The following is a 56570-nucleotide window of genomic DNA, read 5'->3' on the forward strand; positions in this document are numbered from 1 at the left end:
GGTAGGTCTGGCACACTTTACGGTGGGATACATTCTCACCTATGCCGCCTTCCTCATCGCCAGTACGGCTAGCAAGTTTGGTTAGGGGGATCTCCCAAAACTGTCTTGCCTAGCTAGTACCTAGCAACCAACAACCCCCCCGCCAGTTTGGTGGGGGGATTTTTTGATGGGGGATGAGGTGGACAAAACTGGTCAATTTGGTTATATGTTGTAGTGGAAAAAAGAAAAATTGAAGATTCAGTTGGTGCAAAGGAAAAAATTTTTTCCTATAATGCTATAATAAATAATAGCGTAATGCATTTTTATATTTTACGATTGATACAGCGTCAAGCCAAGGTTTCTCAAAATGATGGATCCGTCAAATTTTACTGCACCCGTAATAGCGGCTTTAACCGCAGTTAAAGCTTTTGAAAAAATCGGTCACCACACAGGAGATGCTATTTGGGAATCTGGTGACAGACTAGTCGCAATTTTGCAAAACAGATTTCCCAAAATTGTAAAATCAATTCAGGAAATTGCTGGCCAGGAAAATGGGGACTCTAAAAATCAGCAAATAAAAGCCCTAGCTTCCGAGGTTGAACAAGCAATGGAAAATGATCGCGAACTAAAAGATATAGTTACCTATATTTCTAAGACAGTTCAATCGTCTGAGGAAAACATTCAAAATATGTACAAAGTAGCTGAGAAAGTTGGCTTTCTTATCCAAGGAGGTAATTCTGACTTTAGGCAATCTACGTTTAATTTTTGAGTAAATACTAGATTGTCTATTTCCCAAAAGGAAGACCATAAATATCTTATAAAAGTTATCCAGAAAATTGTAAGTTTAGTTTCGATAACTACAGCAGTTATACTAGTTTCTCTCTTGAATGTTTATACACTTCCTAAAAACTTTCATCTTCAGTGTTTTGAGTATCTTCAAACCCGCTTGATTCAATGGGAAAGTTTTAAAAACAGTAATTGTAGTGTAATGTTAAAGTACCCTAATTTTTGGGAATACGAGCTTCAAGATCAATTTTGGGGACCATTTGTTGCAGTTTTTAGTAATCCAAATGAATTTAATACAAAAGTTTCAGTAAGTCTAGAAACTTTAACTAAGTTAATGTCATTAGAGGACTATGCGGATAGTAAAGAGAAAGAAATCAAAATACATAGCAAAAACAGCAAAATATTGGAAAGAAAATATACAACAATATCAAACAGAAAAGCAGTAAAAATAACCTATACTTATATTAACAGCAACCGTAATCGAACATCAATAAAAAGAGAGGTGATCGTAACTCTTTATGAGAAAAAAGCATACTTACTTTCTTTTGAAGCCAAAATCGAAAAATTTTCTGAATCTTATTTTATATTTAAAAATATCAAAAGAAGTTTTCAAATATCATCAAATTTTTGTAAAAAAAAACGATAAATATGGCTCTTTCGAACTTACTGTGTAAAAAATAATTAGATTTTGCCATAAAAATGGAAAGAAAATACAACGTTTATTGTCTGTAATATCCGAATGACTGGACTTGAGCGTCGTATTTTTATTGTAAAATTTACATATCTATTTCCTATCAAATTCTACCTGAGGTGAGAAGATGCCCTCCAATCCGGAACTAAAATCAATGACAAAACTTCTTAACCTAGATGGTATGAAGGTTAAGGACAATCGATTTTTAGACCAAATAGGAATTTGTCTTTATATCGAAAACGAAACAAAAGAAATTGTCTTTCCAAAATGTGGAAAAGAGACCAATAAGATTCACCAAAATCACTACTCTGCCGTTAAAGACTTGCCTTTGATGGAGCAACCCGTTTATCTACAAGTCAATCGTCGCCGTATGAGATGTTCCCACTGCGGTAATATCTTTTGTGAAGATTTAAATTTTCTTCCTAGAAAACGAAGGTATACGAAACGATTTTGCCAGCAAGTTTGTCAAGAGCCTGGGAAGGAAGTATTAGCAAAACTGCCAAGAAATATCAAGTTAGTGAACAAGAGATCGAAACGATGCTTCCAGATTTAGAACGAGAGTTCATCGCGGAGAAACCCGAGCGTGTTAAACGCTTAGGAATTGATGAAATTGCTATTGTTAAAGGTCAAAAAAACTATTATGCCATCTTTGTAAATTTGGACACAGGGCATCGGTTTTTGGGAAAAACGAACAGAAGAGGAGATAACGCTATAGGTAAAAATAATAAGTTAAGTTATGAAAAAAACACTACAAGCTTTCATATCATTTAATATTCTTAAATTTTCTATAAAAATTTTTATGAGTTATATACTACTTCTATTTTTAGGATCCCCAAAAGCTTATCCTTCAAATACTTTTTACTGTACAGTGCGAAATAGTGTTTTTACTACAATGGTTAGAATAAACTCTAAGAAAATCCCTTTTATATACTGGAGATTTGAAGATTCTATTAATAATTTAACACCAGAGGAAAGGTGTAAAATAGCATCTGATAACTTGCAAGCAGCTCAAGACAATAATATGCTCGACCAAATTTCATATGGATATATAGAAGATCAACCAACAATCTGTATTGTCGATAAGAAAAGCGAGGAATGTAACGAACCTATCATAATGCTTTCCCCGGGAACTGATCCTAAATCTGTATTATTACAAATGCTCGACTTAAGAGGTATTGTAGATGGTGAAGTTATTGAACAAAACTCTCGGGGTAGAGTGTACGTTAATATTTCTGAATATATTAGTAATATTCCACCCGATTAATCACTGATATTTGTAGCTAAACATAGTTAATCCAACAAAATCCAACAATGCGAAAAACAAAAGACACGAGTATTTTAAATTTTTTTATTGAAACCAGTCCAAAGATAAGAGTTTCAATAAAACTGAACTTTTTCTTATTGATTGTTTTTGCAATTTTATTTTGCTGCAATGCAAAAAAAATTACTGCCGGAACAACACAGAGTCAAAACTTAATTTTAGATAAAGAAAAATTAGTATCCCAAAAAAAGAAAAGTAAATTAATTTCTCAAGACGTAAATCAAATCATGAGAGAAACAACTGTTTTAATCAAAAAAAATAGAATAGTTGGTAGCGGTGTTTTAGTTGCAGCAGAAGGTAAAAAGCATTACGTTTTAACGGCTGCCCATGTTTTGAAACATGGTTCAGGGTATAGAATTATCCTAGAAAATGGCGAAAAATATAATGCATTTATAGTTATAAAAAAAATACCAGGCTTAGACTTAGCGTTATTAAGTTTTGAGAGTATAAATGATTATCCAATAGCTACTTTATTAAATAGTTCTATATCCAGCAATCCTATGAATGCTAATTTTAATGCTAAAGCGTCATACATATACAACTTAAGAGATTCCAAATCAAAAAATACTCCAATTATAAGTTGTGGTCTCTTGTTTGGAGAGCCCTTTGCATCAATTATACGTCAATCTACAATATACGAAAACGATGGATACGATTTGGTATACACAAATGTAACTAAACAAGGATTAAGTGGTAGTCCAATTTTTAATGATAGAGGTCAAGTAATTGGAATTCATGGTCGTGTAGAAGGAGATAACTTAAGCAATATTAGTTCACTTTCAATTGGTTTTAGTCTTGGAATACCAATTCAATATTTCATAAAAGTTATAAATCAAACTTCTTTAAATTTATCTTTAGTAACTGAAAAGGAAAACATAGATACTACATATAGATCTTTTTTTGATGGATTTGAAAATTCAACCTGCTCAAACTCCATTAATCCTCCTGGGTCAACAGCAACTGCTATTGAATGGGGGAACTATGCAAATTCTATGTTACGAAGCTTTCAATTACAAGAAGCTTTAAATGCATATAATAAAGCATTGAACAACAATTATAATGGTGAATTATATCATTTTTGGTACGGTAGAGGAATAACTTTAATTTTAATGGGGCGTATCAATGAAGCTGCAAGTAACTTTAATAGAGCTTTATCTTTAGTAGATGGAATGTTAATTGGTAGAGAAGATTCACAACATTTAATTAAAACAGCTAAGGTTTTATTACTTCGTTTTAAAGCAATTTTAGAAGATAACATATTAAACAGAATTAAAATATACAGAAAAGCATTAGCGATCGATCAAAATAATTTTCAAGTATGGTTATCAATTGCACAAGCATTAGAAAGTCTCGGCAGATACTCTGAAGCTCTTGAAGCATACAATGAAACTTTGCACATTTATCCTGAATTTACAGAATCAAGATTATACAAAAGCATTATTTATATTAAAATTAATAAATATAATTTAGCTATAGAGGAACTTAGTCGTGCTATTAAAATAGATCCCAGAGATCCACAACTTTATGCACTAAGGAGTATAGTTTATGAAAAAATTGGAAATAACGAAAAATCAAAAGAAGACCGAGAAATAATTAGACAATTAGTTGGTCAACTAGGAACTAGATATGTGGATCACATAATACGCACTACACGATTATTATATGCATCGAATACAAATCCAGAAGATTCTCTAGAACATACAATTGAAACCACTGAAGTTTTAGTAGAAGGCATGAGGTTAAACGGTGTTGATATTCTTCCATTTGAATTTGATATATCAGAAGTGTTTGGAGAAGTTGCAAGCTCAATTAGATCTTTTGACAATCAATCACCAAATATGGATGATATTTCATCAGATTATTTTAATAGATTTTTAAATAATTTTATAGGATCTATAGTAGGAGCTATAGAAAATAACAGCGAGCTAAATATAGAACCTGAAATATCCGATAAAATACTAGAAATTGTCAAATTACAGCAAGAAATACTAAATTTAAATGAATTAGAAAATTTTGATTATAAATATTCTGAATTTATGAATATTTTAGGGAGTTTTAATACAAATGAAAATATTGTTGTTTTTAGTGAATTCTATAGCACGATCAAGTTAAATTTTTTATCTGCAATTTATATAAAACAACTACTCAAAAAGAACGAAAGTCCTACAATCAAAATAAATGAACTTAAACGGCGTATAGCGAATGAAGTAAACCATATGATAACACAAAAGCAAAATTTATCTTCTACTGCCATAGCTTACGCTTTTCAAAGTGGATTTCGCGAAGAATTAAATAATGATGAAAGAGCTGTGTCGGACTTAACCAGGGCAAGAAATTTACTTCAAGATGTAGACAGTGTTTTATATTTTTACAGAGGCTTAGGCTTTATGGTGGCAGGTAATTTTGAATTAGCTCAGCAATCAATTGAAACTTCTATAAGCTTAGATACTGGTTCAGAGAAATCTCAAGAATTTTTCGATTTTAGTTTTTTTAATCATTATGAACTTAGGGTTATTATTGACAATATTTTGTATGGTAAGCCTAATTAATTATATGAAATCCGGTTAATCACTTTGAATTAAACTTCGATCTACAAAAAAATTACAATATAGCAGCAATTCTCATTTTGAAAAATCAACTTGTGTTGGGAGGAAGGTTGAATTCAAGCCCATCAAGCATAAAGTTTAGAAGATGGTCCCCACTATCGAAACAGCTGTAACGGGTTAAGAGAGCGTTCCTAAAGAAAATCTAAAAAGTCTTGACATCCCGTAAACAGAGTCGATAGAAAACTTTATCGAGGTGCATTCTGTGAAACTGGAGGAAGTATGAGTAAACGTAAGCGTTACCCCAGTGATTTAACTGATGCCGAATGGAAACTGATTGAACCTCTGATTCCGAAACCAAAACCTCGCGGACCTAAGAAAAACGTAGACGTACGGGAAGTGCTTAATGGCATCTTCTATTTTCTTTATGAAGGGTGCCAGTGGAGAGCCTTACCTAAAGATTTACCACCTTGGACAACGGTTTCCAATTATTTTCGCAAGTGGCAAAGAAAAGGAATTTGGGTTCAAATCCAGCATACTTGAAGACACCGGGTCCGGGAAGCGGAAGGTCGAAATGTAGAAGCTTCTGCTGGCATTATGGATTCGCAATCGGTAAAAACCGGTCAAAAAAGGGGGAGGTCTATGGCTACGACGGTGGCAAGCAAATCAAGGGACGTAAGCGACATATATTGGTAGATACCCAGGGTTGGCTTCTGGGTACCGTGGTGAGTGAAGCCAATATGCCAGAACGATTGGGTGGCATGGCTGTGTTACTGGCTTTTCTCCCTCAAGCACGTTGCCTATCTTGGATTTGGGTAGACCAAGGTTACCAGGGAGAAAAGTTTGCCAAAGCTGTGAAACAGCTCATCAACGCTCGGGTGGAAGTGGTCAAACGTAGTCAAAAGCAGGGATTTCAAGTTTTACCTAGACGATGGGTTGTGGAAAGAACTTTTGCTTGGCTGCTGCAACATCGACATTTAGCGGTTGATTGGGAAAAGCTACCAGAAATTAGCGAAAATTTCATTCATATTGCTATGATTCGCCTGATGCTGAAACGCTTAGCGAAAATACCTTCAGCTTCTCAAAGCAACCAACAACCCCCCCGCCAGTTTGGTGGGGGGATTTTTTGATGGGGGATGAGGTGGACAAAACTGGTCAATTTGGTTATATAGTGGAAAAAAGAAAAATTGAAGATTCAGTTGGTGCAAAGGAAAAAATTTTTTCCTCCCTGCCCGGTAAGGGGAAACAAAATTTTTTGAAGACGTTTCGCTCAAACATCTAACCTGGACAAAAATAGTTTTGCAAAGATTTGTTAAGGAAGTTGGCAAATAGACGGCAAATTAAAAACCAAACCAGGCAACATATCTTCTCCAGAAAGGGAATTGGGAGATATTAACTGTTCCACCGCGCGATCGCGACGATAGATTTCCACTTGCTGGCTTTCAGGAACAATGAGCCATCCCAAACGAACGCCCGTATCGATATACTCTTGCATCTTGAGCTGCAAATCGGAAAATCGTTGGTTTTGCAAATCGCTGGGGCTAACCAGCTTAATAACAAAATCGGGAGCCAGGGGTGGAAAGCCTCGCCGCTATTGTTGATTTAGAGCTTCCCATCGCTGGCGTTGAGCCCAGGCAAAATCGGGCGATCGCATAGCTCCATTCGGCAGAGCAAAAATCGTAGAAGCATCAAACCCCACCCCCAGTTGGCTGCGTTCGTTCCACAGCAGCAAATCCTTGTACAGCAGAAAATTGAAATTCCCAGCCTCCCCACCTGTAGGTGGCATAACAACTAATTCTCCCCCGGCAGTCAGTTCCAATCGAACTTGGTCGTTGGCTGTTACGAGTTTTGCAAATTGAGAGGGAGTTATATAAAAATTTTGGGGAATTTTAATCGTATTCATGGCATCCACTTCCATGAAATGGCGAAAAAAACATTAGGCTGCCAATCGCTGAATGCCCGTTTCCCTTTCTAGGAGTTGGTAACACTCGGAAACCGGCTGTCGCTGCTTCATCGCTTCCACCAATAAAGAATAGGCTTTCCAGTGGGCTTGCAATAACGTACGAGCTTGCTCCCTTGCCAGGCGTTCTTTTTGTTTTTGATTGAAACTAGAAGGTTCCGTAGCTGCTAAAACCGCCCGTAACTTTTGCAAATCGTCGCCGCCACCTTCCGCTTTCTCGTAAACCAGCTTCTCTGCAGCAATACCAGCCATCCAAACTGTAAAATAATTTTTTAAAATCGGCGAAGACATCCATTGCGATTTGGCAACCAGATACTTGTGCTGAGCTGTGTCGAAGCATTCATCGGAAAATTCAACACCTCCCCTAGCGGGATACCCTTGGCGGTGAGCTTCCCAAGCTGTCAACGCATAGTTGGTTACCGGAATATCCAGCAAATAGGCAACCAAAAAATGCCCTGCCTCATGATAGGCAACCCGATCGCAATATTCGGGCGATCGCCGGGCTACCCAATCTACAAATAAGGTAGCTCCCTTTCCTTCAAATCCCCATTGGTCTGCTGCCAGCAAACCCAACAAGCCAAACACGCCTGCCGCCGGAATTGCTTGGGAGTAATCCAGCAAAGGAGCGAAAACGCTAGCCATGGTAAAAACAAAAATCGCGATCGCGACCAAATTAAAAGTCGTTTGACTCATCATCGTTGCTAAAAATATATCTTTCCAGCGATCTACCCTTCCTATTATGACGCCTCAAACGCTGGTAGCGACCAAACCGACGGATCGATATCCGCCAAAGAAGACAAAAAGACCGTTCCTTCCGGATACAAACTGCGATCGGCATCCGCTGCCGGTACCACCACCACCGACATACCCGCTGCCCTAGCTGCCAACACCCCAGCCGGAGAATCCTCAAACACCAAACAAGTTTCTGGCGGTGCTTGCAAGCGTTCCGCTGTCACCGTAAAAATATCCGGTTCTGGTTTGCCCTGTTTGACCGCCGGGTCGTCTCCCAACACCACGCAGTCAAAAATCGAAAACCATTCTTGGTGGCGACTGGTTTTTAGAGAAAACGGATAGCGAGCGGTACTGGTGGCAACCGCTTGGGGAACACCGTGGCGGTAAAGGTGGTACGTTAGCCGCACTGCCCCAGGCATGGGTTTGGCACGGGGAAACAGTTCAAACAAATATTCGTTGCGTCGATCCATATATTCTTTCGCCGTCAGCGGCAACGAAAGAGTTTCCACCGCCAACTGTGCCGATTCGATGGAAGGACGACCGGTCATTTGGGATTTCAACGCTTTCGTAAATGTCTTGCCGTGGGCACGTGCCAAGGTGGCGTTTACTTGAGCGTGTAAGGATTCCGTATCCAACAGCAGACCGTCTAAATCGTAAATAACGTGGGAAATTTGTTTGCTCGTTTCCATAGAAAATACACGCAAAAAAACGCAAGCCTTCACCCTACGGCATCCAGTATGCCAGATGCGTGGGATTTCTCAGACGGTCGCTTTTAATACAGCGGCCAGCATTGATGGCAGGTCCAATACATTTCGCATCTGCGATCGCTGGTAGTGGGAGAAGTCGAACGGCTGGTAACCGGCGAAACCGAATTGCGATCGCGAATGTGGCGTTGGTAAAACCTCAACTCCCATTCCAAAGGTGCCTTGGGTTCGATAAGTTCTTGGGCAATTTCTGCTAAATGCTCGTGCTGCTGCAGATCAAAATCGTACGCCAGGGAAAGATGCAACCAATTTTTGGGACGCAACGCTTCCCCACCTCTGCGGGCATCTACTTTTTGAATAAAGTTAGCAATCAGTTCTTTAATCCACTCCGAATGCAGTTCTATACCATGCCAATCCTGGCGAAACGTCATTTGGGAAATCTCGATCGCCGGTTGCGGACAAGTCGCGATCGCATGGCACCAAACCTCGTGCAACGCCTGCAAGTAGCTCGTTACCGAGGTGACTTCATCGCGAAAAAATCCGGTTAAGCTACAATGGGGCATGTACTTGTGGGCGGTGTTGGCTCCGCATTCGATGCGGGTGCGGTGGAAATACGATTCTACTTGGCGAGAAAATTCTCCCACCGGACAAGCATAGACAATATACGTACCCATGATGGTTAGGCGACTCGCTTTCCGCTACGAATAACAGCACTCAATCGCGGCACATTTCCATCATCGCGTACGCAAACCAAATCTGCCCGTTTTCCTATTTCCAAACTACCGCGATCGCCGAACAAGCCAATAGCTTTGGCGGGATTGCTGGTCACCAAACGCATGGTTTCGTACAATGGTTTTCCTGTCTTTTCGCTAACGATAAACACCGATTGTAACAAACTGTGCGGAACGTAATCGGAAGATAAAATATCCCCAAACCCTTGGGCAATTAAATCCATAGCCGCCACATTCCCAGAATGGGAACCACCCAGTACCACATTGGGTGCCCCCAACAATACTTGCAAGCCCCGATTGTGGGCGGTTTGAGCGGCTTCGACTGTGGTGGGAAATTCCGCGATCGCAGCGCCATCTTTGACGGCTTCCTGTACGTGGTCTGCGGTGGCATCGTCGTGGCTGGCAAGGGAAATGCCCCGTTGCTGGGTTAAATTCACCAAAGCCTGGCGATTTTGTTGGGCGTATCTCTGTTGGTTTTGTTGGCGGGAACGAATAAATTCCTCCATTTCTGCTGCCGAAATGCCATGTTTGCCCATGTAATATTCTTTGTACTTGTCAATACTGACAAACTGGCGTTGCCCTGGGGTATGGTCCATTAAAGAAATTAAAGTCAGCAAGGAATTATCGGCATATTGTTCCGCTACTTCGCAAACACTTTCGTAGGATAATTCGCAGCGTAAATGCAGGCGATGGTCAGCAGCAAATTTCTGTTCTTTTTGTCCTTTTTCAATAACATCAATGGCGGGGGCAAAATCCCTCAAACGCCGGCTTCCTGGTTTGATATCTCCAATAGCGATCGCATCGCAAACGGTGGTAATCCCCGCACCAATTAAATCGCGATCGTGATAGGTGGCTGCTGCTTCTAAAGGCCATTCAATTCCCGGACGCGGCGACATACATTTTTCTAAATTATCGGTATGCAGTTCGATCGAACCAGGCATTAAAATTTCCCCTTCACCATTTTTTCCTTGGTTGACTATACCCGGCTGAATATCCGCGATCGCGCCATCTCTAACTACCAACGTTCCCAAAATTTCTTCATCGGGAAGCTGCAATCGATAGTTGGTATAAATTTGTTCGTTCATGGTGCTATCAATTCCCTAAAAACCAGCAAAAAACATCAATAAATTATCGCTCAAAAACCAGCTCGCAGTTGCAAACTTGAGAACGTACATCTTGGTCGTGGAAAATCCCAATAATGGCACATCCCTGAGATTTTTTCTCTTGAATACTGTCGATAATAACCTGACGGTTGGCAGCATCCAAAGCCGATGTAGGTTCGTCTAACAAAAAAATAGGATAATTAACAGCAAACGCACGGGCAACATTTACCCGCTGTTGTTCCCCTCCCGAAAAGGTAGTTGGCGACAAATGCCACAGCCGTTCTGGTAACTGAAAACGAGCAAACCATTCTTTCACTTTTTGATAGGCTTGTTCTGGTTGTTCTCCCAGTTCTAACAACGGTTCTGCTGCTACTTCAATGGCTGGTACTCGGGGAATTACTCGTAAAAATTGACTGACGTAACCAATGGTTTTTCGACGGATTTCCATGAGTTCGTGGGGCAACAATTGGGGAAGATTTACCCATTTCCCCTCATGTTTGACCCAAATCGCACCGCCATCCAAACCGTAATTGCCATACAGCGATCGCATAAATGTAGATTTCCCAGAACCAGAAACCCCCGACAAAGCCACACATTCCCCAGGATAAACGGTTAAAGAAACCCCCTGCAAAACCGGCAACTCAACACCACCCTGATTGTGCAAGATAAAACTCTTGTATAAATGGCGAGCTTGCAATAAGAATGTTGCTGTTTCATCCGGGGAATTTTTCTGATGGGTAGCTATATGAAACGATTCCGAAACCATAGCAATTTGCTTTTGTTCTAGATTGACCTATCCTATTTTCTAGGGTGGGCAGGGCACACCCTACTACGAGCGCATCTAGGCTAAAATCGTGGGTAACTAAATAGCTAGATTGTTTCCAAAATAGAAACTTTAGCGATTGCTTTACCTACCAAATTAAAATAGACATGCTACTACTACCGTTTTGGTAAAAAAATTTTTCCCTAAGGCGTTAACGTAGCACTCACCAATTGCTGCGTATAAGCATGACTGGGGTCATCTAAAACTCGATCGGTAATTCCCGCTTCTACAACTTCTCCATTTTTCATAACCAACAACCGATGGGCAAGCAATCTAACCACACCAATATCGTGGGTCACCAAAATTACACTCAGATTTAAAGTACGTACCAGCGATCGCAACAAATCCAACAAACGAGCTTGTACGGAAACATCCAATCCCCCCGTCGGTTCGTCCATCAAAACCAACCGAGGCTGCGTCGCCAGGACCCTCGCCAGTTGCAAGCGTTGCTGCATTCCCCCAGAAAACGTATGGGGCAATCCATCCAAGCGATCGCTGTCAACTTCCACCTGTTGCAGCCAATAAGCCGCATCCGAGCGAATTTTACCGTAGTTGCGTACCCCCAAATCCAACAAACGTTCGCCAACATTGGCACCCGCTGTCACACCCATACGCAAACCATCCTGGGGATTTTGCCGCACAAATCCCCATTCCGTACGCATCAAATGGCGGCGTTGGGATTCGTCAATGTGCAACATTTCCCAAACTTCACCATTTTTATCGGTATATCGAACGCTCCCATTTTCAACAGAAATGGCTCCAGCGATCGCATTCAGCAGCGTTGTTTTCCCCGAACCCGACTCGCCAACAATTCCCAAAACTTGCCCCGGATACAAATCAAAGGAAATGCGATCGCACGCCCGAATTTCTCCATATTCTTTCTGAATATTCTTAACAGTCAACAACGGTTCCATAATTCCCCCAAAAGTTCGCACCTCTCTGCCAACTACGACTGCCGAGACTGACAATAATCCGTATCCGAACAAATCCACATTCTGGTTCCCTGGTCGTCAATCACCACCTCATCGAGATAGCTTTCTGTAGAACCGCAAAACCCACAGGCATGGTCCCATTTTTGTACCGAAAACGGATAATCTTCAAAATCCAAACTTTTCACTTTTGTATAGGGAGGAATGGCATAAATACGTTTTTCTCTCCCTGCCCCAAACAACTGTAAAGCCGGACTCATATTCATTTTGGGATTGTCAAATTTGGGAATGGGACTGGGACTCATCAAATAGCGATCGTTCACCATAACCGGATAATCGTAAGCCGTCGCGATCGCACCATATTGGGTAATATCCTCGTAAAGCTTGACATACATAGAACCGTATTCCTGCCAGGCATGCATTTTCTTCGCCTCCGCCACCGACGGTTCCAACCAACGCAACGGTTCTGGAATGGGAACTTGATATACCATAATTTGTCCCGGTTGTAAAGGCGTTTCCGGAATGCGATGGCGGGTTTGAATTATCGTTGCCTCATTGGTTTTTTCCGTGGTTTTCACACCACAAACCTTCGCAAAAAAACGGCGAATATTCACCGCATTGGTGGTATCATCCGCCCCCTGGTCAATTACCTTCAAAACATCATCTTGGCCAATCGTGGAAGCCGTCACCTGAACGCCACCCGTTCCCCATCCATAAGACATAGGCATTTCCCGCGAAGAAAACGGAATTTGATGCCCGGGAATCGCGATCGCTTTCAAACAAGACCGCCGAATCGAACGTTTGGTTTGTTCGTCCAAATAGGCAAAATTAAACCCCAATTCCGTATCTTGATATACAGACATAACCAATCTCTTCCATAAAAACCTTTGTGTCTTTGTGGTTCCCAATCATTGAATTTTTCTACTGCGAATCTTTTTTTTGACGAATCCGCATATCCCGCAACATATTCAACTCCGCCTGAAAATCAATATAGTGGGGTAATTTTAAATGTTGCACGAACCCTTGAGCCTCCACATTATCCGAATGGGAAAGCACAAATTCTTCATTTTGAGCCGGACTTTCCGCCGATTCGCCCAATTCTTGCGATCGCAAAGCCCGATCGACCAAAGCCATCGACATCGCCTTGCGTTCGTTATAGCCAAACGTCAACCCATATCCCCGAGTAAACTGCGGTGGCACCTCCTTGCTACCCGTAAATTGGTTCACCATCTGCACTTCCGTAATATCAATTTCCGCGATCGCCACCTCAAAACCCAACTCCTCCGGGAAAATCGCCACTTCCACCTCACCCACCCGAATTTCCCCAGCAAAAGGATGGTTTTTTCCATACCCTCTTTGCGTAGAATAGGCAAGACTCAACAAAAAGCCTTCATCCGCACGGGCTAAATTTTGCAATCGAGCTTCCCGAGAGGCGGGAAAATTTAAAGGCTGTCGCGTTAAATCGTCCACTGAATCCTTTTTCGTAGCATTTTCCGGCTGAATCAAACCTTCTGCCCCCAGAGCATCGATGGCTGGTGGCATATCGGAGGTTGCTGTGGTATCGCCGTCTTCGGTTTCCGGTGGTTGGGGTTGGTTTCCTTCGGCAGCCAATTTAAAATCCAGCAAACGGTGTATGTAATCAAACGTTGCCCCCAGTTGTTGCCCGCCGGGAACATCTTTAAAGATGCTGGAAATGCGGCGATGGACCTGCATTTGGCTGGTATCGATGGGCTGGCTGTAGTACCAACGCGGTAATGTGGTGCGATAGGCTCTCAGTAGAAAAATCGCCTCGACCACATCTCCCCAAGCCTGTTTGATGGCTAGTGCGGCAAGTTCGCGATCGTACAAACTGCCTTCGCACATGACACGATTGACAGCCAAAGTCAATTGTTCTTGGATTTGTGCCAAACTCAACTCTGGCGTATTGGGGTCGCCGCGACGCCAGGCTTGCAGCAAAGCTTCGGCATTGCGAATGGCTTTTTCGCCACCTTTTACGGCTACGTAAGCCATACAAGTTCCTCCTATTCTAGAAATATTGCGGATGGTGTCTACAAACTGACCTGGGTGGTACGGGGCAAACCCAGAACTTGCTCTTCGGTAAAGAAAACGATATCTACGCCGAGGGGGTAGCGACGGGTATTTTGCTGCCACTGTTGCCAAAAGTCTGGTGGCATGCCCACTAGGGAAAGCTCGCATGGGTGCAAAATTCCCGGTCCGCTACAGGAAACGGTGGGAAGATTGGGAGATTGGGCAAAACTCGGTAGTTGTACGAATAATGTGGTCGAGCGTTCCGGGTCGAGTGCCGTACCGGGGCAAAAGGCAGATAGTGCTGGCATGGCAAGGGAATCGCCAATAATGGCAAAGTCAGCCGCTGGTGGGGAATCGCTGAAACGACAGCCGGTGTGAAATAGCAGCCATTCGCGAACTTGGGCGGAAAATCCCGGTTGCAGCCAGACTTGGGTTTCCAGATCCAGCAGGGTCAGGCAAGCAACGGCACATCCATTGTTGAGACCGGTTGGGGGTTGCAAGCGTATGGGCAGGGGTCTGGGTTGAGCTGGCTGGGATAGGGCTGTTAGCAATTCGCGGAAGGTTTGTTGGGCGTCGGTTATGGGTTGGGCAAACCCTGGTTGTTGCACTGTCATGATTTTATTTTGGGATATCGAGAAAAAGAATTATTCTCCACGGAGCAAGGTGAAAAAGTCTACCTTGGTGGTTTCGCATTGGCGTTGGGTTTGTTGTTTTTGGTGTTCGGCGATCGCTTGTAGGGGGTCGATAACGTTGGTTTGGACTTGGAGTTGCCACTGGGGATGCTGCATCAAAGCATCGCAGACGGCAGCTATTTCTGCATGGCGGTGCGATCGCCCGGCTACATAGCCGAATCCGTTGTATCCTTCCATTTTTACGACACAACGGGTTACGGTCATTTCCCCTAAGTTGAAGGGATTGCCGGTGCCACCGGTACGACCGCGGACCATAACCAACCCGATTTCTGGCGATCGCAAAAACTTGTAGTCGGGAAGGGAAGACAGTTGCCCGAAGTAAGCTTGCAGGTCTGGGAGGGAGGCTTTGGCTAGGGTTGCCATCCACTGCTTTCGTCTAGTTGTGGTAGAACAGTCACCAGAATTCATGGCAATCTTCAAAATTTGGGTTCGGTATGTATCTTGGCTTACATTACCCCACAAAATTTGATATTATATAGATGTCTATACAACTATAAGTAGAGCATACTGGATATGAAAGCAATTGACAATTCCCAACCGGAAAAATTTACCCTTCGGCATTCTAGCTTGCCAATTTATGCTCAAATTGCCGAAGAACTCCGCAATGATATCCAAAAGGGCATGTATCAAGTAGGCGATCGCTTGCCCACCGAAGCCCAACTCAGCCAGCATTTTGGCGTCAATCGCCATACCCTACGTCGAGCCATTTCCGAACTGAAAAACGAAGGCTTGCTACGAGTAGACCGCGGTCGGGGCACCTTTGTTGCCGCCACGCCTATTTACTACGCCATTAACAGTCGGGTTCGTTACAACGAATCCCTAAAAGCTCAAGGACTCGAACCGAAAATGCAACTGCTGCGTGTCATTCAAACCGAAGCCGATGCGGCAGTTGCCAAAGCGTTGCAATTGCCCCTTAGCGATCCCGTGGCTTTGGTGGAACGGTTTGGTTTAGCCAACGAACAACCCATCTGTTTGAACAGCAGCTACTTTCCTTTGCAGCGTTTTCCCGATTTTGTAGAAAAGTGCCAGCATCTTACCCTCATTTCCATTTCCAAATTTCTACAGGAAAACTACAACTGCGACCACATCCGGCAATCGACGCGGGTTTCCACTCGTTTGGTGAATCCCCAGGATGCCCAACGGTTGTCTTTACCTGCCAGCCTGCCGGTCTTGGTGGTGGAATCCATCAATATCGATAGCCAGCAGCATCCCATTGAATACGGCATTACCCGATTTCGCGGCGATCGCGTGGAACTGGTTTTCGACAACCAATCCCCATAAGAACCAATTACAAGATAAAGACGGAAGCTTGAAAGCCCTGCCTCTTTCCCAGCCGGAAGGAAAAGCAACCCGTGCGGCGGTCGCCGCCGTCAAAATCCAGTCAATGTACTAGAATCTAGAAAAGCAGGCGAACTTTTATAAACTTATTTTTGTCCATCATGTTGACTCTCAGCTACGAATTTAAACTCAAGCCGACATCCCGCCAGATTCACGCTTGTTGAAGTTGGCTCACCGTTGGTGCCACCAAGCTAACAGCATTTTTGCCGAGGCCCTGAATTTGAAAGCTCTTAGGCGAGGTCAGTTAGCCAAATTTTGTCTCGATGCGGCTTGGAAGGACTCATTTTTGCTCCCACTGCGGCAGCGGAACCCATCGAGACGTGGCAGCAGCACAAGTGGTTTGGAATCGAGGTATCGCAAGTATGTCCACCACAGAGTGGACAAATGCTCGTTGAGCGTCCCTGTGGCCGGGGATGGACTAGTTCATAGCGAATCTCTTCACAGGCACATCCAATGAAGCGAGAAGCTCACGAATTCTATTGGTGAGAGTGTCAAACCAACCAACCGCGTAATTTTCCAGAAACCGTATCGATAGACCCCGTAGCCAGCACCAAAATAATTAAAATTGCACATACTTTTTGATACTCAAAGGACATAAAACTCTGATAGAGGGAAACCCCAATGCCACCGGCACCCACAATTCCCACCACCGCCGCCGAACGTACGTTCGACTCGAAACGATATAAGGCAAACGATGCCCACAAAGGAATTACCTGGGGAATCACGCCAAAAATAATTTCTTGGATTTTGCTGGCACCCGTGGCACGAATTCCCTCTACTGGTCCGGGGTCGATTGCTTCCACTGCCTCTGAAAACAGTTTGCCTAAAATACCAGTGGTGTGTACGGATAAAGCCATAACTCCGGCAAAGGGCCCCAATCCCACGGCGGTAACAAACATCAATGCAAAGACAATTTCGTTAATGGCTCGCATGGCATCGAGGAATCGTCGCGTGGGTTGTACCACCCAAACCGGACTGATGTTTCCCGAAGCCAGTACGGACAGAGGGATAGCAGCTATAGCAGCCATTAAGGTTCCCCAAATTCCCATGGAAATGGTGACTAGGGTATCCCCTAGATAGGTTTTCCAATAGGTAAAATCTGGGGGAAAATAGGCAATTAAATAGGTGCCAATATTGCCACTGCCCTGAAATAGGGTGATGAAGTTTAGCTCGCTTTGCCAGTAGGAAAGAATTAAAATTGCGATCGCGATCGCCAAATAGCCAATTCGCAAGGGAGTAATGCGTTTTTGCTCCCGTTCCAACATGGCAGTAGCTGCCAGCGAAAATTCCTGCTTCTGGTCTTTGGAAAAATAGCTAGATTGATTGCTAGACTTCATAGCTGCGATTGCCCTTTGTCGGTATAAAAATGTGACTTGGAAATATTCAGAAAAGATGTGATTGGGTTGACAATCTATCGGATGTTTTTATGAAAATCTGCCAACGGTTCGGAGTCAGTTTCTGAATGTTACACTGGCATTGGGCAGGATGGCAATCGAAATCCCTCCCCTTGTTAAGGCTGGCCATGAGCTTGACCAAGAGGGATGGTATTCCCACCATTGCTATCTTACAAAATTTTCTATTTTCCTTCTAGGGCCACTTCACGAAGCCCCCTTATAAAAACGCCCCCATTGTCTCTCGAAACTGGGATGTGATGTATTGCATATAAATATCCCCTTTTTTACGGGGATACAAGCAGGAAAAACCTAAATTCTTGTTTGGGAAAATATCAAGTTGTACTCAAACTTTCCAACTGTTTGTTTAGCTCTTCCAGCCGGCTTTCTTTTTCCGATGGTTGCAAATCAGGATTTGATTTTATTTCCATAATTTGGCGACCAATGTCCAATTCTCGTACCGTATCCCAACGGGAATCATCGGCTTCCTCAAAACCAGACCATCCCAGTGGTTCCAAAACTGACTCCTCAGAATAATTATAGAAAAAGTTGCGAATTTTTTCTTTCAAACTATCCGGTAAATCTTGGCGATAGGCAATTGGATCGGAAGGAATAATGGGAGAGGTCCAAATGGTTTCGATTTTGTCTCTTGCTTGGGGATTGGTTTCTTCCAAACGAGACAAAGATTCGTTGTTGTTGGTAGCCACATCCACTTGATTGTTGGCTACTGCCAAAGCAGTCGCTTCGTGACTGCCAGCGAAAACCACTTTTTCAAACGCTTCTTTGGGGTCTACATTATTTTTGGCGAAAATATAATAGCTGGGAACCAAAAAACCAGAAGTAGAGTTGGGGTCGTTAAAAGCGAAGGTAAGGTCCGAAGCATTTTCTAGAACGTATTTATCTCCTCCCATGTCTTTGGCTTGGGAGATAAAAGGTTGGTTGCGGTTGGCAATCAAATGGGAGTAGTATCCTTTTTCTCCCTCCGTTCCTACGGTGAGAGCGAAAGCCTCCGCATTGGCCCGTTTGGCAGCTTCAATATAAGATTTGCCCCCATACCAAGCCACCTGCACTTTTTTGAAACGCATGGCTTCAATAACGCCGGCGTATTGCGTCGCGTAAAAGGCTTTTACAGGCATACCGATTTCTTCCGACATAGCCTGTACGAAAGGTTCCCAAATGGGTTTTTGATTGGCTTGGGATTCGGTGGAAATAATCCCAAAGTTAATGGTGTCTACATCTAAGGTATCGTCGCCAACAGCTGCTTCGGAAGCGGTGGTATTGGTGGTTCCGGATTGGTTGCCGGCACCTTGGTTTTCGGAGGGATTGCCGCCGCAACTAGACAGAAGTTTGGCACCACTTAGGGAAAGAGCAAATAAAGAAGCGGATTGAACAAACAGACGTCTTTTCATAATGGGCTGCCTCTCACAATTGTAGGTGGACTGGATAGGAGTTCCTTTAGGAATAGGTTTGCTTCCCCATTTCTTCTAGCATCAAATCAAACAGCAAGTTCTCCATGTCCTCGGAAAATCAGCTCTTCAGCTGCTGCACCATAAATGCTATTGAGCTTCGCTTCATCCAGAGCTTGGGTAGGACCGTCAAAAGCAATTTCTCCGTCTGTTAGCGCGATCGCGCGTTGAAAATACTGCCTGACCATTTGAATTTGATGCAAAGCAGCAACGATGGTAATCCCGTTTTCGCGATTGAGGGTAGCGAGCAATTCCATTACTTTTCTAGCAGATTCTGGATCTAGAGAAGCAATGGGTTCGTCGGCTAAAATAATTTTGGCTCGCTGCATCAAACAACGTGCGATCGCAACCCGCTGTTGCTGACCTCCAGACAGCCACGCTGTTCGCTTATAGGCTTGGTCGAGGATTCCCACCCGTTCCAAAGCTGCTAGCGCTTCCAACTTTTCTTGGCAGCTAAACCAGCGTAAGGCCGATCGCGTTAAAGAAACGTTGGCAATGTTTCCCACCAGCACGTTTTCCAGTACAGTGAGGCGGTTGACCAAATTGAATTGTTGGAAAATACAGCCAAGATGGCTGCGCAAATGTCTCACTTGTGAATGTAGCTTGCCCGCCGACTGCAGGTTGGTATCCCACAGGCGAACCTTACCGCTATCGGCTACCTGCAAGCCGTTGAGATTGCGCAGCAAAGTCGATTTTCCCGAGCCAGAAGCCCCCACCAACGCAATGGTTTCTCCTTCTGCAACCGTAAACCCTACATCTTGCAAGGCTACTTTGCCTTTGAAACGCTTGGTGAGATGGCGTACTTCGAGTACTGTACTGGTAGTCAAGTCGATATTTAAGGATAGTCAATCTACAACACCAGAATATTCTCAGATGTTGGGGTTAACAGATGGCTAAGTTCTGGTTATTTTTATATTAATTTACCGCAACTTGCCAAAAAACACTAGCATTCAGGCGCTCAGCGGGAGTTCGGATCGCGATGGTGCCGGTTGAGCTCTGGTGTAGCGGTCCGGCCACTCAACAGCCTTTCTTTGATGCTTGCGTGTGCTTTTCAAAGAAAAAATATCAATTAAAAAAAATCTCTAGTGGGTAGAGCGCGATCGAAATCATAATATAAATTCGTTTTGCTGGTGTTGCTTGGGCTGCTAAACGCTGCAGCCGAATTCGCAGATGATTTGGTTGGTGAATGGCTAAGAATTTAAGTAAGACTGTTTCTATAGAAAACGACGATAGCAAGTTCGGACTGAAGGCTGCTAAACAGATAGCGGTTGGTATTTGGTAGATAATCTGAAGCAAGGGCTCTAACTTTCTGCAAGCGTGACCGTTCGGCTTTGCCAGCTACGTACTCGCCGCCACAGCCGCACCAGCAAAACCAACAGCACAGCCAAGCAATGAACCGAAAGCTCCTAACAATTCCTTCCAGCCTCTACCAATGGCAACAACTCCGACAAATCGCTACAAGCATTGATGTTCGCAGCAGAAACAACGACCAATCCTATTCGTTATAATTAGAATCTAGGAGAGCTTTGTTCGTCCATTGTCCTTGACTTTGTTTCGATAGAGAATTGTTGTATACTCTATACCTCTTAGGGGAGAGATTCCTACTGAAATAGGGAACCTCCCGCAGTTAAAGGATAGTTTTCCATACCCTTTTGTAGCCAGGCTCAACAGCCAATTGTACGCACAGACAACCTGTAAGGAGGATACAGAATGACCCAAGTGGTGGTTGGAGAAAACGAAAAACTAGACTCTGCCCTGCGTCGTTTTAAGCGCCAAGTTTCCAAAGCTGGAATTTTTGCCGAAATCAAACGTCGGCGTCACTACGAAACCCCCATTGAAAAGCGCAAGCGTAAGGCAGTAGCACGTCGCAAAAAACGCTATCGTTGAAACGTTCTAACCACAAAATGCCTCTTTGGTGGCAACCTGGGATTCCTCTGGCATAAAGATGGCAACCCATTTCCGCTTCCTGCGGAAGTTGCCAAGGAGGCCAGCGAGGTTCCAGCGATCGCTCCCCCCGGTCAGACCGAACAAAAAGCGATATCCCCTTCTGCGCGCACGGTGGCAAAATCCCATAGAACAACGGGAGTGCCCGTCGTCGGGTCGTTTGAGCAGCACCGAAAAAAAGCGACTCGCGCGGCTAGAGCCGCAGTAAAAATCCAAAAATGTGTTATCTTCCAATCCCAAGTACGTCCGGTACGGGGCGGAAGAACGCTCGCGAGGGGGCAAGCAGCCATCAAAGAGGCCGGTTCATAGCTCGTTCATCTAGGAGCCAACCAGGAAGTGGGAAACTTGCGAACTCTATTCGTGAGAGGGTTCTCAGGGGGTCTCCCTTGTCAAGCACCACCAACCAACCAAGCGATCGCCTATCCGGAAAGCTGATTGGTGGGGTTACTACCATCTTGCCCCCACAGCGCCCTCGTTGGTAAATACCTTAGCAAACTTTTTCATTTTGGGGTTGCGGTTCCCCTCAAAAAAGCGCACTTGCTGGTCTCGCGATTGTCAACTACCTTGCCGCAAGCAACATAGCAATCGGAGTCTGTTTGGTTTATTGTCCAATCGTCTTGGGAAGCAAAGGAGCCCGAAGTGGATATACAAATCGGTCGTGGTAAAACCGCTCGTAGAGCTTACGGAATTGATGAAATTGCCCTCGTTCCCGGTCAGCGAACGCTCGACCCGAGTTTGGCGAACCCCAGTTGGAGCTTAGGCGACATCGAACGGGAAATTCCCATTATTGCCAGTGCCATGGATGGCGTAGTTGACGTCAACATGGCCGTGCATTTGTCCCAAATGGGTGCGATGGGGGTGTTGAATCTAGAAGGCATTCAAACGCGCTACGAAGACCCCAACACGGTGTTACAACGAATTGTCAGCGTGGGCAAAGATGAGTTTGTGCCGCTGATGCAAGAAGTCTACGCCGCCGAGATTCAACCCCAACTTATTGAAAAACGCATTCGCGAAATTAAACAGCAAGGGGGCATTGCTGCCGTTAGCGCGACACCAGCCGGTGCCATGAAATTCGGCGAGCAAGTAGCAGAGGCGGGTGCCGATTTGTTCTTCGTACAGGCAACTGTGGTTTCCACCGCCCACCTATCGCCTTCTGCTGAGTGCCCGTTGGATTTGCGCGATTTTTGCGATCGCATGCCCATGCCCGTGATTTTGGGCAACTGCGTGACCTACGAAGTGGCTTTAAACCTGATGAAAGCCGGTGCCGCTGGGGTTTTGGTAGGCATTGGTCCTGGGGCAGCTTGTACCTCCCGCGGTGTACTAGGAATTGGCGTGCCGCAAGCCACCGCCGTCGCTGATTGTGCTGCTGCCCGGGATGCGTTTTACCAGGAAACCGGCAAACAGGTAGCCATTATTGCCGATGGCGGTTTGATTACAGGGGGTGATATCTGCAAGTGCTTGGCTTGCGGGGCTGATGCAGTGATGATCGGTTCTCCCTTTGCCCGCGCCCAAGAAGCACCCGGTCAAGGATACCATTGGGGCATGGCAACGCCCAGTCCCTTGTTGCCCAGGGGAACGCGCATTCGCGTTGGTACCACCGGAACCCTCCAACAAATTCTCTGCGGTCCCGCCCAATTGGACGATGGAACCCACAATTTATTGGGTGCTATCAAAACCAGCATGGGCACGCTAGGGGTGAAAAACCTGCAAGAAATGCAGCAAGTGGAAGTGGTGATTGCCCCTTCCCTGCTCACCGAAGGCAAGGTTTACCAAAAAGCACAGCAATTGGGGATGGGTAAATAGCTCTGCGGCCGCTCTAACAGCTTCCCTGCCCCGAAAAAAGCGGCAAATACACGCGGTTCGCTGGAAAATTCAGCTTTGTTGGTAGGTGATTTGCCAATTTGAAAAATTTCTCCGAGCCTGGTGTTATGAAGGGAGAGAGTTGATTAGAATAGATAGTAGCGGAGACAAATGTTTCCGTTCACTCCTCACACCACACTCCGCCCGGGCTGGTTCCGGGCGGTTTCCTATTTTCCGGCTTTCTCGGAGGCGTTTCCGGAAAAAAGATCCCCATTGATGTGGCAATCTTTGCGCCTAGTTTGTTCTCCTGTGTGATAACATAAGGTAGTGTAGAATATTTTGAAAACATTGGGATAGACAGGCATGTCAGCAGCTGCACAAGTCACTGATGCTACTTTTAAATCTGAAGTCCTAGAAAGCGAAGTTCCGGTGCTCGTGGACTTTTGGGCACCCTGGTGCGGCCCCTGCAGAATGGTCGCGCCGGTGGTAGATGAAATTGCCCAACAATACGACGGCAAAATCAAGGTCGTTAAGGTGAACACCGACGAAAGTCCAAACGTAGCCAGCCAATACGGCATCCGCAGTATTCCTACTTTGATGGTCTTTAAAGATGGCCAAAAGGTAGATATGGTGGTTGGTGCCGTTCCGAAAACCACCTTGGCCAATACCCTAGAGAAGTATTTGTAAACCGCTCTGGGAAAGCCAAAACCGTTGGCTGCAAAAAGCTAGGGAAACTTGTTGCCGGCCCACGCCAGTTAAAGTTGGCTTAGACGTACTTGGGTATTTCCACAAATGCCGTGGCGGTTTTCAAGATTTTCCCAGAAACTGCCTCGACCTGGTAGGAAGGCTTGTTGTTGCGGTAGCCTAAAAATAGCTACCAGCGATCGCCCAGAAGATGGGAGAGCCTACTCGATACCGGAGCGACGGGAAAAGATTTGGCTTCCGGTCACTAGAATTACATGAACTTACGTCAAGTTAATAGCCAAGAACTGTCTTACCTATACGATGGGGTAGACAAGTTAATGCAGGGTCTTCCCCATCTTAGGTATACCAAATGGATCCAACGGGCGCTAGCGATCCTGGTCCGCCTTTCCGGAGAAGAAGACGCTCTGGAAAGGTTGGACTGGAAAATTTTATCTGCTTCCCTGCAAGATATGGAAAAAGGTTTTTATGCCTTTCATCCATACCGCCATATCCGCAAAGTGACGGTGTTTGGCTCGGCGCGCACGGAAGTAGATCGACCGGAATACCAGCTAGCGTTAGATTTTGCTCGCTGCATGACCGCACAAAAATTCATGGTCATGACTGGAGCGGGGGGTGGCATTATGCAAGCGGCCAACGCCGGTGCTGGTGCTGAGAATTCTTTTGGTTTGAACATTCAGTTACCCTTCGAGCAGCGGGCCAATCCTTACATTGCGGGGGATGAGAAATTAATTTATTTTAAATATTTCTTTACCCGCAAGTTGTTTTTGTTGAAAGAAAGCGATGCGATCGCTTTGTTCCCCGGCGGGTTTGGCACCCAAGACGAAGCTTTTGAATGTCTGACTCTAACACAAACGGGTAAATTTGGTCCTGCCCCCATTGTCATGTTGGACAAACCGGGAGGCGACTACTGGCAAGAATGGAACGCCTACATCGAAAAACAACTGCTGCGGCGGGGATTGATTAGTCCCGACGACACCAGCTTGTATACCATTACCGACAGCGTCGAAGTTGCCTGCCAAACCATTACCAACTTTTACCGGGTTTACCATTCCAGCCGTTACGTCAACGACCTGTTGGTGATTCGCCTGAAATCCGACCTTTCCGAGGGCGAAGTAGACCGACTCAACCAGAAGTTTGGCGACATTCTCACCCAGGGAAAAATTGAAAAAAGTCAAGCACTTCCCCAAGAAGCCGGAGACGATACACAGAACCTGCCGCGACTGACTTTACACTTCAATCAACGAGATTTGGGCAGGCTTTACCAACTCATTGATACCATCAACCAAATGGGGACAGGAACGGCCCTCGAACATCCAGAACAAAAATAACCAGGAATCTTCCTTTTCCAACAAACAAGAAAACGCATCCGTTTCTTGTTTGTTCCTTTTTTTGGAGCATGGTGGCGAGGATCTAAAATTTATGGAAGTCAAGTTTCGCGAATTCGACCCGTTTAATTTGTGGTTTTGGCTGAAATTTGAAACCGTTCCTAGCAACCAAGAAAAACAGTTTGTGGAAGAACTGTTAAACTCTTGGTTTTTATTGGGCAAACTCGGTGGTTTTAATGCCGAAAACCTGCAAATTCAAGAAGCCGGCTGGGATTTAAGCTACGTAGAATACGACACCAGCGTTGCCGATTCCACCATGCTTTCGGTGATGCACAATATGGGTGAAGTGGAATATCAAGACACTTGGGCGCGCTGTTGGTTCGATCTGGGAACCAGCGATGCCGTGGCTTTGGATGTATTGGTAAATGCCCTTCAACAATTTAGCCGCGAATACGTTACCATCGAGCAGTTTCTGATTGGCGGTGAGAACCCAGACTGGCCGATTCCCAAAGAATATCAGCAATCCAGTTTTGCCACCTACAATTAATGGTCCCACTCCATCTCTAGCCTGCGATTGTTCAAGCTTTTATTATGGCCCATCAATCCGATAGCATCCGCGTTCTTGCCCTCGGCATCATCCGCTGTGGCGATCGCTTGTTTCTTTCTCAGGGATACGACGCCAGCAAACAGCAAACTTTCTACCGTGCTCTGGGAGGGGGCGTTGATTTTGGTGAATACAGCCGCGATGCCTTAATCCGAGAATTCCAAGAAGAAATTCAAGCCCACCTCACCAATATTCGCTACATTACCTGTATGGAAAACATCTTCGTTTACAACGACCGGCCGGGTCACGAACTCATCCAACTGTACCAGTGCGACTTTGCCAATCCCCAATGGTACGAAATCCCGGAAGTGACTTTTTGGGAAGGCGATCGCCAGAAAAAAGCCCTGTGGGTAGAGATGGAACGGCTAGCCTCTGGCGAACTGCGGTTGGTGCCCGAACAGTTCCTACAATATTGCTAGCCACCAATTCCATAGCAACTCCCCTTGCCTTCCCCCGCCAAGCAAGCCGATCCGAAAAAATCGAATCAGCTAGCACCAGACGAGGAGAGCCATTCTATTTCTCGTCCTGTTCGTCGTGGGAATGACCGGGAGACTCTTTATAAATCGCGTCCAGTTGTTCGCGGGCGTCTTCTACATCCATAGAACGCAGGACCATCAGCGGTTCTTTGACCACCTGACCCCGTTCGTCGAGTAGCTCTGGGTGGGGTGCTGTCTTTTGGGAACTGGCACCATAACCAAAGCCCCCGCGCGTAGCTGGATGGCGCTGGGATTGACGGCTAAACGACATCAAACTGCGAATCAAGTTGCCTACTGCCAGAAAAGCCAGGACCGTAAACGCCAAAATATAAAGTAGGTGTAACATATTCTCGATTTCCTCCAAAGAAAGACGACGATTCGCCTGAGAAAAGTTTTAAAATAGAGTTTGTTATGGTCGGGGAAGACCGCGATCGCGCGATCGGGTCAAGCAGAACCAGCCGGTGGGTCGGTGGCTTCCCCAGACTCCGAACTCGTGGCAGCCGTTTGCTCCTGACGAAATCGCATCGCTACTTGCCAGCATTCCGTCAACAGCTGGTGCCAGGGCATCAAAACATCCATTTGGACGCCAGCCGTACCGTTGGTAGCTTGAAAGAGCATTTGGGCGCTGCTCACCTCTTGTTGCGCCTGTTTGACCCGGTCCAGCAAATCGGCTTGCTGCTGCGGTTCCATAAAGGAAAGCCGTTGTGTCTCCAGCAAGTGACGCGATCGCCCAAACCAATACTGAAAGTCTTCAAACAGAGGCTGTAAAATCGATCTTAGCAGGTCGGTGTCAGAGGGACTCGGATCCACCATAAAATAGAAAAAAGAACACCACATTCCCTATCTTAACTCAGTTTACATTTTGTAATAAACGTTGTTTTGGGAGCCAAACAAAAATTGTCCATGTCCTCAGAAGTAGCCGAAAAAATCAAACTCCCGCGCACCAGCGAATCTGAGAAATTAAAACGAATTCGCCACACCGCCTCCCACGTCATGGCCATGGCGGTGCAACGGCTGTTCCCCAACGCGCAGGTCACCATCGGTCCGTGGACGGAATACGGCTTTTACTACGACTTCGACCATCCCGAACCCTTCACCCCCGAAGACTTAAAAGCCATCAAAAAAGAGATGGTGAAAATTATCAAACAAAAACTGCCCGTACAGCGGGAAGTGGTCACTCGGGAAGAAGCCAAGCGTCGCATTCAACAAATCCAGGCACCCTACAAACTGGAAATTCTCGATAGCATCCCCGAAGATCCCATCTCCATCTACCACCTCGGCGACACCTGGTGGGATTTGTGTGCCGGTCCCCACGTGGAAAACACCGGTGATTTAAACCCCAAAGCCATCGATGTAGAAAGCGTCGCCGGTGCCTACTGGCGGGGAGACGCCAACCGACAGCAACTGCAACGCATTTACGGAACTGCTTGGGAAACCCCAGAACAACTGCAAGAATACCAGCGCCGCAAAGCTGAAGCCCAAAAACGGGACCACCGCAAACTGGGCAAAGAACTGGGACTGTTTATTTTCTCGGACCCTGTAGGACCGGGGCTACCCATGTGGACCCCCAAAGGCACCACCTTGCGCAATACCCTGGAAGATTTTCTCAAACAGGAGCAGCTCAAACGGGGATATCTGCCGGTGGTTTCTCCCCATATTGCCCGGGTAGACCTGTTCAAAACCTCCGGACACTGGCAAAAATATAAGGATGATATGTTCCCGATGATGGCGGACGACCCGGAAGCCGCGGAAAGCGAACAGGGATTCGTCCTCAAACCTATGAACTGTCCGTTCCACATTCAAATTTATAAAAGCCAATTGCGCTCTTATCGGGATTTGCCGGTGCGTTTGGCAGAATTTGGTACGGTGTATCGTTACGAACAATCCGGCGAATTGGGCGGTTTGACCAGGGTTCGCGGCTTTACCGTGGATGATGCCCACCTATTTGTGACTCCCGAACAATTGGACGATGAATTTCTCAAGGTGGTGGATCTGATTCTGTCGGTGTTCAACAGCTTGCAGTTAAAAGATTTCCGGGCGCGGCTGAGTTTTCGCGACCCGGCAGAAGCGGAAAAATACATTGGTGCTCCCGAAGCTTGGGAAAAAGCAGAAAATGCCATTCGCCGGGCGGTTAACCAGCTAGGCATGGATTTCTTTGAAGCACCTGGGGAAGCGGCTTTCTACGGACCGAAGTTGGATTTTATTTTCCACGATGCCCTGGAACGGGAGTGGCAGCTGGGAACGGTTCAGGTGGATTACAATTTGCCAGAACGGTTCGATCTGGAGTATACGGCGTCGGATGGTTCTCGCCAGCGGCCGGTTATGATTCACCGCGCGCCTTTTGGTTCGGTGGAACGGCTAATGGGAATTTTAATTGAAGAGTATGCTGGCGATTTCCCCCTGTGGCTGGCACCAACGCAGGTACGGCTGTTGCCGGTGAGCGACAACCAGCTTTCGTTTGCCAACGAGACGGCAGAGAGATTCCGCGCGGCAGGCATTCGCGTGGAGGTGGATACCAGTGGCGATCGCTTGGGGAAATTGATTCGCAATGCGGAAAAACAGAAAATCCCGGTTATGGGGATTGTGGGACAGAAAGAGGCGGAATCCGATTCTTTGAGCGTGCGTACCCGCGCTTCTGGGGAGTTAGGTAGTTTGCCGATTTCGCAAGTGTTGGAACAAATGCAAGCGGCGATCGCTTCCCATGGCGATTTTTAACGCGGTAAGAGCAACGAGGGTGGGGACGTCCCACCCTGATTGATTTCCCTAGCTTGAACCTAGTTATAGCGGTGTTTTCGCTTTCGTTCTTAGCAAAAATATGCAATTAGGTTGGGGATGAACCAGAAGAAAAGCCAAAATTTCTCGATATCATGTCTAAGGTAGCGTAGAAAACAAAGGATAGAACGCAAGTGGCTCAATCTTCAACGCAGCAATACGCCCGTACGCCCCTGTACGAAGCGATCGCGGGGCTGAATGCCAAAATGACCCATTTCGGGGGTTGGGAAATGCCCGTGCAGTTTAGCGGTATTTCCCAAGAACATGCTGCCGTTCGCCATGCGGCTGGCATTTTCGACGTGTCCCACATGGGCAAATTTGCCATGCGCGGTCCCCGCGTTTTGGAAAAACTTCAAACCTTAGTGCCTTCCGATTTATCGCGGTTGCAGCCAGGAGAAGCGCAATATACCGTGTTGCTCAACGACCGCGGCGGTATTTTAGACGACTTAATTTTTTACTACCAGGGAACCAACGCTGATGGCGAACAGCGGTGGGTTGCCATTGTCAATGCTGCCACCAAATCCCGGGATAAAGCTTGGATTGATGCACAAATCCAATCTCCTCCAGAAGGAGATGTGCTGGAAGATTTGACCAAAAGCAGAATTTTGCTTGCGGTACAGGGACCGCAAACTTTGCAATACCTGCAACCCTTGGTCGAGGCGGATTTATCGATTTTGAAGTCTTTTACCCATACCGAAGCAACGATTTTGGGGAAACCGGCGTTTGTGGCTCGTACGGGGTATACTGGCGAAGATGGATTTGAAATTGCCATCGAACCGGAAGCGGGCAAGCAACTGTGGCAGCAATTGGTGGATGCTGGGGTCACGCCTTGCGGCCTGGGGGCGCGGGATACCCTGCGTTTGGAAGCTGCCATGCCCCTATACGGACAAGAAATTGATGAAAGCACGACGCCGCTAGAAGCGGGATTGCGCTGGCTGGTGCATTTGGATAGCAAAGGCGATTTTAACGGTCGGGACATTTTGGAAAAACAAAGCAACGAAGGTTTGTCCCGCCGCTTGGTTGGATTGCAAATGGAAGGCAGGCGCATTGCCCGTCACGGCTATTCCGTGGTTGGCGATGGGGAAGTGGTTGGAACGGTAACCAGCGGTTGTCCTTCGCCTACGTTGGGCTATCCCATTGCTTTGGCTTACGTTCCCACTCACCTGGCGCGTGTCGGTCAGTCTTTGCAGGTAGACGTACGCGGCAAGATGGCTCCTGCCAAAGTGGTGAAAAAGCCTTTTTATCGCGGCAGTCGTGTGTAATCTAAGGCTCTAGTGACCTAGAAAGCATACGAAAATAGCCAACCCGCTTTTCTGTCTTGCTGGCCTGCCCTGCGAAGCGATCGCTGGGAGGGACTTGGGCTTGGGAGACAGGACGCAAAAGGCGGGTTGGCTTTGGGGTTTGACTGTTGGTTATTTGCAGATGGACGGAAAAGTTTTCTGCCGTTAAGCAAGCGAGGAAGGCGATCCTCTCATCTCGCAGTCAAGGAGGTTTCCAGAGCTTGCACGTCCTGCTTTTCTGTCGATTGTGAAACATCGGCATCGCCTTCGTCCTGCGGATCGAAGCCCCGTGGAATCTCTTTCACTCTCACCCGTTGAGCTTGGAGAGCATTTTGCAACACTTCCATTGCCTGGCGCGGATTGCCACTACCGCAGAAGAACAAATCGAGCGCTGCATAACCATGCTCCGGCCAAGTATGTAGGGCAATATGGGACTCTGCGAGCGTAGCCGTTGCTGTTACCCCGTGGGGACTAAACTGATGCACGCACAAATCGATCAGCGTAGCCTCTCCCGCTGAAATGGATTCAGCGATCGCGCGGCGGATGCGTCCTGGATCGTTTAGTAGCTCTTGCGGACATTGCCAAGCTTCAACGACCAGATGGTTTCCCACTTTTATCATTCTGCCCTTACACTCCACCCTTGTGAACACCGTCAACCTATTCATAATAGCATAAGTTGAAGTGGATTGGCTATACAAGCCAATCCCCATAGCAAGCAGCTCCAGGATGCCAGGCAGCTGCTGCTATGTTTACCTCAACCTCACTTCAATCGTTAGCACCTCCGGCTAAAGCACGGGGGCTTCATGCCTCTAGCTTCAGGTAGCCGAGCAGCCCTTCGTCCTTTGGGGCTACATTTTTAGGGTGAAAAATTCCTCCAACCACTGCCAATTGCGGTTATCCCTACGCACCGCGTACGTCCACTGGATGGGTAATGCCGTTGGGCAAAATGGCGTTTTCCAGCACGACCTCACTGAAATTTGCCTCGCCAATTTGAGTGCCAATTAAATTGGCATTTTCCAAATTAGCTCCGTCTAAGTTGGCACCGCTTAAAGCACTGAGCAGCAATCCAGCTCCGCTGAGGTTGGCACCGTTGAGATTGGCACCGCGCAGATCGGCTTCCACCAAACTGGCACCTTCCAAGTTGGCACCGCTGAGGTTAGCTGCTTGCAGGTTCGCACCAGACAAATCCGCCTCTTTGAGATCGGTGCCGCGCAGAATGCTGCCATCAACGTGGCACCAACTTAAATTTGCCCCCTGGAGATGGGCCCCATTGAGATTGGCCCCATTGAGATTGGCCCCGCTGAGGTTGGCACCGCGCAGGTCGGCATGGCGCAAGTCAGCATAACTAAAGTCAGCTTCTACCAAGTTTGCCCCTGGGAAGCTGGCCCGATGGAAATAAGCGCAAATCGAGCTAACTTGGCGCAAACAGGCAAAGGCAAAATTGGCTTCGCTGGCGATCGCGCGGTTGAAGTTGGCTGCTGTTAGCTGGGCTTGTTGCCACTGGGTGCGGGCCAAGCTGGCACTGTTAAAATTGGCTTGCGTCAGCGTAGCTCCGGAAAAGTCAGCCCCCATGGCACTGATAGCGGTAAAATCCCCTTGTGTTAGTATCGCTTCTACCAAGGAAGTACGGCTAAGATTGGCACCGCTGAAGTCGCTACCACGAGCGCGAATGCGTTTGAATACCGCGCCAGTGAGGTTGGCTTCGATGAGTTTGGCTTCCTGGAGATGACTATGGCTAAAGTCAGCTGCGGACAGATCGGCCATGACCAAGTTAGCACCGCGTAGGTTGCTCCGTAGAAGATTGGCGCTTTGGAAATTGGTATGATTGAAGTTGATACCTGCTAGCTCTGCTTGCTTGAGATAGACGCCTGGGAAATTACGCTCCCCACGATGGTGCCGTTCGAGTAAGGTTTGAGCAGTGATAAATCGATTGCTACTCATAAAATCTGTGCGTTTTGCCTTACTATTAGGAGTTTCTTGACGCTCCATAAATCCTCTGCAAATTGTTCTTTAAACGATTGGTAAATAGAATTTCCGACAAGCAAGTACTTCGTACTATTAAATTGGTGCCGGTTTCGCTCATTCGCCGGTAGGAAGACCTACAGGCAAAAGTAAATCGTTCACCAACCCCACACCTTCCTGTGTTCCCCTACTGTCGGACACGCCAAATGGGAAACAGTACGATGAAAACCTGACTCGATGGAAAGCTCCCAGGGCCAGCCGTTTTCCATATCGGGAAAGAGGATGGTTTGCAGACACTCAGGAAGGTTCCCTACCTTCCTGGTGCCCACGTTGGTATCTGGTGGTTATTTCAAAAACGCTGCTTGTTCTCCCATCGAGTGTTTTTCGGTTCTAGCAAGTTTCCCAAAAACAGACAGAGAAAAGGATTTGGCGAAGAGATTGGTTTCCCAACAACCGGATTGTTGTTGCGGGTGGCGATCGCTTCTCCCATGTCTGGAGAAAAGCTTAGCCGGTCTCACCCCCCTGACCTTTGGTAGGTAGTAAGGCAACCAACGGCAAGCAAGCTAGAAAAAGAGCGACAAATAGCATAAAAAACGAAAGGTTGCTATCTCAGTTGCTTTATCTCATTGTCCAACTTTGATTTTGACAGAGGCAACATCGAACAAGTTAGAAACGATAGCATAGAGAATAGATATACGCTCCATTATAGAACAGCATCTACGGGATATAAACCGTGGCCCTTAACCGCTGGTGTGCTTCCTCTGTCAAGTTTGCTATTCAGAATGCAGCCGCGTTGGAAAACCGGGTTCCGCTTGGCCGCTGCTGCCTTCTGGATAGCATCGATGGTTCGCTGAGAAAACAGTTGCTCGATCGACCCTTCCCCGACCGCGGGCAAAAGGTCCCAACACCTCCTTATCGACCCACGCCAACCAACTGGAGCTGGCTGACGCGCGAAAATCGAGCGTTCTCTTCATGGCTTAACATAATATTATATCGCGATCGCGCCTTCCCCATCCTGAACCAACCAGAAAATTTGTTGCTGTGGTTGATAGCGGTCATTTTGTCCGATCCCTTAGAAACCAAGGGGTTTCTCCGTATTTTCCGAAAAGGAGGCCATCGAGAAAGAGAAGCCCAACCTCCCAATTCTGATGGGGATTGTAACCATCTTAAAAGAATTTTAACAAAGGTGGGATAAGCTAGAAGCCATCGGGCACGTCAACCACCAACCGAGGGAACCATTATGGGCTGGCCGCGCCGTCGTTTTCTAAAATTGAGCACTCTAAGTTTGGTAGGGACTGCCTTAAGCAGCTCAGGAGGTCCCTTGGTCCAGAGCCAACCACCCGCACCCCCCGTTGCCGATACCAAGCTGCGTATTGCCGTCATCAGCGACTTAAACGGTGCTTACGGGTCCACCACCTACGCTCCAGAAGTCACCAGAGCGATCGCGCGCATCCGCCAGTGGCAGCCCGATTTGGTTCTGTGTGCTGGCGACATGGTAGCCGGGCAAAAACGCTCCCTCAGCCGCGAGCAAATTGCAGCCATGTGGTCGGGATTCGACCGGGAAGTCATGCTAAACCTAGCCGAGTTCCCCTTTGCCCCCACCATGGGCAACCACGACGCTTCCGGTGCCCGGCAGCAGGGAGAACCGATCTTTCAACGCGAGCGCGAAATCGCTGCCGCCTACTGGCAAAACCGGCAAGACCGCCTGGGCATCGAACTCCTCGACCGCCGCCGCTTCCCCTTCACCTACAGCTTTCGCCATCAAAACATATTCTGCTTGGTGTGGGATGCTTCCACCGGCCGCATTCCAGAGCCAGACCTAGCCATCGCCAGAGAAAACCTAGCCAGCCAAGCCGCTCAACAAGCCAATTTGCGCTTCGTCATGGGACATTTGCCCTTGTATGCCGTCGGGGTAGGGCGCGATCGCCCCGGGGATGTCTTGCAGGAAGCCGACCGCCTGCGATCGCTGTTGGAGCGCTACCGCGTACGTACGTATATTTGCGGACACCACCACGCTTACTTTCCCGGTCGCACCGGCAACCTAGAAACTCTGCACGCCGGCAACCTAGGTTCTGCCTCCCGCGTTTGGATTGGCACCGACCGCCGCAGCCCCAAAACCGTCACCCTCCTAGACATCCAACCGTCCAACTGCTCCATCACCTACACCACCTACGACATGGAGAGCGATCGCGCGATCGCCCTCCCGCAGCTTCCCCGCCAAATCGTCGCCCACAACGGCGAAACCTACCGACGGGACCTCCCATAGCCACCCAAAGCCATCCTGCAGGCAGCTACACAAGCATTCTAAAGCGAACCATTTGCATCGCGGTCCAACTTCAAGAAAATCACCCCCAACGGCGGCAAACACAAATCCAGGGAATGGGAATGGCCGTGGAACCACCACGCATCCGTCCACTTACCTCCCAAATTGCCCATATTGCTGCCTCCATAGGGTTGGGCATCGCTGTTAAAAATCTCCCGATAGAAACCAGCCTCGGGAACCCCTACCCGGTAGTGGCTGTGGGGTTGCGGCGTAAAATTGCACACCGCTACCAAAAACGCTTCCGTATCCTTTGCCCGACGCACGAACGACACCACGCTGTGGCGGCTATCGCTGCAATCAATCCATTCAAACCCTTCCCGTTCAAAATCCTGGGTATACAGCGCCGGTTCGCGGGTATAAAGCTGGTTGAGGTCAGTAAAAAACTGCTTTAGCTGCCGGTGGGATTCGTACTGCAGCAAATGCCAGTCCAAATCGCTCCAAACATTCCATTCATTCCACTGACCGAACTCCATCCCCATAAACATGGTCTTTTTCCCAGGATGGGCCATCATATAGGCAAACAAACAGCGGACATTTGCAAACTTCTGCCAATCATCCGCCCCCGGCATTTTCGACAAAATACTCGCCTTGCCGTGAACCACCTCATCGTGGGAAAGCGCCAGCATAAAATTCTCGCTGTGGTGATACCACATGCTAAACGTAATATTGTTTTGATGGAACTGGCGGAACCAGGGGTCCATGCTGAAATAATCCAGCATATCGTGCATCCACCCCATATTCCATTTCAAATTAAAGCCCAATCCCCCGGTATACGTAGGCCAGGAAACCATCGGCCAAGAAGTGGACTCTTCCGCAATGCTCAAGGCACCAGGATAGTACGAAAACAGCAAATAATTGGTTTGGCGGAGAAACTCCACCGCTTCTAAATTTTCCCGACCACCATACTCGTTGGGCAGCCATTCCCCGTCTTCCCGTTGGTAGTCCAAATACAGCATGGAAGCCACCGCATCCACCCGAATGCCATCGATGTGGTACTTATCAAACCAAAACAGCACGTTGGAAACCAAGAAATTGCGCACCTCGTTGCGGCTGTAGTTGAACACCAACGTTCCCCATTGCTTGTGTTCTCCCCGACGGGGATCGGCATGTTCGTACAGGTGGGTGCCATCGAAAAACGCCAGACCGTGACCGTCTTTGGGGAAATGGCCGGGAACCCAATCCACAATTACGCCAATCCCATTTTGGTGGCATTGGTCCACAAAATACATGAAATCCTGGGGCGTACCGTAGCGAGAGGTGACGGCATAGTATCCGGTTACCTGATATCCCCAAGACCCATCAAAGGGATGCTCCGCCACGGGCAACAGTTCGATGTGGGTGTATCCCAACTCCTTGACGTAGGGAATTAGTCGATCCGCCAGTTCCCGATAGCTGAGAAAACGAGCGCCAGGTTTGAGGTCGGATACGGTTACGGGATTTTCCGGTTGTCCGTCAACGCTGATGGGGGGATTGGCAGAAGAAGCGTGTAGCCAGGACCCCAGGTGGCATTCGTAGACAGAAATGGGTTCTTTGAGAGGGTCGGTGTGGCGGCGTTTTTCCAACCAGTCTTCATCTGTCCAGGTGTAGGTATCCAAATCGGCTACCACCGAAGCAGTTTTGGGACGTACTTCCTGCCAAAATCCGTAGGGGTCGGATTTTTCGTAGATGTGACCTTCGTAGTTTTTAATTTCGTATTTGTAGGGTTCCCCCGGCTGAATTTCGGGAACGAATAGCTCCCAAACCCCATTGCCGCGTTTGCGCATTTGGTGCTGGCGACCGTCCCAACGGTTGAAATTGCCGATAATGGAGACATTGCGGGCATTGGGTGCCCAAACGGCAAAGTAAACCCCGCTAACACCTTCAAATTCGGTGGGGTGGGCACCGAGTTTTTCGTAAATGCGGTGGTGGTTGCCTTCGGAGAACAGGTGAATGTCGTAATCGGTGAGTTTGACGGAACGGAAGGCGTAGGGGTCGCGAATCACCCGTTCGTGTTCCCCATCTTGTATGCGGAGTTGGTAGTTGGTGAGGGGGTCTTGTTCCAGGACGCATTCAAAGAAATGGGGGTGATGTACCGATTGCATGGGCGCTTCTTGGCGTTTTTCTGGCAAGACCACCCAAGCTTGTTTGGCGTTGGGGAGGTAAGCACGGACCACCCAGACGGATTCCCCGTTGCGTTCGATTTGGTGGCAGCCCAAAACTTCAAAGGGATCGTGGTGTTGGTTCCAGACGATACGGTCGATTTGCTCGGTGGCGATGGTTGCGGACATAGCTGACATATTCAGAGTCTATCTAAACAATAGGAAGGACGGAAGAAAGTGAAAGGACTGGATGTGCGTTTGTGCAGTTCTCACTGTTTTTTTCTGCACTCTAGGAGAAAATTTAGCAGTTTTGGTTGGATTCCCTGCTAGAAATCTCGTGGTAGGGGCGTTGCGATGGTCCGGAGGACTGGTGCGGTAGGCACCATCGCGATGTTTTTGGCGCTTGCAAGCGCAGGCGACCGGTTTCGGGAAATCCTAACTCGCCGCGGGGAGCAAAATACCAGTGCTGCCGGTAGTGGTTGAGGAAGTTTTGCCCAACAATGCCGTCGATGCCAATTAGATCCAAGAGGGTATTGTCTAAAATAACAGTCTCGACTTGGTTTTGTTGGTGTTCGCCAATTTGCAAGCTGGATAGTTGGGTCAGTTGACCGGTTTGTTGGCCACAAAATCCTTGCACTTCCACGGTTTCCTTTTTTGATGGTAGGGAAAGCAAATTGGCAACTTTTTGGGAAATGACACCGATACTGGCACCGGTATCCAACATCAAAGTAAATGGTCCTTGGTTGTTGATGCGTGCTTGAGCGGTCATAAGGCCCATTTTGCCTTCTAAGGCGATCGCATTTTTGGGAGGTTGGGAAGGGGGCAATAACTGCAAGGTGGCGGTTGCGGGATTGATGGTCACATCGAAGCTACTGAGAAAGTCCAATCCCAAAATGCCGGCGCGATCGCTGGGAATAGTAGTTGCTGGTACTTCCAAACCGCTCAACCCACTAACGGTGGCTGCACCAACGGTTAGGCTAGGAATTTGGTGCAGTTTGGCTTCCATGCCGGCGCAATCTTCTCCGACGGCAAAATAGGAAAGCAGTTCGCTGGGAAAAGATTCCCCTTGTAGGTTCAAAGCCGTGGCTACTTTCGGGGTCAAAATGGAGTTGGAAGCACCGGTGTCTAGTAGAAAATCTTCTTCGGTATCGCTAATGGTAACGGGAATGGTATAAACAGTGCTGCCTTCGGCAAGTGGTTCTAAAGCAACGGTCGCTTCCCCCTGAGAGCTGGGTTTGGGTAGGGAAAAACCGGTGGCACGCATCAAAGCCAGCAAACGCTGGTTGGCATCGGCACGCAAGGCACCATCGGCGTTCAGCAAAACCACTTGCAAAACGCACTGGGTGGCAATCGATTCGATTTCTTCCATTGAGGGAATTTCGGTGGCTGAGTCGGCAGAGGTTCGCATGCACCGAAACAAATCGTTGAGAATCTGTTCGCTGAGGTTTTGGTTTGAGTTTGGGGATTGCTGGGCTAGTTGAGGGGAGTGGCTGGCTTCGGGAACGGTTTCCGGCAGGGAAGGAGAAGAAACGATTTGACCGAGTCCACTATTTCCCAAAGTGGCAGCGGTCAAACCCAAGGCAACAATCCAAGAGAGGTTCATTTTTCGGAAGACTCCTGAGCTTGGCGATAGAGCTGTTCGGTTTCTTCTAGGATACGTTCAAAATCTTCTTGCGTGGAGCGTTTGACGTAGTTAATTTTGACTTCTTCAATGAAGACGTAAAGCAGTTCTTGGATTTCTTGGATGGTTTTTTCTTTTTGCACTTCGCTACGAAAGGTACCGGTAAAGTTTTGGACGATTTTTTCCAATAATTCCGAGCCGACATCGTCTTCTAAGCTGGATTGCAGGGCGTTACAAATGCTTCTGGTGAGATCTCCTGCCAGGCGGTCGGTCATTTGTGAGGGGAAGTTCCCCACGCCAGGGAGGTTTTTAAATTGTTTGTAAGCGTTTGATTGGGCTAAGGCCTGGTCTAAACTGTGACGCACAAAAGCTTGCAGGTCCGGTTGAATCGCGGGAAGGACCTGGTAAGCGGTGATTTGAACTAAGCGATCGCTGATGGTTTGCACCTCGTCAATATCGTTGAGGTCGATGTATTCCCGTTCTTCTTCTTGGAAAACCCATTGCACCAAATTCCCCTGGGCAATACCTTCTTGTACTTGACTAAGAACCCGAATGACCACAATTTCGGTAAGTTCCCCAGCAAAGTTGGCGATGATGTCTTGGCTAATTTGTTGGCGCAGGGTCTCCATATCCACCAGACGAGATTCGTGCAGTCGTGCTGCCACAGGAATCACCCGCAACCACCGCCAAAAAGGCAGCAACAGGGGTAAGTCGTACCAACGCCGGGAAAATGCCCATTGCAGCCAATTCCCCACAGGCACCAACAGCAAATATTCGTACCAACGGTATTTAGGAATCGTAAAGGGATGGGTGAGATTGTAGTAAACCGCGCGCCCCAAAATTTCCCCGACAAAAATCAAAATAAACCAAACATCAATAATGCTTAAAAAGCGATCGGTGAAGTTGCCGCTTTCGTTAATCGAGCGAAAGTAGTTGGTGGAAAGTAAAAACCGAATATCTTCATTAAAAAAGACCAGTTCCTGGGGCCAGTAAGGTTGCAGCAAATTTTCCCGACTCCAGTAAATTTGAAAGGATTGTTTGGCAGAATCTTCTGCTGTATAAATATGCTCGCGCATGCGATTTTTAATTTTCTCCAAAGTCCCGCTTTTTTCCGCCACCTGAAAGGGATTTTGGTCAATAATTTCCACACTCATTTCCTGCAGGTCGTCTAGCAAAATTCGAGAGGTGGTGGTATTCAGCCAAGCTTCAGCCAGTTCGATTTTGAGCCGGTCGACCAGTCGCAGATATTCCAAGCCCTCGGGGGATTGCAAGGCGTTGATTTGCGGGCGAATTTCTGCATCGAAGAAAGCCAAAGCGGCTGGCAAACCACCAATTTCTTCCATGGTTTCCACCTGCCAAAAGACTGCCAAAGACCGATGAAAATCTGCGGGTTGGGTTTGGTAGTCGAGGAAATTGCCCTGCAGCCAATGGCGAAAACGTCGTTGCAGGTCTTGCAACCAATTGGCGAGTTCACCCAATAAACCGTACTGACGGTTGGGTTGCACCTGTTCGGGGAGTTGGGCGCTTTGCTGGCGCAGTTGTTGCAGCAATTCTTGGATTTGGGGCGATCGCTTGGCGGTGCGTACCAGTTGCGCTTCCAATTGGTTAACTCGATCTAAATATTTTTCCGTATCGCGATAGGGTTCGATTCCCTTAATCGGGTCGTATATTTCAACGAGTACTGGCAGATGACGCAAGTAAAAATCGCGCCCAGGCACGTAGCTCATATCGAACAAAACCAGACCCAAATCAGCGACGGCGACCAGGGCCATTCCTTTTTCTAACGTGGGAAACACCCATCGCAACCAAACTGGCATCCATTGGGGATATTTGCGAGGGAAACGCTTGCGCGAGGGCATGGGCTCTACAAACTGCTGTTTTTTGCTAAAATTGGCTCCGTTGTTTAGCTTATCGTCTTTTGCCGGGACTTCAAAGCCATTCTCTTGGGAAAACCATCCAAACAAAATGCCCACCACGCTGAATGAAGATGGTGGGGAAAATAGGTGGCGATGCGATCGCGGAAAAATCACCTACGAGAAACGGCGATCGTTATTGGATTCCTCTGGTGGTTCCTGAGGAGATTCTAGGGAATTGGTAAACTCCAAGGATTGGTTGTACGCCGAACGCAGGCGTTTGTTGGCGCGGCGGTTGGAGGCAGCCGATTTGCGGTTGAAGGTTCTCCAGGCAGCTTTTACCCCGGAAAAGACGCCGCGGGTAGTGGTTTGTACTTTTTTCGCTTGTTTTCTAGCACCGCCAAAACTATCATCCACCCCTTTAACGACTTGACCGGCACTTTTGACGCCTTCGCTTACGTCGTCGGTTAAATCGCTAATTTCCATACCCGTCAGGCGAATAGCTTCCAGGGTAGGCGGTAGTTCCCGGTTAAGGGTATCGGCCAGTTTTTCAATACTACGAGCTGCCCGGGTTAGTTCCCTGGCGGTGGGGATAAGCACCACCAAAACCATGGAAAAGCTAACGGCTACGAGCAGCAGGGAAAGTCCTAACCAAAAAATTGGGTCGCTCACAAATCAATTCCTAGCGCAACAGGTTTTCGCTAGCAGGCGTTTTCGCCGACTGTTCGTCTGGAGATGTGTCGGCCGGTTCGATACCGTCGGTGTCGTCGGCTGGTTCGTTGGTTTGCCATTCTTCTTGCGCCACTTCCATTCCCACAGCGATCGCTTCTTGCAATCGCCCGAGGAAGCTATCCCAACGGCGATGGACGACATGGGAAATCCGGTTGGCACGCAATTGCATGCTGGTGGACATATCTTCGGCAAGTTCTGGTATGGCGGCGCTGGATTTGCGAGCCAAATACCGCAGGCGCTGGCGGCGGCGCGACGATAGCCAAATACCGGTTGCCGCACCAGCTACAGTTCCTACCAGCATGCCTCCGAGAAAGGCCCCATAGCGTTTCTTAGACATTGTAATAATTGGTTGGTTGGTTGAACAGCTGATTGAGGCATTGGCTGCATTCTACCAAGATTTGCGAGTATATCGCCGCGATCGCGAGGATCGCTGCTGCCAAAATTTCTGTAGGTTTCTCAATACCGATACAATTTTTTGCAATTGTTGCAGTTGCCAGTTGAGTTGCCGGTATTTTTCCCGCAAACGCCCCGTTCCCTGTTCGGCTAGGGCGATCGCACCAGGAGATTGGCGCAACCCGTTATGGGTACTGCGTTCGGCTCTGGCAACGGTATCGGCTACATTTCCCAATGTACGACCTACCTGCCAAATTTTCCAAGCCAGGTAAAATCCCAATAGCGATAGCAATGTATTAACGACGAGGACAAAAACCAGCATTTTTACTTATAACCTAGAATCGGCAGGGGAGAACCAGATCCCTAAATCTACAGACGGAGCGATGCCGATCGTACGGCATTCACCCATCGTGGCTGCAGAGACTTTCAGAGAAAAATTCACCTTAAAAACGTAGTCAGTTCGTTAAGACTTAGGCTGGTCAGCTACCTGAAGCTGCAGGCATGAACAACCCCCCGTGCTTCAGCTGGGGGAGCTGACAATTTCCCGCTACTATTGAACAACTAGAAAATTTTGGGGTTGGCTACGAACTTTGGTTCTGATTCTGCCAGTTTCTAGTTTTCTACCATTGTCCGACCGGATCGAGCGTTCTTTTGCTATATTTTCGCCGTACAATACTACAATTGTAGTATGCTACCCAACGATGTTGACAGAATTTTTACAGGAGGAACTCCCATGCGAACCATAACACACACATCCACCACAGAAATGGAAGTAACAAGCATTCGCCTGGAAAAAGCTTTAAAGGAAAAATTAAAATTTCTTGCGGGAAATCAAGGCTACCAGGCTTTAATTCGAGAGGTTTTGTGGAGCTACATCCAAGAAAAATCCGGCGAATACACGCCTCAAGTTTCTAAAGATGATATTCGTGCCACCATTCCTGCCACTGCCCAAAGAGAAGAACGCTGTGCGCTCACGGGCACAGCGATCGCACCGCAAGACCCCATGTTACTTGGATTTACCGTACGTGGCAATATCGTTCCCCTTACCGCCGACAGTATCGACACCGAACTTTGAAAGCCCTTCCAAGCTTCATCTGGGAAAGAGGAGAACTACGCGCGATCGCTACAATAGGGGAAATTCTCCCTTTCCCAACCAAATCCATTACGAAGCCAAGGTATAATTTTCCGGTAGCGTAGCATTCGTGAGATCGGCATCGGTTAAATCGGCATCTAACAAACAAGCATCCCGCAAGCTCGCCTCCCGCAAATTAGCTCCATGCAAACACGCACCTTCGAGATTGGTGCCCCAAAGATACGCACCGCTGAGATTCGCTCCCCTGAGATCGGCTTCCGCAAAATTCGCCAAATTTAAATTTGCCCCCCGCAAATCCGCATGTTGCAGCTGGGCATTGGCAAAATCCGTTTTCATGAGATTTGCCTCGCTAAAGTGCGTATCCTTGAGTTGGCTATCGTGCAAATCGGCTTTTTTAAGAATTCCTTCATCCACATCGGCAACCCGAATTCTTGCCTCGCTGAGATCGGCACCAGTAAAATCAATGCCGTGCAGTCTAACGCCGCTCATTTTGACCCCACTCAAGTCTAATCCACTAAAGTCTACCCCTTCCAAGCTAATCCCATTGAGAAAGGCACCGCTGAGTTTTACCCCATTTAACTGAGCCCCCTGCAAAATGGCACCACTGAGTTTGGCTTCGCTGAGATTCGCCCAGTTGAGGTTGGCACCGCTAAGGTTAGCAGCACGGAAATTAATCCCCGTTAAATTGGCACCGCATAAATTCACCCGCGACAGATTGGCTCGATAAAAACTCACCCAAGTTAAAATCGCGCCGCTGAGTTTGGCATCCCGTAGGTCAGCCCGTTCCAGCTGTGCCCCTTTTAAATTTGCCTTGGTTAAATCAGCAGAACGCAGCAAACAATCTTGTAACTTAGCAAAGCTCAAATCCGTACCGTACAAAAAAGCATTGCAAAGGTTGGCACCTACCAAAAATGCCCGAGACAAATTACCGCGGGCAAAAGAAGCGTTTTCCAGGTGGGCGCGGGATAAATGAATTTGTTCTAGATGGGTACCAATCAAATTAGCCCCTGGCAAGGAAACTTCCTTAAAATTTCTTTCTCCGCTCTTATACTTTCTTAATAACTCATTGCTATCCATAACCCTCTCTCCGTCAAAAAAACACTGGTGGACATCGTGCTTATTTTCTTTCATCGTGCCGCATTGCTAGCCGCAATTGAGAAATCTGTATTGGTTATTTACATCTTTTATTGTTTTTTAAAAAATCTTTTCTCCCGGCAAGATTGCTAGCAATAACGCTTTTGAAGGAAACCAAATTGCTATATAATAAATAGCCTGCAACGCTGTTTGCGAACTGGGGAACGGGATAGCAAGCGAATGGCTTTTTTTCTCTTCTCTGGTTCGATCGCTTCTGGTTTCGGACCCCCTATCAAAGCAATGCCATGTCTACGACCATTTCCGTATCCCTGCCCGATAATAGCTATCCCATTCATATTGTTCCCGGGATGTTAGACCGTTTAGGTTCGTATTTGGCAGAACTCAACCCGGGCAAAAAAGTGTTGTTGGTTTCCAACCAAACCATTTTCCCCCATTACGGCGATCGCGCGATCGCATCTTTACAAGCATCAGGATTTGACGTTGCCACCTACCAACTCCCCGATGGCGAAGCTTACAAAACCCTCGATTCCATCTCCCAAATTTACGACGCTGCCCTAGACCATCGTTTGGAGCGATCGTCTACCATGGTAGCGTTAGGCGGTGGTGTCGTTGGCGATATGACCGGATTCGCTGCTGCTACCTGGCTGCGGGGCATTCACTTCGTACAAGTACCCACCAGCTTGCTAGCCATGGTGGATGCTTCGGTAGGCGGCAAAACCGGCGTGAACCATCCCCAAGGCAAAAACTTAATCGGGGCTTTTTACCAACCGCGTTTGGTTGCCATCGACCCAGATGTGTTGCAAACCTTACCAGAAAGGGAATTTCGCGCTGGCATGGCGGAAGTTATCAAATACGGCATTATCTGGGATGTAGAATTGTTCTTACAGCTAGAAAAAGCCCAGCGTTTGGATAGCTTCGTCCATTTAAGCCACGACCTGTTGGAAATTATTTTATCCCGTTCGGTACAAAGCAAAGCCGATGTGGTCGCCAAAGACGAAAAAGAAGCCGGTTTGCGCGCTATTTTAAACTACGGACATACCATTGCCCATGCCATCGAAACCCTCACCCACTATCAAGGAGTCAACCACGGAGAAGCTGTTGCCATTGGCATGGTTGCCGCCAGTCGCATTGCCGCCAAAATGGGAATGTGGGATCCGCAAAGCGATCGCCGCCAGTATGCCATCATTGAAAAAGCTGGATTGCCCACCCAACTGCCGGCGGGATTGAATATTGACGAAATTGTGGCTACCCTACAAAAAGATAAAAAAGTACAAGCGGGCAAAGTGCGTTTTATCTTACCCGAAAAAATTGGACAAGCCACCATCAGCGATCGCGTCATGCCCGAAACCGTCAAAGAAGTGTTGCAGGATATGCTACCAGCATAACCCACGCCATTGAAGCAATCGCATTTCGGGAATTGTTATGGCTATTATTTCCTCCGCCAATCCCTCTCCCCATTCCAACCACAAAAAAAAGAAACCGGCAAAAGACCGCTTGCAAGAAGCCAGCGGTGACTATGCAGCCAGCGAAAAAAACGCTTCTCTAGTACAAGCAGAAGCCACCGAAGACGAACAAAACCAAATTTCCCCAGAAGAAGGGCTGCGACCGCAACATTTTGACGATTATATCGGGCAAAAAGACCTAAAAGAACTCCTCCATATCTCCATTCAAGCCGCCAAATCCCGCCAGGAAGCCCTAGACCACCTGTTATTGTACGGACCCCCAGGCTTGGGAAAAACCACCATGGCGCTAATTTTAGCCCAGGAAATGGGGGTTAATTGTAAAATTACCACAGCCCCCGCCTTAGAACGCCCCCGGGATATTGTGGGATTGTTGGTGAATTTGCAACCCGGCGATATTTTATTCGTAGATGAAATTCACCGCCTGCCCCGCATCACCGAAGAAATTCTCTATCCGGCGATGGAAGACTATCGGGTAGATATTACCGTGGGCAAAGGCAAAAGTGCCCGCAACCGCAGCATTTCTTTAAATCCATTTACCTTGGTGGGGGCAACAACTCGAGTTGGGGCTTTGACTTCACCGTTGCGCGATCGCTTTGGGACATTGCATCGGCTAAAATTTTATGAAATCGAAGAACTCGACCAAATTTTACGGCGAACCGCAGAAATTCTACAAACCCCTCTCACCCCCGAAGGGTCGCTAGAAATTGCCCAACGCGCCCGGGGAACCCCTCGCATCGCCAATCGGCTGTTAAAACGGGTACGGGATTACGCCCAAGTCAAAGCATCGGGAACCATTACCGCCGAAGTTGCCCGAGTGGCTTTAGAATTGTTCCAAGTAGACCCCAAAGGTTTGGATTGGACCGACCGACACCTGCTAACCATAGCCATCGAAAACTTTCAAGGGGGTCCAGTGGGATTGGAAACGTTGGCGGCAGCAACGGGAGAAGATAGTCAAACCATTGAAGAAGTTTACGAACCGTACTTGCTACAAATCGGCTACCTGCAACGAACCCCCAGAGGTCGCCTAATTTCCCCGGCAGCTTGGCAGCATTTGGGGTATACCCCACCCGATACGCAGTTGCATTTAGAATTTTAGGGGAATTTTCTTAAAAAACTGTTCGTTGCAGTATCGTCAAAGTTTCTCCACTACCTAGAATGCGGGAATTAGCAACTGTCGAGATATGGTCGAATTTCCATCAAGGGGAAACTTAGGTGATGCAAATGCAATTCAAATAAAATTCGTATATTCCAGAGATACAAATTTTTTTATATTTCCTTTATACGAAGAAAAATAAGTATTTTCTCCAAAGCGCGACTGGTTAATAAATTTTACAAATGATTTCTTCCTATTAGACTGAAGGCTCAAAAAAATGAAGTAATATATCTCCAATATCAATATTTTGTTTCAATCGTCGATCTTTTGGTGGTGTGATGGAATCGCAACCTATATATATTTTAGGCGCTGGTCCTGCGGGATTGGCAGCAGCCTACAGTTTGACCAAACACGGATATTCTGTTGTCGTTGTGGAACGGGAATCCCAAGTAGGAGGGTTAGCCAAAAGTATAACCTATAAAAATTTTATTCTCGATTTTGGTCCCCATCGCTTTTATACCAAACTAGCACCGGTTTTGCGGCTTTGGGATGAAGTTTTGGGAACAGAACAAGTTACGGTGAATCGCCTGACACGTATTTATTATAGGGGCAAATATCTTTCCTATCCATTAAAAGCCAAAGAAGTTCTTTCTGTACTGGGGATTCAAGAAAATTTCCGCATTCTCACTTCATATTTTTGGGCGCGTTTGTTTCCCTACCGCCAGCCGGGCAATTTTGCCCAATGGGTGACCAATAAATTTGGGCGGCGGTTGTTTGAAATGTTCTTTAAAAGTTATACGGAAAAGTTGTGGGGGGTTCCCTGTACGGAAATTAGCGCTGATTGGGCTTCCCAGCGAATTAAGGGGTTGTCGCTGATGAAAGCTGCCCGCAATGCGTTGTTGGGAAACGATGGTAAGGTAAAAAGTTTGGTTGACCAGTTCCAGTTTCCTCGTTTGGGTTCCGGTCAGCTATACGAAAAAATTGTGGAATTTCTGCATCGCCACGACCAGCAGGTATTGCTGAATACAGAAGTGACGAAGGTTCACCAAGAACAAGGTAAAGTTACTTATATTACTTTACGCGATCGCGACACCAACGAAAGCAAAACAGTTCCCTGCAGCCAGGTGATTTCCTCGATTCCCATTACGGTGTTGCTGAAACAGCTAGATGAAGCCCCACCCCAGCCCATTATCGAACATGCGAAATCTTTGAAGTTCCGCAATACGGTTTTGGTGTATTTAATTGTGGATAGGGGAGATTTGTTTCCCGATAACTGGCTGTATATCCACGACAATCGGGTGAAGTTAGGGCGAATTAGCAATTTTGCCAATTGGTCGCCGGATATGTTGCCCAATGACTGGCAAACGCCTTTGTGTTGCGAGTATTGGTGTAATTTTGACGATGAGTTGTGGCAAATGGATGAAGCGCAGTTGCGGCAGCAGGCGGAGACGGAACTGAGAACCATTGGTTTGTTGGGCAACGAACGGGTTTCGGATGGGTTTGTGGTACGCTTACCACGTACGTATCCCCTTTATGCGGGTAATTATAAGGTGGCGTTGGAAAATATTCAGGCTTATTTTGAAGGGTTTGAAAACCTGCAACTGATTGGTCGTTACGGTTCGTTTAAATACAACAATCAGGACCACAGTTTGCTAATGGGCATTTTAGCAGCGGAAAATGCGATCGCGCCGCAAAAACACGATCTTTGGTCGGTCAATACCGATAGCGAATATGTAGAAGAGGCATCCGCTGACGCTAAAACCACTGCCAGCAATCAAAACCAACCCAAACGCAAACGCGGTCTGTTGCGCCAGTTAGGCTATCAGTTTACCAGTTATTTGTTTACTGGTGGGGCGGCGACGATTGTGGATGTGTTGGTGTTTGCGATTTTGACCCAGTCGGGTTTGTGGTATGTATGGGCGTTGTGTATTAGTTATTTGGTGGGAATGAGTACCAATTTCTGGCTGAGTCGTCGTTTTGTGTTTGGCATTTACTGGCAAAATTGGCTGGTACAATATGTAGTGTTTGCCGCGATCGCGACCAACAGTTTATTGGCAAATTTAGGTTTGCTACAACTTTTGGTGAACGAATTGCAGTGGCATCCCACCTGGTCTCGTCTGGTGAGTGCAGCTTGCGTGGCAGTGTTAAGTTTTACTGGTCACAAGTTGTATTCTTTTGCGGAAAAACCCAGCGAACGTTTTGGCAACTCTCCAAAAGCAAAAACTCGTCTACAAAGTTCTTCAATAGAGCAATAATAGTTATCTGTTGACGGTCGCATTTACCTAGCTTGGCAGCGTTCGATCGCAATTTTTTATTGGCATAGAAGCAAAAAATGTACCCACAGGAACTTGGCAAGTTTTCTTGGCAACAATTTTATCGCCAACCCGAATCCGCTTTTCTAATTTTATCCTTGGTTTTTGGGATAATTTTTTTACTGGTAGTGCCGCCTTTTCAAATTCCTGACGAACCCGCTCATTTTTTGCGGGCTTATCAGGTCAGCCAATTCGATCTAGTTGCCCAAAAAAAAGATGGCATCGTGGGTGGTATGCTGCCAGAAAGCGTCAGCCAAGTTTTTTACGGTTGGTTGGATTTACCTTTTCACGTAGAACGCAAAGCAATATTAGAATTATTTCAAAATTCTTGGCAAATTCCCTTGCAGCCTTCCCAGAAAAAGTTGACTTGGTTTTCCAATTCCGCTTTATATAGTCCGGTTCCTTATTTTCCGCAAAGTATCGGAATTGCCTTAGGAAAATTTTTTCATGTTCCTCCTCTAATTTTAATGTATTTGGGTAGATTGTTTGCCGGGATAGCTGCTATTGGAATTACATTTCGCGCAATTGCGATAGTACCATTTCTGAAATGGGCGTTTGTTTTTTTGTCTCTGACGCCGATGGCTATTTTTTTGCGGAGTTCTCTGTCGGCTGATAGTATGTTAATTGCCCTTTCTTTTTTGTTTGTAGCTCGTTGTTTGGATTTGGCTTTTCGCGATCGCGATCGAAAACGAATAGACGGTAAAATTGCTGAATTACTCATTGTAGGAAGTGCGATCGTTCTATGCAAACAGGTATACTTTCCTTTGGTATTTTTATTTTTTCTCATTCCCATCCGCAAACTGGGCAATACGAAAAAATATCTCTTAACGGCTAGTACCGTGATTGTTACTTCCTTGTTGGCAGCTTTTCTGTGGAGTTGGGTGGTTAAAGATATCTACGTACCGTCCAGATTTGATGTAGAAATCGATCCGGAGCAACAGTTTGCTTTTATTGTAGCCAATCCTGTCAAATTCCTAGTAATGATTTTAACAGATTTGCGCAACGATATTGATTTTTATCTTCATCAAATGGTTGGCGTTCTTGGATGGTTAGATACGCCGCTGCCAAATTTTTTATGGATTTCCTATTTGGTTTTGTTTTCTATTGTTTTTCTAACTGACAATCCCCATAAAATCCCCGTTTATCGATGGCAAAAGCTGGGAACTTTAGCAGTGATTTTCGGTGGCTTTTTTTTAGTATACGTATCGATTTTTATGTCTTGGACGGGGGTTGACGCAGATAATATCATCGGCATACAAGGACGATATTTTTATCCTTTTTTGCCTCTGTTTCCTTTTCTGTTGGTGAACCATCGGTGGCAAGTGCCATTGCCAGATAAAACATGGAAACTGATATTGGTTCTTTATTTAATATTCGTATTAAGTGCAAGTTTGGTGATTTTGAGCGATCGCTATTATGGAATATAACCAAAATACACAGATAGCGTATAGAATCAAACGAAACTAGTGTTCGATATAAAAAACTGTAGTTTCCCATTGTGTGCCATCTATCTAAAAACGCTATTTTTATGCAAAGGTCAAATTTGCGCTCGTTTTCTTGGACGAAATTTTACCGCCAACCAGAACATGCTTTTCTCATTTTGAGTTTGGTATTTGGAACAATTTTTCTATTGGTTGTTCCACCGTTTCAAATTCCCGACGAACCCGCCCATTTTTTAAGAACTTATCAAGTATCTGAATTAAATTTTATTCCTGAAAAACAGTGGATGTCTAGCAGAAAAGGGGTTTACACCGGTGGTATGCTACCAAAAAGTTTGCCTTACTGTTTTGCTTCTTGGTCTGAGCTAAATTTTCATCCAGAACGCAAAGCCACCCTAGAAAGATTTCGAGAATCTTGGCAAATTCCTTTACAGCCTTCTCAAAAAACGTTTTTGGGATTTTCCAATACCGCTTTATATAGCCCCGTTCCTTATTTGCCCCAAAGCATCGGCATAACCCTGGGCAAATTTTTTCACGCCCCGCCTTTACTTTTAATGTATTTGGGTAGGGTTTTTGCTTGGATGGCGGCTACGGGAATTACATTTTGGGCAATTGTCAGACTCCCTTTGATGAAATGGGCTTTTGTTTTTTTAGCCCTAACACCAATGGCGGTTTTTTTGCGCAGTTCCCTATCGGCGGATAGCATATTATTGGCACTTGCTTTCTTGTTGGTGGCGACTTGTTGGCACTATGCTTTTCGTTCGCAAAAACTAACAGCATGGAATCTAGCCGAATTAACGATTTTAGGCATGGCAGTTTCCCTATGCAAACAAGTATATTTCCCTTTAATTTTTCTATTTTTCCTCATTCCCCGTCACAAACTGGGAAATACCAAAAGATACTTTGGTGCTGCCGGTATTGTTATTATCGCAGTGTTTGTGGTTGCTTTCATCTGGAGTTCTATTGCTAATAGCGTTTTTACCCCTGCGAGGGGAGACATTCCCATCGATCCAGCCAAGCAGCTAACTTTTATTGTAGAAAATCCGATGGAATTTGTTGGGATGGTTTGGAAGGATTTTGATGAAGATGTGGATTTTTACCTGCATCAAATTGTGGGGATATTGGGATGGTTGGATACGCCGTTACCTGGTTTTCTCTGGATTCCTTACATTGTGGCTTTGCTGGGGGGTGCTCTTGCTAGCGATCGCGCCCAATTTTTTATACACTGGTGGCAAAAAGTGGGGACGTTTTTTGTTATAATTGGTATTTTCTTCTTGGTTTATGTTTCCATGTTTTTTGCATGGACTGCTGTAGGCGGTGAAGAAATTAAAGGGGTTCAAGGACGTTATTTTTTCCCGATTTTCCCTTTGGTTTTGTTTTTATTGGCGAACCGTCGTTGGCAGCTACCGATAGCCGATAGGATATGGCAGCCGGCGGCTGTTTTGTATCTCATCTTCGTTTTAAGTTCTAGTGTGGTCATTTTGTTCCATCGCTACTATCCGATTTAACCCCTGCCAGGAATCACCATCTCTTGCTAGACTCAAAAAGATATTAAAAAATGTTTCTAGCACCCAAAACCAGATGGAAGGGAGATTATGCGAAACGTAGCGATCGCTTTTTTCGGATTTTGGCTATTGGTTGGTAGCATTTGGATATTGCCAACCGCATCGGCAATGGCTGAACCCACAGCCACACCAACCGAACAAGTGCAACAAGAAGATATCGAAACCGTAGAAGACTTGGTAGAGCAAGCGTTGACGGCTACCCAAGCTGGCAATTTTGCGGAAGCCGAACGGTATTGGAGCCAATCAATCGACAAACTGCCCAACAATCCGGCTTTGTGGAGCAATCGCGGCAACGCTCGCCTGTCGCAAAATCGGGTTCGAGAAGCGATCGCAGATTACAATCGTGCCATAGAATTGTATCCCCAAGCACCCGATGCCTATCTCAACCGTGGCATTGCTTGGGAAAGATTGCAAAAATGGGAAAAAGCGATCGCGGATTACAATCAAGTTTTAGAAATCACCCCAGACGATCCCATCGCCTACAACAATCGTGGTAATGCCAAAGCCGGTGCTTTGCAGTGGCAAGAAGCTGCCGACGACTACCAAAAGGCGGTGGATTTGGCACCGGAATATGCCTTTGCTAGAGCCAATCATACATTGGCACTTTACGAACTGGGCAAAACCCAACAAGCCATTCGCGAGTTGCGCAATCTCGTGCGCAAATATCCCAAATTTGCCGATATGCGTGCGGCGTTGACAGCAGCTTTGTGGGAACAAGGTAGTCTGGGAGAAGCTGAAAGCCACTGGTATGCAGCAGTTGGTTTGGATGCGCGCTATCGGGATATGGATTGGGTGCGACAAGTGCGCCGCTGGCCGCCCACCATTGCCAATGCATTGGAACGATTTCAAAATATAGAATAAAGGCACCATGCCAAATCCGCTCTACAGCATAAACCCCAAATTGAAAAAAAAAACCGTTTTAGTAGGGTGTGCCTTGCCCACCCGACGATTCTAAATGTGGTTTTGATTGGCGGATTTGGCATCGTTATCGGCAATTAATTTTTCAATGGCATCTGGCGTTAAATCCAATACTTGTTCCAACACCACAGCCGCCCCCGCTTGCTGCAATTTTTCGGTATAGCGGTGGCGGTTTTCGGTATCGGTTTGGGCGTGGGGAGGCAATACACCAACCCCAATCCATTCGCGGGAACTGTCTTGACGGCGTGCTTGCTGCACCACATACATATCGCCTACCGTATCGCCGACGTAAATCACTGGAGGATGGTTGGTGAAGTTATATCGCTGTTGCAGTTGTTGGCAGACGAGGAACAATCCCCTGGGATCGGGTTTGCCCGGTGCGTCTTCCATGGCAATTAAAATGGGATGGGCAATGCCTACATGTTTTTGGAGCAAATATTCGGCTTCTGCACGCATGGCACCGCTAAAAAATCCCCACGGTATCTGCGCTTGCAGCAAGTTTTGGAAGTATTCACCGGTAACCAAGACGGGTTCTTGGGTGATGTAACCGTTCCACTGTTGGTCGTTGTCGCCGCGATAGCGAGATTGGAAAAAATCAATGAGTTCGGGGAAGTTTAACTGGATTTGTTCGCGGGATTTTCCCTGTGCTTCTCCATACCGGCAAACCAGTTCGGCGGAGGCTTCCCAGTCGTTGTTCCAAATGCCTTCCGATTTGAGGCGGTCGATTTCTTCTAAACTGGGGCGGTAGGCGTTTTGGGTAAAATATTCTACGGTATCCGCGATCGCGCGGCGGTAGGATTGGCTAACATCCCGCAAAACGCCGTCGATGTCAAAAACCACAATGCTGGTGGCAGTATCCCCGAAAGAAGACTGTGTGGGCTGCAAGATTTTTCCTCCAGATGCTGCTGGTCGATCGAAACAGGCAAATTGTTGTTTGCCAATGGTTTGTTTTAAAATAATAAGGTTGTACCGTTATTTTGCTCAAACATGGAAGCACAACAGCAACAGCAACATTCTTCCAAATTTGTCTTGAAAATTCTCTGGCTGGAAAGCAACGTCGCGATCGCCGTTGACCAGGTAGTGGGCAAAGGCACCAGCCCTCTCACATCTTACTTTTTCTGGCCCCGCAACGATGCTTGGGAACAGCTAAAAAACGAACTGGAATCCAAACACTGGATTTCGGAAGTTGACCGGGTAGACCTGCTCAACCAAGCCACCGAAGTGATTAACTACTGGCAGGAAGAAGGCAGAAGGCGCTCTATGACCGTTGCCCAAGATAAATTTCCCAACGTTATTTTTACCGGTAGCGACTAATAGATATGGCACAACTGCCATTTTGAAAAAACTGCTGCTATTTTGGTGCCGTTGCTCCTTCCCGAAACCCAATTTTCTAGGTTCGGAAGTAGGAAGGGGGCAAAGCACCTTATTTTTGTGGGGATCGATAAGAATCCTCGCAGCGTCTGGTGGGATCTATAGATTTTTCTTTATCCATGGATTGTTAAGAATTATAAAGAAAATACAAAAAATGGTCAAGATCGGCGATCGCGCCCTCTGAGCTGTTTTCAAAGGGCAAGGATCCGAGTTAGGGTAGCTGATGGTAGTCTTCGTTTGAGCTGAAGAAGGATAGAAAGGATAAAGTTTTATGACTGGTGCTGTGCAATCTCTAGAAACCCGCGAAGAAATTTCCACTTGGATGCGAGGCTTGCTAAAAGTCGCTTGGGTTGATGGTCATTTTGACGAACAAGAGCAAGAACTCATCGCCAGCGTCACCCAACAGGAAGTGGATCCGAATACCAATTACCAATCCCAAGAAAACATCCAGCCAGAAGAAATTGGGGCGGTTCTGGGGAAAAATCCCAACGTCGCCGAAAATTTCATGAGAACGGCAGTTATGGTTGCCTTGGCGGATGGGGTGTATTCGCCTAGTGAAGACGACATCCTGCATCAATTTTGTGATGCTTTGGGATTGCGAGTCCAGGCTTTAGAATCCTTACGGGAAACCCTGGAAGACCCCCAATCCCAACAACCAGATCGAGACAGCCAATCCCAAGAACTTTCTCAAGCCCGTCCGCATCTGCTGCGACCCGTACGGGACTGGTTGGAGGGTTTGGAAATACACGATCCCAAAGTAGCACGTTTTCTGTGTAAAATGATACCAGCCCAGTGTCCTTTTGAACGGGAAATTAAGCTATTCGGACACAAAATTGTCTACATTCCACCGCTATGCAAGCTCAATCCCCTCTACGACCAATTGGTGAACCTACGCTTTCGCGCTCTTTCCTATCTTGCGGATGAGTGCGGCGAGGATGTTTCTAAGTACTGTTAAAGCCAGTTGGTATACCCAGTTTCATCCACAAACATCGCAATCGTCCTTTTTTCCCTACGTTTCCAACTAGCTAAGCCATGCAATTTATCGACCAAGCAGACATTGAAGTACAAGCAGGAAAAGGCGGCGACGGCATCGTTACCTTTCGGCGGGAAAAATACGTACCAGCCGGCGGTCCAGCTGGTGGGAACGGCGGCAGAGGCGGTTCGGTGATTTTGAGATCGGATGAAAACCTGCAAACGCTGCTAGATTTTCAATACGCCTATCGATTCCAAGCCGAAAAAGGCCAGCGTGGCGGACCCAACAACCGCACGGGAGCTAATGGAAGCGATCGCTTCATTGAAGTTCCCTGCGGTACCGTGGTATATGACGGGGAAACGGGGGAGTGTTTGGGAGATTTAATCGAACCCGGTCAAACCCTGTGCGTGGCAGAGGGAGGGAAAGGCGGACTGGGAAACCGACATTTCCTCAGCAATCACAATCGCGCACCGGAATATGCCTTGCCAGGGAAGGAAGGTCAATATCGGCGCTTGCGTTTGGAGTTGAAATTGCTGGCAGAAGTGGGGATTATTGGGTTGCCCAATGCGGGAAAATCCACCCTACTTTCGGTGTTGTCGGCTGCCAAACCCAAAATTAACGATTATCCGTTTACCACGTTGGTACCGAATTTAGGCGTGGTACGCAAACCCACCGGCGACGGTACGGTTTTTGCGGATATTCCTGGTTTGGTAGAAGGGGCGCATTTGGGTGTTGGTTTGGGATACGATTTTTTGCGCCACATCGAACGCACCCGTTTGCTGGTGCATGTGGTAGATGTGATGGCATTCGACCCCGTTGCCGATTACCGCACCATTCAAGCCGAGTTGCAAGCTTACGAACATGGGTTAGAAAACCGCCCGCAAATTTTGGTTTTGAATAAAATTGATGCTTTGGGCGACGACCAAGAACCGATCGATGCGATCGCGGCTGAATTTGAAAAAATTCTAACATCTCAAAGCGATCGCTTACCCATTATTAAAATTTCCGCCGTCACTCAAGTTGGCTTAGATAAGCTAATGGATACGGTTTGGCAAATGTTAGATTCCATGGAGCCAGTGCCAGCGGAATCGACTCAGTAGTTGCTGCGATCGAGCGATCGAGCGATCGAGCCTGGGAGCCTGGGAGCCTGGGAGCGTGGGAGCGTGGGAGCCTGGGAGCCTGGGAGATACAATTGGTTGTTTTATCTGAAGCCCCGATGCTCCGATGCTCCGATGCTCCGATGCCCCGATGCTCCGATGCTCCGATGCTCCGATGCTCCGATGCTCCGATGCCCTTTCCTCACCAACGAACCACCACTTGCCCCAACTGTTTGAGAACCTGCAACACCTCATAAAGGTCATTTCCGGGGTTGAGCAGGGAAAACAGCCGCGAATTGCTGTATTGGGAGGTGGGTTGGCGAATTGCTTTTAAAAATAAGAACTCGTTGCCATTAACGATCGCGCCGTAGGTGGGGCGATCGCTTTCTGGATTTCCCAGCATATAGGTTAAAGCTTGCGGGATTGCCCGCGTTACGGAAAAATCGCTGCATTTGGATTCAATAACCAGCAACCAAAGGCGATTTTTTTGCACCAGTACGTCAATTCTCCCTTGAATCACCGTGCCGTCATCTTCCATTTCCAAGGTGATACTGGTTTCTGTCTCAATATGAAAGGGTTTCCGGTAAAATCCTGCCAAATCAAGCAATGGTGCCAACACTACCATTTTAACGCTATTTTCTAACATGGGTGGGTCTTCCATCAGCGCCCAAAAATTATCTTTGACGCGATCCAATAACTGCCGTTCTAATTCAGTTAGGTGGGGATGTGTTTGCGACCCTTCGGGAAAAAATTGGGGATCGGGATTGAATTGTAACCCCAATTGCTGTTTGAGCGATCGCAAAGTAACCCGATTGGCAGGAAGAACGGGAGACATAGATTGTTCGTAGTATTGTTCCGTTCTCCCATTATAGCTAGGGTTTTTCCCAAATTCCCCATCTCCCAAACTACTGATACCAAATCCGTACTGGCAAGCCCCGATAATGCAAGCGGGTAACAACCCCCTGTGGTCCCCCTTGTAAAGGCAGGGCTGTTTCATTCTAGCAAAATAGGAAGCAGCTCATACCGCTTCCAGAGCCATTTACGACCTTCTTTAATTGATATGAAA

General features: G+C 47.0%; 53 protein-coding genes and 3 pseudogenes. 28 read left to right on the forward strand and 28 right to left on the reverse strand.

Features of this window, described 5'->3' with window-relative positions:
- Positions 1-346 precede the first annotated feature (346 nt).
- The 6 genes and pseudogenes from AS151_RS11220 to AS151_RS20780 form a co-directional block, all read left to right on the forward strand.
- Complete coding sequence (locus AS151_RS11220) at positions 347-748, forward strand: hypothetical protein (protein WP_071517148.1); 402 nt, start codon at positions 347-349, stop codon at positions 746-748.
- A 12-nt stretch (positions 749-760) separates the two neighbouring features.
- Positions 761-1411, forward strand: coding sequence for a DcrB-related protein (locus tag AS151_RS11225; RefSeq protein ID WP_139240623.1), 651 nt, complete (start codon positions 761-763; stop codon positions 1409-1411).
- 495 nt (positions 1412-1906) lie between these two features.
- The gene (locus AS151_RS11230; RefSeq protein WP_071517150.1) at positions 1907-2227 is read left to right on the forward strand and encodes a hypothetical protein; all 321 of its coding nucleotides are present in this window, start codon (positions 1907-1909) and stop codon (positions 2225-2227) included.
- Positions 2193-2720 carry a COP23 domain-containing protein gene (locus AS151_RS11235; protein WP_084639530.1) on the forward strand — a complete coding sequence of 176 codons (528 nt, stop codon included), beginning with the start codon at positions 2193-2195 and terminating at the stop codon, positions 2718-2720. The genes AS151_RS11230 and AS151_RS11235 overlap by 35 nt, the downstream gene beginning before the upstream one ends.
- 47 nt (positions 2721-2767) lie before the next feature.
- Positions 2768-5326: a tetratricopeptide repeat-containing serine protease family protein gene (locus tag AS151_RS11240; protein ID WP_071517152.1), complete on the forward strand. Its 2559-nt coding sequence runs from the start codon at positions 2768-2770 to the stop codon at positions 5324-5326.
- A 276-nt stretch (positions 5327-5602) separates the two neighbouring features.
- Positions 5603-6381, forward strand: a pseudogene (locus tag AS151_RS20780) (IS5 family transposase); the annotation flags it as partial.
- Positions 6382-6632: 251 nt separating this feature from the next.
- On the opposite strand, the pseudogene AS151_RS11250 reads toward AS151_RS20780, so the two are convergent.
- The 11 genes and pseudogenes from AS151_RS11250 to phnG form a co-directional block, all read right to left on the reverse strand.
- A pseudogene (locus AS151_RS11250) lies at positions 6633-7223 on the reverse strand (Uma2 family endonuclease).
- Positions 7224-7256: 33 nt separating this feature from the next.
- Complete coding sequence (locus AS151_RS11255) at positions 7257-7976, reverse strand: ATP-dependent Zn protease (RefSeq protein ID WP_244532979.1); 720 nt, start codon at positions 7974-7976, stop codon at positions 7257-7259.
- A 41-nt stretch (positions 7977-8017) separates the two neighbouring features.
- Complete coding sequence (locus AS151_RS11260) at positions 8018-8701, reverse strand: HAD-IA family hydrolase (protein WP_071517193.1); 684 nt, start codon at positions 8699-8701, stop codon at positions 8018-8020.
- A gap of 83 nt (positions 8702-8784) precedes the next feature.
- Entirely contained in the window at positions 8785-9390 is a 606-nt protein-coding gene (locus AS151_RS11265; RefSeq protein WP_071517155.1) for a hypothetical protein, read from the reverse strand.
- Between the two features lie 5 nt (positions 9391-9395).
- Entirely contained in the window at positions 9396-10532 is a 1137-nt protein-coding gene (locus tag AS151_RS11270; RefSeq protein ID WP_071517156.1) for an alpha-D-ribose 1-methylphosphonate 5-triphosphate diphosphatase, read from the reverse strand.
- Positions 10533-10575: 43 nt separating this feature from the next.
- Positions 10576-11316: a phosphonate C-P lyase system protein PhnL gene (gene phnL, locus AS151_RS11275; RefSeq protein ID WP_071517157.1), complete on the reverse strand. Its 741-nt coding sequence runs from the start codon at positions 11314-11316 to the stop codon at positions 10576-10578.
- Positions 11317-11516: 200 nt separating this feature from the next.
- The gene (gene phnK / locus AS151_RS11280; RefSeq protein WP_071517158.1) at positions 11517-12287 is read right to left on the reverse strand and encodes a phosphonate C-P lyase system protein PhnK; all 771 of its coding nucleotides are present in this window, start codon (positions 12285-12287) and stop codon (positions 11517-11519) included.
- A 32-nt stretch (positions 12288-12319) separates the two neighbouring features.
- Entirely contained in the window at positions 12320-13165 is an 846-nt protein-coding gene (locus AS151_RS11285) for an alpha-D-ribose 1-methylphosphonate 5-phosphate C-P-lyase PhnJ (RefSeq protein WP_084639531.1), read from the reverse strand.
- A gap of 58 nt (positions 13166-13223) precedes the next feature.
- Positions 13224-14312 carry a carbon-phosphorus lyase complex subunit PhnI gene (locus AS151_RS11290; protein WP_071517160.1) on the reverse strand — a complete coding sequence of 363 codons (1089 nt, stop codon included), beginning with the start codon at positions 14310-14312 and terminating at the stop codon, positions 13224-13226.
- Between the two features lie 38 nt (positions 14313-14350).
- The gene (gene phnH, locus AS151_RS11295) at positions 14351-14944 is read right to left on the reverse strand and encodes a phosphonate C-P lyase system protein PhnH (protein WP_071517161.1); all 594 of its coding nucleotides are present in this window, start codon (positions 14942-14944) and stop codon (positions 14351-14353) included.
- A 30-nt stretch (positions 14945-14974) separates the two neighbouring features.
- Entirely contained in the window at positions 14975-15430 is a 456-nt protein-coding gene (gene phnG, locus AS151_RS11300; RefSeq protein ID WP_071517194.1) for a phosphonate C-P lyase system protein PhnG, read from the reverse strand.
- A 105-nt stretch (positions 15431-15535) separates the two neighbouring features.
- Here phnG and phnF point away from each other — a divergent pair, with 105 nt between their 5' ends.
- The gene (phnF, locus tag AS151_RS11305) at positions 15536-16303 is read left to right on the forward strand and encodes a phosphonate metabolism transcriptional regulator PhnF (protein WP_071517162.1); all 768 of its coding nucleotides are present in this window, start codon (positions 15536-15538) and stop codon (positions 16301-16303) included.
- A 220-nt stretch (positions 16304-16523) separates the two neighbouring features.
- Positions 16524-16755, forward strand: a pseudogene (locus tag AS151_RS22815) (hypothetical protein); the annotation flags it as partial.
- Positions 16756-16851: 96 nt separating this feature from the next.
- On the opposite strand, the gene phnE reads toward AS151_RS22815, so the two are convergent.
- From phnE to phnC, 3 genes are all read right to left on the reverse strand, one after another.
- On the reverse strand, positions 16852-17625 hold the full coding sequence (phnE, locus tag AS151_RS11310; RefSeq protein WP_071517195.1) for a phosphonate ABC transporter, permease protein PhnE: 774 nt from the start codon (positions 17623-17625) through the stop codon (positions 16852-16854).
- Between the two features lie 461 nt (positions 17626-18086).
- A complete protein-coding gene (gene phnD, locus AS151_RS11315) occupies positions 18087-19160 on the reverse strand; it encodes a phosphonate ABC transporter substrate-binding protein (protein ID WP_071517163.1) in 1074 nt (357 codons plus the stop codon).
- An 86-nt stretch (positions 19161-19246) separates the two neighbouring features.
- Positions 19247-20044, reverse strand: coding sequence for a phosphonate ABC transporter ATP-binding protein (gene phnC / locus AS151_RS11320; protein WP_071517164.1), 798 nt, complete (start codon positions 20042-20044; stop codon positions 19247-19249).
- 883 nt (positions 20045-20927) lie between these two features.
- Between phnC and rpsU the strand changes: the two genes are divergently transcribed.
- From rpsU to AS151_RS11355, 6 genes are all read left to right on the forward strand, one after another.
- Complete coding sequence (rpsU, locus tag AS151_RS11325; RefSeq protein ID WP_071517165.1) at positions 20928-21104, forward strand: 30S ribosomal protein S21; 177 nt, start codon at positions 20928-20930, stop codon at positions 21102-21104.
- Between the two features lie 696 nt (positions 21105-21800).
- Positions 21801-22964 (forward strand): GuaB3 family IMP dehydrogenase-related protein, encoded by a 1164-nt coding sequence (locus tag AS151_RS11335; protein ID WP_071517167.1) that lies wholly within the window; start codon positions 21801-21803, stop codon positions 22962-22964.
- Positions 22965-23324: 360 nt separating this feature from the next.
- Complete coding sequence (gene trxA, locus AS151_RS11340; protein ID WP_071517168.1) at positions 23325-23648, forward strand: thioredoxin; 324 nt, start codon at positions 23325-23327, stop codon at positions 23646-23648.
- Positions 23649-23920: 272 nt separating this feature from the next.
- The gene (locus tag AS151_RS11345; RefSeq protein ID WP_071517169.1) at positions 23921-24994 is read left to right on the forward strand and encodes an LOG family protein; all 1074 of its coding nucleotides are present in this window, start codon (positions 23921-23923) and stop codon (positions 24992-24994) included.
- A gap of 91 nt (positions 24995-25085) precedes the next feature.
- Entirely contained in the window at positions 25086-25538 is a 453-nt protein-coding gene (locus tag AS151_RS11350) for a DUF3531 family protein (protein WP_071517196.1), read from the forward strand.
- A gap of 44 nt (positions 25539-25582) precedes the next feature.
- Positions 25583-26014 (forward strand): NUDIX hydrolase, encoded by a 432-nt coding sequence (locus tag AS151_RS11355; protein ID WP_071517170.1) that lies wholly within the window; start codon positions 25583-25585, stop codon positions 26012-26014.
- Positions 26015-26108: 94 nt separating this feature from the next.
- Here the strand turns inward: AS151_RS11355 and AS151_RS11360 are convergent, their stop codons facing one another.
- Both AS151_RS11360 and AS151_RS11365 read right to left on the reverse strand, forming a co-directional pair.
- Positions 26109-26417: a DUF2973 domain-containing protein gene (locus AS151_RS11360; RefSeq protein WP_071517171.1), complete on the reverse strand. Its 309-nt coding sequence runs from the start codon at positions 26415-26417 to the stop codon at positions 26109-26111.
- 98 nt (positions 26418-26515) lie between these two features.
- Positions 26516-26884: a DUF2605 domain-containing protein gene (locus AS151_RS11365; protein ID WP_071517197.1), complete on the reverse strand. Its 369-nt coding sequence runs from the start codon at positions 26882-26884 to the stop codon at positions 26516-26518.
- 90 nt (positions 26885-26974) lie between these two features.
- On the opposite strand from AS151_RS11365, the gene thrS reads away from it, so the two are divergent.
- Positions 26975-28786 (forward strand): threonine--tRNA ligase, encoded by a 1812-nt coding sequence (gene thrS, locus AS151_RS11370; RefSeq protein ID WP_071517172.1) that lies wholly within the window; start codon positions 26975-26977, stop codon positions 28784-28786.
- A gap of 191 nt (positions 28787-28977) precedes the next feature.
- Complete coding sequence (gcvT, locus tag AS151_RS11375; protein WP_071517173.1) at positions 28978-30105, forward strand: glycine cleavage system aminomethyltransferase GcvT; 1128 nt, start codon at positions 28978-28980, stop codon at positions 30103-30105.
- A 209-nt stretch (positions 30106-30314) separates the two neighbouring features.
- Here gcvT and speD read toward each other — a convergent pair whose 3' ends face one another.
- A complete protein-coding gene (gene speD / locus AS151_RS11380) occupies positions 30315-30743 on the reverse strand; it encodes an adenosylmethionine decarboxylase (protein ID WP_071517174.1) in 429 nt (142 codons plus the stop codon).
- Positions 30744-31023: 280 nt separating this feature from the next.
- Complete coding sequence (locus AS151_RS11385; RefSeq protein WP_071517175.1) at positions 31024-32064, reverse strand: pentapeptide repeat-containing protein; 1041 nt, start codon at positions 32062-32064, stop codon at positions 31024-31026.
- Positions 32065-32372: 308 nt separating this feature from the next.
- On the opposite strand from AS151_RS11385, the gene AS151_RS21545 reads away from it, so the two are divergent.
- Complete coding sequence (locus tag AS151_RS21545) at positions 32373-32621, forward strand: hypothetical protein (RefSeq protein ID WP_139240624.1); 249 nt, start codon at positions 32373-32375, stop codon at positions 32619-32621.
- A gap of 376 nt (positions 32622-32997) precedes the next feature.
- Here AS151_RS21545 and AS151_RS22105 read toward each other — a convergent pair whose 3' ends face one another.
- Positions 32998-33144: a hypothetical protein gene (locus AS151_RS22105; protein ID WP_170861374.1), complete on the reverse strand. Its 147-nt coding sequence runs from the start codon at positions 33142-33144 to the stop codon at positions 32998-33000.
- Positions 33145-33406: 262 nt separating this feature from the next.
- Here AS151_RS22105 and AS151_RS11395 point away from each other — a divergent pair, with 262 nt between their 5' ends.
- Positions 33407-34351 (forward strand): metallophosphoesterase, encoded by a 945-nt coding sequence (locus AS151_RS11395; RefSeq protein WP_244532985.1) that lies wholly within the window; start codon positions 33407-33409, stop codon positions 34349-34351.
- 38 nt (positions 34352-34389) lie between these two features.
- Here the strand turns inward: AS151_RS11395 and glgB are convergent, their stop codons facing one another.
- The 6 genes from glgB to AS151_RS11425 form a co-directional block, all read right to left on the reverse strand.
- Complete coding sequence (gene glgB, locus AS151_RS11400; RefSeq protein WP_071517178.1) at positions 34390-36675, reverse strand: 1,4-alpha-glucan branching enzyme; 2286 nt, start codon at positions 36673-36675, stop codon at positions 34390-34392.
- Between the two features lie 112 nt (positions 36676-36787).
- The gene (locus tag AS151_RS11405) at positions 36788-38089 is read right to left on the reverse strand and encodes a retropepsin-like aspartic protease (protein ID WP_071517179.1); all 1302 of its coding nucleotides are present in this window, start codon (positions 38087-38089) and stop codon (positions 36788-36790) included.
- Positions 38086-40137 (reverse strand): hypothetical protein, encoded by a 2052-nt coding sequence (locus AS151_RS11410; protein WP_071517180.1) that lies wholly within the window; start codon positions 40135-40137, stop codon positions 38086-38088. Before AS151_RS11410 ends, AS151_RS11405 begins: the two co-directional genes overlap by 4 nt.
- A complete protein-coding gene (locus AS151_RS11415) occupies positions 40138-40632 on the reverse strand; it encodes a DUF948 domain-containing protein (protein WP_139240626.1) in 495 nt (164 codons plus the stop codon).
- Between the two features lie 10 nt (positions 40633-40642).
- Complete coding sequence (locus tag AS151_RS11420) at positions 40643-41029, reverse strand: hypothetical protein (protein WP_071517181.1); 387 nt, start codon at positions 41027-41029, stop codon at positions 40643-40645.
- Positions 41030-41080: 51 nt separating this feature from the next.
- Positions 41081-41407, reverse strand: a complete 327-nt coding sequence (locus AS151_RS11425) for a hypothetical protein (RefSeq protein ID WP_071517182.1) — start codon at positions 41405-41407, stop codon at positions 41081-41083.
- Positions 41408-41818: 411 nt separating this feature from the next.
- On the opposite strand from AS151_RS11425, the gene AS151_RS11430 reads away from it, so the two are divergent.
- Positions 41819-42160 carry a hypothetical protein gene (locus AS151_RS11430; protein WP_071517183.1) on the forward strand — a complete coding sequence of 114 codons (342 nt, stop codon included), beginning with the start codon at positions 41819-41821 and terminating at the stop codon, positions 42158-42160.
- 87 nt (positions 42161-42247) lie between these two features.
- Here the strand turns inward: AS151_RS11430 and AS151_RS11435 are convergent, their stop codons facing one another.
- Positions 42248-43255, reverse strand: a complete 1008-nt coding sequence (locus AS151_RS11435) for a pentapeptide repeat-containing protein (RefSeq protein ID WP_071517198.1) — start codon at positions 43253-43255, stop codon at positions 42248-42250.
- 302 nt (positions 43256-43557) lie between these two features.
- Here AS151_RS11435 and aroB point away from each other — a divergent pair, with 302 nt between their 5' ends.
- From aroB to AS151_RS11465, 6 genes are all read left to right on the forward strand, one after another.
- Positions 43558-44658 (forward strand): 3-dehydroquinate synthase, encoded by a 1101-nt coding sequence (gene aroB, locus AS151_RS11440; RefSeq protein WP_071517184.1) that lies wholly within the window; start codon positions 43558-43560, stop codon positions 44656-44658.
- Positions 44659-44695: 37 nt separating this feature from the next.
- Positions 44696-45832, forward strand: coding sequence for a Holliday junction branch migration DNA helicase RuvB (gene ruvB / locus AS151_RS11445; RefSeq protein WP_071517185.1), 1137 nt, complete (start codon positions 44696-44698; stop codon positions 45830-45832).
- A 335-nt stretch (positions 45833-46167) separates the two neighbouring features.
- The gene (locus AS151_RS11450) at positions 46168-48084 is read left to right on the forward strand and encodes a GtrA family protein (RefSeq protein ID WP_071517186.1); all 1917 of its coding nucleotides are present in this window, start codon (positions 46168-46170) and stop codon (positions 48082-48084) included.
- Positions 48085-48161: 77 nt separating this feature from the next.
- On the forward strand, positions 48162-49568 hold the full coding sequence (locus AS151_RS11455; protein WP_071517187.1) for a DUF2142 domain-containing protein: 1407 nt from the start codon (positions 48162-48164) through the stop codon (positions 49566-49568).
- A gap of 101 nt (positions 49569-49669) precedes the next feature.
- A complete protein-coding gene (locus AS151_RS11460; protein ID WP_084639532.1) occupies positions 49670-51088 on the forward strand; it encodes a DUF2142 domain-containing protein in 1419 nt (472 codons plus the stop codon).
- Between the two features lie 165 nt (positions 51089-51253).
- On the forward strand, positions 51254-52006 hold the full coding sequence (locus tag AS151_RS11465; RefSeq protein WP_139240627.1) for a tetratricopeptide repeat protein: 753 nt from the start codon (positions 51254-51256) through the stop codon (positions 52004-52006).
- A gap of 90 nt (positions 52007-52096) precedes the next feature.
- On the opposite strand, the gene AS151_RS11470 is transcribed toward AS151_RS11465, so the two are convergent.
- Positions 52097-52948 carry a TIGR01548 family HAD-type hydrolase gene (locus AS151_RS11470; protein ID WP_170861375.1) on the reverse strand — a complete coding sequence of 284 codons (852 nt, stop codon included), beginning with the start codon at positions 52946-52948 and terminating at the stop codon, positions 52097-52099.
- Positions 52949-53050: 102 nt separating this feature from the next.
- On the opposite strand from AS151_RS11470, the gene AS151_RS11475 reads away from it, so the two are divergent.
- From AS151_RS11475 to obgE, 3 genes are all read left to right on the forward strand, one after another.
- Positions 53051-53377, forward strand: coding sequence for a 30S ribosomal protein PSRP-3 (locus AS151_RS11475; RefSeq protein ID WP_071517190.1), 327 nt, complete (start codon positions 53051-53053; stop codon positions 53375-53377).
- Positions 53378-53705: 328 nt separating this feature from the next.
- A complete protein-coding gene (locus AS151_RS11480) occupies positions 53706-54389 on the forward strand; it encodes a Mo-dependent nitrogenase C-terminal domain-containing protein (protein ID WP_071517191.1) in 684 nt (227 codons plus the stop codon).
- 77 nt (positions 54390-54466) lie between these two features.
- Positions 54467-55507, forward strand: coding sequence for a GTPase ObgE (obgE, locus tag AS151_RS11485; protein ID WP_071517192.1), 1041 nt, complete (start codon positions 54467-54469; stop codon positions 55505-55507).
- 199 nt (positions 55508-55706) lie between these two features.
- Here obgE and AS151_RS11490 read toward each other — a convergent pair whose 3' ends face one another.
- On the reverse strand, positions 55707-56339 hold the full coding sequence (locus AS151_RS11490; protein WP_071517200.1) for a type I restriction endonuclease: 633 nt from the start codon (positions 56337-56339) through the stop codon (positions 55707-55709).
- Between the last annotated feature and the right edge of the window lie 231 nt (positions 56340-56570).

The sequence above is a fragment of the Geitlerinema sp. PCC 9228 genome (assembly GCF_001870905.1).
GTDB lineage: Bacteria > Cyanobacteriota > Cyanobacteriia > Cyanobacteriales > PCC-9228 > PCC-9228.

What these genes read in the sequence shown, in the direction of transcription:
- AS151_RS11220 (WP_071517148.1), top strand. Translation starts at nt 347, where the DNA reads ATGATGGATCCGTCAAATTTTACTGCACCCGTAATAGCGGCTTTAACC.
- AS151_RS11235 (WP_084639530.1), top strand. Translation starts at nt 2,193, where the DNA reads ATGAAAAAAACACTACAAGCTTTCATATCATTTAATATTCTTAAATTT.
- AS151_RS11240 (WP_071517152.1), top strand. Translation starts at nt 2,768, where the DNA reads ATGCGAAAAACAAAAGACACGAGTATTTTAAATTTTTTTATTGAAACC.
- AS151_RS11255 (WP_244532979.1), bottom strand. Translation starts at nt 7,976, where the DNA reads ATGATGAGTCAAACGACTTTTAATTTGGTCGCGATCGCGATTTTTGTT.
- AS151_RS11260 (WP_071517193.1), bottom strand. Translation starts at nt 8,701, where the DNA reads ATGGAAACGAGCAAACAAATTTCCCACGTTATTTACGATTTAGACGGT.
- AS151_RS11265 (WP_071517155.1), bottom strand. Translation starts at nt 9,390, where the DNA reads ATGGGTACGTATATTGTCTATGCTTGTCCGGTGGGAGAATTTTCTCGC.
- AS151_RS11270 (WP_071517156.1), bottom strand. Translation starts at nt 10,532, where the DNA reads ATGAACGAACAAATTTATACCAACTATCGATTGCAGCTTCCCGATGAA.
- phnL (WP_071517157.1), bottom strand. Translation starts at nt 11,316, where the DNA reads ATGGTTTCGGAATCGTTTCATATAGCTACCCATCAGAAAAATTCCCCG.
- phnK (WP_071517158.1), bottom strand. Translation starts at nt 12,287, where the DNA reads ATGGAACCGTTGTTGACTGTTAAGAATATTCAGAAAGAATATGGAGAA.
- AS151_RS11285 (WP_084639531.1), bottom strand. Translation starts at nt 13,165, where the DNA reads ATGTCTGTATATCAAGATACGGAATTGGGGTTTAATTTTGCCTATTTG.
- AS151_RS11290 (WP_071517160.1), bottom strand. Translation starts at nt 14,312, where the DNA reads ATGGCTTACGTAGCCGTAAAAGGTGGCGAAAAAGCCATTCGCAATGCC.
- phnH (WP_071517161.1), bottom strand. Translation starts at nt 14,944, where the DNA reads ATGACAGTGCAACAACCAGGGTTTGCCCAACCCATAACCGACGCCCAA.
- phnG (WP_071517194.1), bottom strand. Translation starts at nt 15,430, where the DNA reads ATGAATTCTGGTGACTGTTCTACCACAACTAGACGAAAGCAGTGGATG.
- phnF (WP_071517162.1), top strand. Translation starts at nt 15,536, where the DNA reads ATGAAAGCAATTGACAATTCCCAACCGGAAAAATTTACCCTTCGGCAT.
- phnE (WP_071517195.1), bottom strand. Translation starts at nt 17,625, where the DNA reads ATGTTGGAACGGGAGCAAAAACGCATTACTCCCTTGCGAATTGGCTAT.
- phnD (WP_071517163.1), bottom strand. Translation starts at nt 19,160, where the DNA reads ATGAAAAGACGTCTGTTTGTTCAATCCGCTTCTTTATTTGCTCTTTCC.
- rpsU (WP_071517165.1), top strand. Translation starts at nt 20,928, where the DNA reads ATGACCCAAGTGGTGGTTGGAGAAAACGAAAAACTAGACTCTGCCCTG.
- trxA (WP_071517168.1), top strand. Translation starts at nt 23,325, where the DNA reads ATGTCAGCAGCTGCACAAGTCACTGATGCTACTTTTAAATCTGAAGTC.
- AS151_RS11345 (WP_071517169.1), top strand. Translation starts at nt 23,921, where the DNA reads ATGAACTTACGTCAAGTTAATAGCCAAGAACTGTCTTACCTATACGAT.
- AS151_RS11350 (WP_071517196.1), top strand. Translation starts at nt 25,086, where the DNA reads ATGGAAGTCAAGTTTCGCGAATTCGACCCGTTTAATTTGTGGTTTTGG.
- AS151_RS11355 (WP_071517170.1), top strand. Translation starts at nt 25,583, where the DNA reads ATGGCCCATCAATCCGATAGCATCCGCGTTCTTGCCCTCGGCATCATC.
- AS151_RS11360 (WP_071517171.1), bottom strand. Translation starts at nt 26,417, where the DNA reads ATGTTACACCTACTTTATATTTTGGCGTTTACGGTCCTGGCTTTTCTG.
- AS151_RS11365 (WP_071517197.1), bottom strand. Translation starts at nt 26,884, where the DNA reads ATGGTGGATCCGAGTCCCTCTGACACCGACCTGCTAAGATCGATTTTA.
- thrS (WP_071517172.1), top strand. Translation starts at nt 26,975, where the DNA reads ATGTCCTCAGAAGTAGCCGAAAAAATCAAACTCCCGCGCACCAGCGAA.
- speD (WP_071517174.1), bottom strand. Translation starts at nt 30,743, where the DNA reads ATGATAAAAGTGGGAAACCATCTGGTCGTTGAAGCTTGGCAATGTCCG.
- AS151_RS11385 (WP_071517175.1), bottom strand. Translation starts at nt 32,064, where the DNA reads ATGAGTAGCAATCGATTTATCACTGCTCAAACCTTACTCGAACGGCAC.
- AS151_RS22105 (WP_170861374.1), bottom strand. Translation starts at nt 33,144, where the DNA reads ATGACCGCTATCAACCACAGCAACAAATTTTCTGGTTGGTTCAGGATG.
- glgB (WP_071517178.1), bottom strand. Translation starts at nt 36,675, where the DNA reads ATGTCCGCAACCATCGCCACCGAGCAAATCGACCGTATCGTCTGGAAC.
- AS151_RS11405 (WP_071517179.1), bottom strand. Translation starts at nt 38,089, where the DNA reads ATGAACCTCTCTTGGATTGTTGCCTTGGGTTTGACCGCTGCCACTTTG.
- AS151_RS11420 (WP_071517181.1), bottom strand. Translation starts at nt 41,029, where the DNA reads ATGTCTAAGAAACGCTATGGGGCCTTTCTCGGAGGCATGCTGGTAGGA.
- AS151_RS11425 (WP_071517182.1), bottom strand. Translation starts at nt 41,407, where the DNA reads ATGCTGGTTTTTGTCCTCGTCGTTAATACATTGCTATCGCTATTGGGA.
- AS151_RS11430 (WP_071517183.1), top strand. Translation starts at nt 41,819, where the DNA reads ATGCGAACCATAACACACACATCCACCACAGAAATGGAAGTAACAAGC.
- AS151_RS11435 (WP_071517198.1), bottom strand. Translation starts at nt 43,255, where the DNA reads ATGGATAGCAATGAGTTATTAAGAAAGTATAAGAGCGGAGAAAGAAAT.
- aroB (WP_071517184.1), top strand. Translation starts at nt 43,558, where the DNA reads ATGTCTACGACCATTTCCGTATCCCTGCCCGATAATAGCTATCCCATT.
- ruvB (WP_071517185.1), top strand. Translation starts at nt 44,696, where the DNA reads ATGGCTATTATTTCCTCCGCCAATCCCTCTCCCCATTCCAACCACAAA.
- AS151_RS11450 (WP_071517186.1), top strand. Translation starts at nt 46,168, where the DNA reads ATGGAATCGCAACCTATATATATTTTAGGCGCTGGTCCTGCGGGATTG.
- AS151_RS11455 (WP_071517187.1), top strand. Translation starts at nt 48,162, where the DNA reads ATGTACCCACAGGAACTTGGCAAGTTTTCTTGGCAACAATTTTATCGC.
- AS151_RS11460 (WP_084639532.1), top strand. Translation starts at nt 49,670, where the DNA reads ATGCAAAGGTCAAATTTGCGCTCGTTTTCTTGGACGAAATTTTACCGC.
- AS151_RS11465 (WP_139240627.1), top strand. Translation starts at nt 51,254, where the DNA reads ATGGCTGAACCCACAGCCACACCAACCGAACAAGTGCAACAAGAAGAT.
- AS151_RS11475 (WP_071517190.1), top strand. Translation starts at nt 53,051, where the DNA reads ATGGAAGCACAACAGCAACAGCAACATTCTTCCAAATTTGTCTTGAAA.
- AS151_RS11480 (WP_071517191.1), top strand. Translation starts at nt 53,706, where the DNA reads ATGACTGGTGCTGTGCAATCTCTAGAAACCCGCGAAGAAATTTCCACT.
- obgE (WP_071517192.1), top strand. Translation starts at nt 54,467, where the DNA reads ATGCAATTTATCGACCAAGCAGACATTGAAGTACAAGCAGGAAAAGGC.
- AS151_RS11490 (WP_071517200.1), bottom strand. Translation starts at nt 56,339, where the DNA reads ATGTCTCCCGTTCTTCCTGCCAATCGGGTTACTTTGCGATCGCTCAAA.